Genomic DNA, 57,390 nt, shown 5'->3' on the forward strand with positions numbered 1-57,390 from the left:
GCATGAAAATGGACTGGTGGGCTTGTTATGGGGGGCCGGAACCAGCGCTTTTCTGAGCCTGCACGCTGATGCGCGATGGGTTGTCTGTGAAGTCGACATTGCAGACCTCATCGTGTTGCCCGAAAACGGAATGGTGAAATTCCATCGTGCGCAGGTCGTTCATGTCGGCGACAAGAGCAGCGCCGCTCATTACATCTCGATGCACCGGCTCACCTATGTATCGGCCATGCCATCTGCTCCCATAGAGGTCCATTCGTCCGGCGGGGAACGGGTCGTCAGTCATGAAGTGTTTGATGTGGCACTCGTCGGCACTCCTGACAGCACGGGGCATCTTCTTGCTGTCACCACGCAGACATTGCAGACAGCGACTTACGGCAGCACGCTGACTGGCGAAGACCACAGCCAGCTTGTCGCAGGTTACGGGAGCACCGAAACGGCGGGAAATCACAGTGATCTGACGGCCGGATACGGCAGCACCGGCACCGCAGGCTCAGACAGCTCGCTGACTGCCGGTTATGGCAGCACGCAAACCTCTGGAAGTGATAGCTCGCTCAGGGCCGGCTACGGGAGTACCCAGACCGCTCAGGAGGGCAGCCATCTGACTGCCGGTTATGGCAGCACCGGGACGGCGGGTCCCGACAGCTCGCTCATCGCCGGCTATGGCAGCACGCAGACCGCGGGAGGCGATAGCGCACTTACAGCGGGCTACGGCAGCACGCAAACGGCTCAGGAAGGCAGCAACCTGACCGCTGGCTACGGCAGCACTGGCACGGCTGGCTCCGACAGTTCACTGATCGCCGGTTATGGCAGTACGCAAACCTCGGGCAGCGACAGCTCGCTGACCGCAGGGTATGGCAGTACGCAAACGGCTCAGGAAGGCAGCAACCTGACGTCCGGCTATGGAAGCACCGGCACTGCAGGCTCCGACAGTTCACTGATCGCTGGCTATGGCAGTACGCAAACCTCGGGCAGCGACAGCTCGCTGACCGCAGGGTATGGCAGTACGCAAACGGCTCAGGAAGGCAGCAACCTGACGTCCGGCTATGGAAGCACCGGCACTGCAGGCTCCGACAGTTCACTGATCGCTGGCTATGGCAGTACGCAAACCTCGGGCAGCGACAGCTCGCTGACCGCAGGGTATGGCAGTACGCAAACGGCTCAGGAGGGCAGCAACCTGACGTCCGGCTACGGCAGCACCGGCACTGCTGGCTCCGACAGTTCACTGATCGCGGGTTACGGCAGTACACAAACCTCCGGAGGCGACAGCTCGTTGACCGCAGGCTACGGCAGCACGCAAACGGCTCAGGAAGGCAGCAACCTGACCGCTGGCTACGGCAGCACCGGCACTGCTGGCTCCGACAGTTCACTGATCGCGGGTTACGGCAGTACACAAACCTCCGGAGGCGACAGCTCGTTGACCGCAGGCTACGGCAGCACGCAAACGGCTCAGGAAGGCAGCAACCTGACCGCTGGCTACGGCAGCACTGGCACGGCTGGCTCCGACAGTTCACTGATCGCGGGTTATGGCAGTACACAAACCTCCGGAGGCGACAGCTCGTTGACCGCGGGGTACGGCAGTACGCAAACGGCTCAGGAAGGCAGCAACCTGACGTCCGGTTACGGCAGCACCGGGACTGCGGGTGCCGACAGTTCACTGATCGCTGGTTACGGCAGTACACAGACCTCGGGCAGCGACAGCTCGTTGACGGCAGGTTATGGCAGTACCCAGACAGCCCGGGAAGGCAGCACCCTGACCGCCGGATACGGCAGTACCGGGACTGCGGGGGCCGACAGTTCACTGATCGCCGGTTATGGCAGTACACAGACCTCGGGCAGCGGCAGCTTGCTCACAGCAGGCTATGGCAGCACACAAACTGCCGGGGCTGACAGTAATCTGACAGCTGGTTATGGAAGTACTGGCACCGCTGGCCATGAGAGCTTCGTCATCGCGGGTTACGGAAGTACGCAGACGGCAGGCCACAAAAGTACGCTGACTGCCGGCTATGGGAGTACCCAGACTGCAAGGGACGGCAGTGACCTGATCGCCGGTTATGGCAGCACTGAGACCGCTGGCTCAAGCAGTTCGTTGATCGCCGGGTACGGCAGTACACAGACAGCAAGTTACAAAAGCATGCTGACCGCCGGTTATGGCAGCACGCAGACGGCCAGAGAGCAGAGCGACCTTGTTACGGGCTATGGCAGCACCTCGACGGCAGGGTCCAACAGTTCGTTGATCGCCGGATATGGAAGCACTCAGACCGCAGGCTTTAAAAGTATCCTGACTGCCGGTTATGGCAGTACACAAACCGCTCAGGAACGAAGCGACCTGGTCACCGGCTATGGCAGTACATCGACCGCGGGCTATTCCAGCTCATTGATTGCGGGATATGGAAGCACCCAGACGGCAGGATACGAGAGCACATTGACCGCCGGTTACGGCAGTACGCAGACCGCGCAGGACAGCAGTTCGCTGACCACTGGCTATGGAAGTACCTCCACTGCCGGCTATGCCAGCTCGCTGATCGCCGGTTACGGCAGTACTCAGACGGCGGGCTACGAAAGTACGTTGACCGCTGGTTATGGCAGCACCCAAACGGCTCAGGAGCGCAGCGACCTGGTCACAGGCTATGGCAGTACGTCGACCGCAGGCTATGCCAGCTCGCTCATTGCGGGCTACGGCAGCACTCAGACGGCGGGCTACGAAAGCATCTTGACCGCCGGTTACGGCAGTACCCAGACCGCGCAGGAAAACAGCTCGCTCACCACGGGCTACGGAAGTACATCCACGGCTGGTTATTGCAGTTCATTGATCGCAGGCTATGGCAGCACTCAGACGGCAGGCTACGAAAGTACGTTGACCGCCGGTTATGGCAGTACGCAGACCGCCGAATACGGAAGCTCACTGACAGCCGGTTACGGCAGCACTGCCACTGCCGGGCAAGACAGTTCGTTGATCGCCGGTTACGGCAGTACCTTGACCAGCGGAATAAGGAGTTTTCTGACAGCGGGCTACGGCAGTACGCTGATTGCAGGACTTCGCAGTGTTCTTATTGCTGGCTATGGCAGCAGTCTGACATCGGGCATACGCAGCACCTTGACAGCCGGCTATGGCAGTAATCAGATTGCAAGTTATGGCAGTTCGTTGATTGCGGGGCATGAAAGTATTCAGGTTGCCGGGCACAAAAGCATGCTGATCGCGGGGAAAGGCAGTTCTCAAACAGCAGGTTTTCGCAGCACGCTTATTGCCGGTGCTGGCAGTGTTCAGATGGCAGGTGACCGCAGCAGACTGATTGCCGGTGCTGACAGTAATCAGACAGCCGGCGATCGCAGCAAGTTATTGGCGGGTAACAGCAGTTACCTGACGGCTGGCGACCGAAGCAAACTTACCGGCGGTCATGATTGCACACTCATGGCCGGAGATCAGAGCAAGTTGACCGCTGGAAAGAACAGTGTTCTGACGGCGGGTGCCCGTAGCAAACTTATCGGGAGCGAAGGTTCTATTCTTACGGCCGGAGAGGACTCAACATTGGTCTTCAGGTTCTGGGACGGTAAACGGTATCGACAACTGGTTGCCCGAACAGGAGAGAACGGGGTGGAGGCGGATATTCCTTATTACGTGAATGAAGAAAAGGATATCGTCAACAAGCCCGAAGAGGACTGACCGTCACGGGGCCGGTAATAATAATGCACTCACGGTTGATGCAGAGAGTGGCAGGGAGGCAGTATGTTCAAGGATAAAGCGAGCCCCCGTAGTGATCGATTGAATTGACAGGATGTGTCGGCAGGTTCCCGGACAGGCAAAGCTTACCCCGGATCATTTACATGACGACCCTTGTGCGCAAGATGTTCAGGACGACGCACATTGTCAGCCAGGCAAGGCTGCATCCTGTTTCTTTTCTGAAAGCGACCTGTCATTTTCTTTCTGAATTATGAGTCGAATGCCTACGAATCGATTCGCGGGGGCAGCAGACTGCCCCGCGATAACGGTTGTGGCTTCAAAGGCTACGGCAGCTCATGGCTGGCATAGAACGCACCCAGGACCTTGACCAGGTGTGCCAGGTCGTGGCTGCCGGCCAGTTCCCGGATCGAGTGCATGGCAAACGTCGGCAAACCGATGTCGACCGTACGGATGCCCAGATGGCTGGCGGTGATGGGCCCGATGGTAGAGCCACACGCCATGTCGCTGCGCACCACGAAACTCTGCACCGGCACTTCTTCAGCCATGCACAGGTGGCGGAAGAAACCGGCAGTTTCGCTGTTGGTGGCGTAGCGCTGGTTGCTGTTGACCTTGATCACCGGCCCTGCGTTGAGCTTGGGACCGTGATTGGCGTCGTGCTTTTCTGCATAGTTGGGGTGTATGCCGTGAGCATTGTCGGCAGAAATCATCAGTGACTTCTGAATGGTGCGTACGTAGTCCTCGCTGCTGGGCAGCAGGCGCTGGACGATCTGCTCCAGCATCGCGCCATCCGCGCCGCAGGTCGAGGATGAGCCGACCTCTTCGTGATCGGTACAGACCAGCAGCGTCGTTTCGTCACTGCCGGTAGCGAGCAGTGCCTGCATGCCGGCGAAACATGACAGCAGGTTGTCCAGACGAGCGCCCGCCAGGAAGTCGCCATTGAGGCCAACGACTGCTGCGCTCTGGGTGTCGTAAAAGCTCAGCTCGTAGTCAAGCACCACGTCTGCGTTCAGGCCATGCTCGCGTGCAAGCTGGTCAGTCAGCAGGGCGCGGAAGTCTGCGCGCTCGTCCCCGGCCACTTGCGCCAGAATCGGCGGCAGTTCGGTTTGCGGGTTGATCGCCCAGCCTTCGTTGGCCGTACGGTTCAGGTGGATCGCCAGGTTGGGAATGACGGCGATCGGCAGTTTGAAGTCGATCAGCTGGCTTTCGACCTTGCCGTCGCGGCGGAAGGTCACTCGCCCGGCCAGCGACAGGTCGCGGTCGAACCACGGAGCCAACAGCGCACCGCCGTAGACTTCGACACCCAGTTGCCAGAAACCCTGACGTTGCAGCTCAGGTTGCGGCTTGACCCGCAGGCACGGGCTGTCGGTGTGCGCGCCGACCATGCGAATGCCGCCGGTCAGGGGTGATTGACGGCCCATCCTGAACGCAACAATGGAGGAGTCATTGCGGGTGACGTAGTACTTGCCACCGGTCTCGATGGCCCAGGTGTCACGTTCGTCCAAGCGCTGAAAGCCCGCAGCGTCGAAGTGTTGCACAAGGGTGGCGGTGGCATGGAAGGGGGTAGGCGAGGCCTTGAGGAAGTCAATGAGGCCTTTGTTCAACTCGTCGCGCATAAATAGCTCCAGACAGCAATGGCGCGAGTTTACCGCATTGGCTCATTTGCTGCCTTGGGTTGCGTTCGTCGTTATGCACATGTCTCCGATACGGTGCGGCATCATGTCTTGCCCGTAACCACTGGTGCAGATGTGCTTTAGATTTGCTTTTGATCGCGATGGCACTGACGACACAGATTGCGACGTAAGTGACGGCTGAGTCCTGACGCTGATCCGGGGGGAACTCGGCAGGACGCCGAGTTAGCTGCACCGGGCCATGGATGGCCCGTTGCAGCGACCCCCGGATCAGTGTCAGGACGAAGGAACCCGACGAAGTCGGGCCGGAAACGGAGCCAGGGGCTTTGGTTACTTTGGCCCCATCAAAGTAACTCGCCGAGGGGCGAAAAGGTGACTTGAGTCGTAAACAAACATCACTGACATCGCAAAACCGCTGTGTGACGCGGAGCGTCACGAACAGCACACCCAATGAAGAGCGCTGGCACGAGAATCAGTTGCGCGGGACAGATCATTGTCTGTTCAGAAGGGCGCAGGGCACTCGAAGGTCAGACGCTCGCCAGTGACCGGATGCGTGAAGCTCAACATGCTCGCGTGCAGGCACAGACGTGGGTACGCCGCGAGTGCTTCGGGGTGGGCGTACAGGCCATCGCCCAGCAGCGGGTGCCCGATTGCCAGCATGTGTACGCGCAACTGATGTGAGCGACCGGTAATCGGCGTGAGTTCGACCCGGCAATGACTGGCATGCCGCTCGACAACTTTCCAGAACGTCAGCGCATGCTTGCCGCCATCGTGGTCCACCACATGACGCGGCTTGGTCGGCGGATCGTAGCGCAGCGGCAGGTCGATGCTGCCGCTGTCCAGCGAGGGCTGACCCCAGCACAAGGCGGTGTAGGCTTTTTCGGTTTCGCGATCATGAAACTGGCGCGACAGTTCGCGGTGCGTGTCGGCGTCGCGAGCCAGCAGGATGATGCCGGACGTTTCCCAGTCCAGACGATGGACAATGCGTGCTTCGGGAAAACCGTTTTCCTGCAGGCGGGTGATCAGGCAATCCTTGTTGTCATCGGCGCGGCCGGGGACGGAAAGCAGCAGGGTAGGCTTGTCAATCACCAGAACGGCAGCGTCCTGATGAATGATGCGGATGTTCGACAACGGCATGCAACGGCCTCGAAACGCTAGAAACGGCAACGGCGGTATAAGCGCCGCTTCCGGAGAAGTGCGCCGATACCGCCGTAAGCGACTGCCCGATCAGCGATCAGGCAGGGTGATGTTGAGTTCCAGAATCGAACAGCTGCCCTGGCTTTCCAGAGCGACCTGAACCTGGTCGGACTCGATATTGACGTATTTACGGATCACTTCCACCAGCTCTTTCTGCAGGGCAGGAAGGTAGTCCGGGGTACTCCGCTGGCCACGTTCGTGGGCAACGATGATCTGTAGACGCTCTTTCGCGACCGAGGCCGTGCTTTCTTTTTTGCGGTCACGAAAGAAGTCAAAAATATTCATCATTTACCCCCGAACAGACGTTCAAAGAATCCTTTCTTATTCACATCCAGGAAACGGTGCTCAAGTGTTTTGCCCAGCAAACGATCAACCGCATCGCTGTAGGCCTGACCGGCATCGCTCTGATCATCCAGAATGACCGGCACGCCCTGGTTGGACGCCTTGAGGACAGCCTGGGACTCGGGAATCACGCCCAGCAGGGTCACGGCGAGGATTTCCTTGACGTCTTCCACGCCAAGCATTTCGCCCTTGCTGACGCGCTCAGGGTTGTAGCGAGTCAACAGCAGGTGTTCCTTGATCGGGTCCTGGCCCAGTTCGGCGCGACGCGATTTGCTGGCCAGCAGGCCCAGCATGCGGTCGGAGTCACGTACCGACGAGACTTCAGGGTTGGTCACGACAATGGCTTCGTCGGCGAAATACATCGCCAGATGAGCACCGGTTTCAATGCCCGCCGGTGAGTCGCAGACCACGTATTCGAACGTTTCCTTCAGCTCCATGAGGACTTTTTCAACGCCCTCTTTGGTCAGTGCATCCTTGTCACGGGTCTGGCTGGCGGCGAGGACGAACAGGTTTTCGATCTTCTTGTCCTTGATCAAAGCCTGTTGCAGGTTGGCTTCGCCATTGACCACGTTGACGAAGTCATACACCACGCGACGCTCGCAGCCCATGATCAGGTCGAGGTTACGCAGGCCGACGTCGAAGTCGACGATGACTGTCTTGTGGCCGCGCAGTGCGAGGCCTGTACCGATGGCGGCGCTGGTAGTGGTCTTGCCCACACCACCCTTGCCGGATGTAACAACGAGAATCTTGGCCAAGGTGAATCACCCCTAGATGAAAAGGACTTTTAGTCCCTGAAGAGCATCTCGTGACGCAGCGTGGGTCGAAGAATTCTGGAAATCAACAGGCATGGTCCTGGAAAGCTAGCACCCGGCTACTACTTTCAACTCATATACCGACTGAAAAGCGACGCCTTTCAGGATTTCCTACAGCCTTTGCGACCTTTTCGCGGCGAATCAGAGACACTTTGAAAATTGCGGCAGTATCCGTTAAAGACGAATGATGTTCAACACATCACCGGAAAGGCTTATCTGGACCGGCGAACCCCACAACGGATCCCTGCGCAGGTCTTCGGAGACCTTGTATTGCCCGGCAATCGAAACCAGCTCGGCGCTGAGTTGCTGGCAGAAAATCCGTGCCCGTGTGTCACCCTTGATACCTGCCAGTGCCCTGCCGCGCATCGGGCCGTACACATGGATGTTTCCATCGGCCAGAAGTTCCGCACCCGGACTGACAGGTGCGACCACGACCAGATCGCCACCCTGGGCATAAATCTGCTGACCGCCGCGCACCGGCGACGTGATCACCCGGGTCGGCTTGATGACGGGTTCAGGCGGTTTTTCCGGAATCTTTTTCGGCGCCTCGGCTTCGACCGGGTCGATTACGCGCTCACGTGCGCCGGAGGGCGGCAGCACCGGCAGATCGACGGCGATGGCCGCCGCAATGTCTTCGATTCGGTTGGCACGAATAGCCAGGGTGCGCAGGCCGTGTTGGCGGCAAATGCGTACCAGGCCCGGCAGGTCTACTGCGCCTTCGTGCGGCGCCAGTTTGTCGAGTGCCAGGATCAACGGCGTGTTGCTGAAGAAATTGGGGGCCTGCGCCACTTTCGCCGCCAGTTGCCTGTCCAGCGCTTCGAGGTTGGCTCGAGTCAGCTCCATCACGGTGATGGCGAGCATGCTGCCCTTGAGTTGAAAGACGGGTTCCGGGTTTTGCGATTCAATCTGGCTCATGGTTGATATACACAACAGCTTGTCGCTAAAAGTGCCGAGACTTATAGCGAGAACGCCCGCGAGCCGCAAGCGGGTCGAACCGTTGTAGAATGCGCGGCCTTTGTTCTGACGGAAGCCCAAATGGATCGCCCGCGCTTTAAAGCCAGTTTCCTTCATCCCCGTTTCTGGCCGTTATGGCTGGGGCTGGGGCTTTTATGGCTGGTCGTCCAGTTGCCGTTTCGGGTGTTGCTGGTCCTGGGTCGCGCCTTGGGCGCTGTCATGTACCGCGTGGCCACTGATCGAAAAAATATCGCGTCGCGCAATCTCGAGCTGTGCTTTCCTCATTTGCCCGCTGCCGAGCGCAAGCGCCTGCTGAAGGAAAACTTCGCCTCCACGGGGATCGCCTTCTTTGAAATGGCCATGAGCTGGTGGTGGTCCCGGCAACGACTGGCGAAGCTGGCTCAGGTCGAAGGGCTGGAACACCTGTACACCGCCCATCAGAAGGGCGAGGGTGTGATTCTGATGGCGCTGCATTTCACCACGCTGGAAATCGGCGCGGCGCTGCTGGGCCAGCAGCACACCATCGACGGCATGTACCGCGAACACAAGAGCCCGCTGTTCGATTTCATCCAGCGTCGCGGGCGCGAGCGTCACAACCTCGATTCACTGGCCGTCGAGCGCGATGACGTGCGCGGCATGCTCAAGTTGCTGCGTGCCGGTCGTGCCATCTGGTATGCACCGGATCAGGACTACGGCGCCAAACAGAGCATCTTCGTGCCGCTGTTCGGCATCCAGGCAGCCACTGTGACCGCCACCAGCAAGTTCGCCCGGCTCGGTCGCGCCCAGGTGGTTCCGTTCACCCAGCAGCGCCTGGCTGACGGCAGTGGCTATCGGTTGGTCATTCACCCGCCGCTGGAAGATTTTCCGGGCGAAAGCGACGAAGCCGATTGTCTGCGCATCAATCAATGGGTAGAAAAGGCGATTACCGAGTGCCCGGAACAATATCTTTGGGCTCATCGACGCTTCAAAAGTCGACCGGCGGGTGAACCGAAGCTATATAACAAGCATAAATAAAAAGCGTCGTTGATCACCGAGGCCCGTTGTAGATGTCAGATCCCGCAGTAGTGAGCCGTGCTGTCAGTGATATCGAGCCTGTGACCGGGCTCATCCTCTCCGGTGGCGGTGCGCGTGCCGCCTATCAGGTGGGCGTACTCGCAGGCATTGCCGACCTGTTGCCGCCCGGTTCTCCCAACCCCTTTCCAGTGATCGTCGGCACCTCCGCCGGGGCGATCAACGCCGTGAAGCTGGCCAGTGGCGCGTTGCACTTTCGCATTGCCATTCACCAGTTGACCGAGTTCTGGCAGTCCTTTCGCAGCCATCAGGTACTGCGCAGCGACTGGTCGGGTGTGATTCATCAGGCCAGCCGGTTTTTTGGCCGCAGCCTGATGGGTTTTGGACGAAACATCCCGGTCGCCTTGCTCAACAGTTCTCCGTTACGTGACCTGCTCAACGAGCGACTGGACCTTTCCGGCATCGAAGCTGCCATCGAGGCCCATCATTTGCGTGCGGTGGCGGTGACGGCTTTCGGTTATGAATCCGGTCAGGCGGTCACGTTCTATCAGGGGCGCGGCACCATCGAACCCTGGCTGCGCCACCGGCGCATTGGTCGTCCGACCCAGCTGACAGTGGATCATCTGCTCGCCAGCTCAGCCATTCCGTTGCTGTTCGCCCCGGTGATGCTGGATCAGGAGTACTTCGGTGACGGCGCCGTGCGGCAGTCGGCACCGATCAGCCCGGCGCTGCACCTGGGGGCCAATCGCGTGCTGGTGGTGGGCGTCAGCGGCAACCCGCGCGGGCTTAAAACCGAGAGGCCGGCACCGCGCCCACCCATCGGTACTCAGCCAACGCTGGCGCAGATCAGTGGTCACATGCTCAACAGCACGTTCATCGATAATCTGGAAAGCGATATCGAGTTGCTGGAAAGGCTGAACCTGGCCAGTTCGTTGCTGCCCGACGACCAGATCAGGCAGCCGGGCATGGAACCGGTGGAAGTGCTGGTGATTTCCCCAAGCCGTCCGCTGGATGAAATCGCTGCCCGGCACCGCCGCGAACTGCCGCCAGCCTTGCGCACCTTCATGCGCGGCCCTGGCGCAACCAAGAGCAGCGGCGCCAGCGTCCTGAGTTACCTGTTGTTCGAGTCGGGTTATTGCAGCGAGCTGATAGAACTGGGCCGTCACGATGCCGTTGCACAGGGCGCCGAACTGAAACGGTTTTTGCGACTGGCGTAGCGTGACCGAGAAGCCGGATCGAACAGCGGGCTCTCGGTCATGCCGGAACAGGCCGGGCGTCAAGCCGTCAGACGATCTTCCCGAAAATCACGCAGCGCTTGCTCGATTTCTTCGCGGGTGTTCATCACAAACGGTCCGTATTGCACAATCGGCTCACGCAATGGTTTGCCTGCAATCAGCAGCACCCGCGCACCGCCTGCACTGCCGATCTGCAGCTCACCGTCGTCAGACAGACGCGCTATCTGGCGTGTGTCAATCGACTGGTCGCTGCCTTCAATCTCGATACTGCCTTCATAGACGTACAGCAACGCAAGGTGACCTGCGGGTAACTGCGGGCTGATGCGGCTGCCTGCGGGCATGTGGAAATCGAAGTACAACGGCTCGGTATCGGGACGCTGCACAGCCCCGGCCTGCCGGACCTGGCCATCGTCAAAGTGACCGGCCAGAACCACCACATGCACGCCGTCCCGGGTGGTCAGGCGAGGAACGTTTTCCGGCTGGATGTCCTGATAGCTGGCGTCGTTCAGCTTGTTCTTGCCTGGCAGGTTCAGCCAGAGCTGAAAGCCCCGCATGGTGCCTTCTTCCTGCTCAGGCATTTCGCTGTGAATGATGCCGCGAGCTGCCGTCATCCACTGCACACCGCCGCCCTGCAGCAGGCCGACATTGCCCATGTGGTCTTCATGACGCATGCGACCTTCGAGCATGTAGGTCACCGTTTCGAAGCCCCGGTGCGGGTGGGGCGGGAAACCTGCAATGTAGTCGTCAGGCTTGTCCGAGCCGAACTCGTCCAGCATCAGGAACGGATCGAACTGCTCAACGCCTCGGCCACCGAACACGCGTGTCAATTTGACGCCCGCGCCATCTGAGGCAGGTTGGCCTGCCTGAACGGACAGCACTTTACGAAATTGAGTCATGGAAAAAGAACACTCCTTATCAGGTGACAATGAGTGTCATGGTAGGCCCGCCGGATCGATAAACAGAATCAAATCCCGGAAAGGAATGATCGTATTTATCGATGTTTCGGAGGGCAGTGGGGATCAGTGTTTGCTGCCCTGTGCCGGAATGGACAGCAATTGCTTTTCCTGATGCCAGTCAAACGGCTCGTCGTTCTGCTCTGCTTCGTAACGACGCTCTTCCAGCGCCTGATACAACTCGATCTCGTCATCCGGCATGAAGTGCAGGCAATCGCCGGCGAAGAACCACAGCAGGTCGCGTGGCACCAGATGCGCAATTTGCGGGTAGCGCTGGATCACCTGGCACAGAATGTCCTGCCCCAGGTACTGACTTTCAATCGGGTCCAGCGGCAGTTGTTCAACCAGTTCGTCGAAGCGCTCCATGAACAAGGCATGGCTTTCTTCCGGAACCTGCTCGGCCTCGCCCAGCGCGACCAGGATGCTGCGCAGGTGTGCCAGCAGGCCAAGTTGGTAGTCGAGAGTGGCGTCGGCCATCGGGGGTATCCTCAAATGCAAAAACAGGCGCGAGAGTATAAAGCTCTACGCGCCTGCTGTGTGGTGTGACCTGACAGATCAGCGAATCTTGCCCGCTGCCTGCGTCAGTTCTTCCTTGTCGAAATCATCCACATCGATCACCACACGACGGGCCGCTTCTGCTGCCCGGAGTGTCTGAACCTCGTCCGCCTGCAACACGCCCAAGCGCAATGCAGCATCGATGGCGTGCTCGCCTGCTTCGGGTTTGACCTGGCCACTCTTGAGCGCAACCTGCAGCTTTTTGTGCAGCGGGTAAGCCGTGCTCAGCAAATCCACTGCATGTTGCAAGGCGCCCACCGGGTCTTGCGCCGATTGTGGGCGATAGCAGCCGGCCAGCAGTTCTTCCAGCGTCGGGTCGCCCTTGGCGCGGCCCAGAACCTGTGCGACTTCTGCATCCAGCTTGTCCGACGGGCCTTTGTGACGACGGCCAAACGGGAAGACCACTGCCCGCAGCACGCCGCCCAGCAGTCGGTTGGGGAAGTTGCTGAGGATTTCGTCCATCGCGCGTTCCGAATGCCCGAGGCTTTCTTCCATGGCCCAGCGAAACAGCGGGCTCATGTGATCGGGTGAGCCAAGGTCGTGGTAACGCTTGAGGGCCGCCGAGGCCAGGTACATGTGACTGAGAACGTCACCCAGCCGAGCCGACAGGCGCTCGCGGCGCTTGAGCTCGCCGCCCAGCAGCATCATGCTCAGGTCTGCCAGCATCGCGAACGCTGCCGCCTGGCGATTCAATGCGCGGAAATAGCCTTGGCTGAGGCTGTTGCCCGGCGCGCTTTCGAAGTGGCCAAAACCGAGGTTGAGGATCAACGTGCTCGCCGCATTGCTCACCGCAAACCCGATGTGCTTGAGCAGCAGGGTGTCAAATTCGGCCAGCGCCTGCTGTTTGTCTTCACGCCCGGCGAGTGCCATTTCCTTGAGCACGAACGGATGGCAGCGAATGGCACCCTGGCCGAAGATCATCAGGTTGCGCGAAAGGATGTTGGCCCCCTCGACGGTGATGAAAATCGGCGCACCCTGCCAGTTACGGCCCAGGTAGTTGTTAGGTCCCATGATGATGCCTTTGCCGCCATGCACATCCATCGCGTGGCCGATGCATTCGCGGCCGCGCTCGGTCAGGTGGTACTTGAGGATCGCCGACAGTACTGAAGGCTTCTCGCCCAGATCCACCGCATTGGCGGTCAGCATGCGGGCGCTGTCCATCAGCCAGGCGTTACCGCCGATGCGCGCCAGTGCTTCCTGAATGCCTTCGAACGCCGACAGCGGTACGTTGAATTGCTCGCGTACCTTGGCGTATTGCCCGGTGACCAGGCTGGTGTACTTGGCCGCACCCGTGCCCACTGCCGGCAGCGAGATCGAACGACCCACCGACAGGCAGTTCATCAGCATCATCCAGCCTTTGCCCAGCATGGGCTGGCCACCGATCAGGTAGCTCAGCGGAACAAACACGTCTTTGCCCGAATTCGGGCCGTTCATGAACGCTGCGCCCAAGGGCAGGTGACGACGGCCGATTTCGACGCCCTGTGTGTCAGTCGGGATCAGCGCCAGGCTGATGCCCAGGTCTTCCTCTTCGCCAAGCAGGTGTTCAGGGTCGTAGGCCTTGAATGCCAGGCCGAGCAGGGTGGCCACCGGGCCAAGCGTGATGTAGCGCTTTTCCCAGGTCAGGCGCAGGCCGATCACTTCTTCACCCTGCCATTGACCCTTGCAGATGATTCCGGTGTCGGGCATCGCGCCTGCATCGGAGCCTGCCAGCGGGCCGGTCAGTGCAAAGCAGGGGATGTCTTCACCGCGCGCCAGGCGCGGCAGGTAGTGATTGCGCTGCTCGTCGGTGCCGTAATGCAGCAGCAATTCGGCAGGGCCGAGGGAGTTGGGGACCATCACGGTGGACGCGAGATCGCCGCTGCGGGTTGCCAGTTTCATGGCAACCTGAGAGTGAGCGTAAGCCGAGAAGCCCTTGCCGCCGAACTCTTTCGGAATGATCAGGGCAAAGAAACCGTGCTCTTTCATATGCGCCCAGGCTTCGGGCGGCAGGTCCATCGCCTGACCGATTTCCCAATCGCTGACCATCGCGCAGAGTTCTTCGGTCGGGCCGTCAATAAAGGCCTGTTCTTCTTCAGTCAGCTGGACCTTCGGGTAGGCCAGCAGCTTGTCCCAGTCCGGGCGACCGCTGAACAGCTCGCCGTCCCACCAGACAGTCCCGGCATCGATTGCGTCGCGCTCGGTTTCCGACATGGGCGGCAACACTTTTTGAAACCAGCTGAACATCGGCGCCGTGAAATGTTTACGGCGCAGATCGGGCAGTATCAGCGGTATGAATATAGCCAGCCATAGCAGCCAGAACACCGTCAGCAGCCATCCTGGCGAGCGGCTGAAAATGCCCATGGCCAGTAAATAGACAGCCACCACGCCAAGCGCCGGGAGCGGGTCGGTACGTCGGTGAGCCAGCCAGGCAATGCCGACGACCAGCACTACAATCCACAACAACAGCATAGGTATTCCTCCGTGATGACAGCCGCCTTGGCAGCTACCAAGAACTGGTCGCCGGGCAGTGATGAGGCGACATCGATAGTGACCCCTCGTTGACGAGGAAGTTGCCGCAGGATCGGGGTAGACTGATGGGCGATATTTATCAGCGACTGCGAGGGGAACGCAATGCTTAAAATCTGGGGCCGGAAGAATTCCAGCAATGTGCGCAAGGTGCTCTGGATTGCCGAGGAAGTCGGGGTTCCTTACGAAACCCTGGATGCCGGTGGCGCGTTCGGCCTGGTCAACGAAGCGGCTTACCGCGCGAAAAACCCCAACGGGCTTATCCCCATGATCGAAGATGGCGATTTCGTGCTCTGGGAGTCCAACGCCATCGTGCGCTATCTGGCCGCGCGCCATGCCCCTGATACTGATCTGTACCCCGCCGATGTCCAAGCCCGCGCCAATGCGGACAAATGGATGGACTGGGCCACGTCGACCCTGGCCGCTCCGTTAAGCCCTGTGTTCTGGGGCGTGGTGCGCACGCCGCCCGAGAAGCAGGACTGGCCGGCCATCGAGCAGGGCATAAAGCACCTGCATCGCCTGCTGCAAGTGGCGGATGAGGCGCTGTCCCGTCAGCCTTATCTGTCCGGCGAGGCTTTCGGCATGGGCGACATTCCACTGGGCTGTCATGCCTACAGCTGGTTTGAAATGCCGATTGAACGTCCGCCGCTGCCTCACCTCCAAGCCTGGTATGAACGTCTCAAGGCGCGTCCGGCTTATCGCAAGGCGGTCATGAGCCCGTTGACCTGAGCCTGTAACAGCGGCTCAACGGCCCATACCTGCTGCTTGATATTTACTATTAACAGATGTGTCTGTACTTGAATGGCTTAGCCAAGCACCATTGTCGCCTGGCGGATCCTTCACGACTGACCGCCGTTTCCAGCCTGATTCTTTTCCTTTCTCTTGATGGGTACTTCTTCCGATATGTCTTCCGCTCTGTCCATTCGGCAGCTCACCAAAACCTACGGCAACGGTTTCCAGGCCTTGAGTGGCATCGACCTGGACGTGGCTGAAGGTGATTTTTTCGCCTTGCTCGGCCCCAACGGCGCCGGCAAATCCACCACCATCGGCGTCATCTCGACGCTGGTCAACAAGACCAGCGGCACGGTGAACATCTTCGGTCACGACCTGGACCGCGAGCCTGCCGCGCTCAAGCGCTGCATCGGCGTGGTGCCGCAAGAGTTCAACTTCAACCAGTTCGAGAAAACCTTCGATATCGTCGTGACTCAGGCGGGCTACTACGGCATCCCGGCGAAAATCGCCAAGGAACGCGCCGAGCATTACCTGACGCAACTGGGCCTGTGGGACAAACGTGACGTGCCTTCACGTTCGCTGTCCGGCGGGATGAAAAGGCGTCTGATGATCGCCCGCGCGCTGATCCACGAGCCACGGCTGTTGATCCTTGACGAGCCCACCGCCGGGGTGGACATCGAGCTGCGACGCTCGATGTGGACGTTCCTCACCGAGCTGAACCGAAAAGGCATCACCATCATCCTCACCACGCACTACCTGGAAGAGGCCGAGCAGCTGTGCCGCAACATCGGCATCATCGATCACGGGGTGATTGTGCAGAACACGGGCATGAAGCAATTGCTCGCGACCCTCACCGTCGAGACGTTTGTACTGGACCTGAAAGCGTCCTGGCAGACCGCGCCGCAGCTTCCCGGCTTTCCCTGCCGGTTGCTGGACAGCCATACCCTGGAAGTCCAGGTCGACAAGAATGTCGGCATCACCGCGTTGTTCAGTCAGTTGGCGTTCCAGAACATCGAAGTGTTGAGCCTGCGCAACAAATCCAATCGCCTTGAGGAACTGTTTGTGTCTCTGGTGGAAAAAAACCTGGCGAAGGTGGCGCTATGACCGAGTACAACGGCGAATTGCGCCCCAATCTGGTTGCGCTGAAAACCATCGTTTACCGCGAAGTCCACCGTTTCATGCGGATCTGGCCGCAGACCTTGCTGCCCCCGGCGATCACCATGGTGCTGTACTTCGTGATCTTCGGGAACCTGATCGGTCGTCAGATCGGCGACATGGGTGGCTTCACCTACATGCAGTACATCGTGCCGGGGCTGATCATGATGTCGGTGATCACCAACTCCTACGGCAACGTGGTCTCGAGCTTCTTCGGCGCCAAGTTTCAGCACTCCATCGAAGAGCTGATGGTCTCGCCGGTTTCGCCGCACACCATCCTGATCGGTTACACACTGGGCGGGGTGCTACGCGGACTGATGGTGGGTTTCATCGTCACGATGCTGTCGATGTTCTTCACTGACCTGCAGGTGCATCACCTCGGCGTGACCATCATCGTGGTCGTGCTGACCGCAACGATTTTCTCGCTGCTGGGTTTCATCAACGCAGTGTTCGCCCGCAATTTCGACGACATTTCGATCATCCCGACCTTCGTTCTGACTCCGCTGACTTACCTGGGTGGCGTGTTCTACTCGATCAACCTGCTGCCGCCGTTCTGGCAGACGGTGTCGCTGGCCAACCCGGTGCTGCACATGGTCAACGCCTTCCGCTACGGCATTCTGGGCGTCTCCGACATCAAGATCAGCATCGCTCTGGCGTTCATGATCGTCGCCACCTTCGTGCTGTACTTCGGTTGTGCAAGGTTGCTGGTGAGCGGGCGCGGTATGCGTCAGTAACACATTGGTTTCGGCCCGCCGGGCTGGCGGGTCGGCTGATTATTCAGCGCGGCTGTTCAGATGCTGCAATACACCATTCCCCCTGATTGCCCGGCAGTGCGCTAATCCTTAGCGCTTTACGCTTCAGGGAATCATCATGCGCACAGGGATGATCGCGCTTGCATTAGGGCTTGTAGTCCTGCGTTTTCTGCCCATTCTGCCGCCCGTCTGGCTGCTGCTGTTGATGCCGACACTGGCATTGATGCTGCTGCCGTTCCGCACCTATCCGTTGGCGTTTTTTCTGTTCGGCTTCACGTGGGCCTGTGTGTCTGCGCAATGGGCGCTGAATGACCGCTTGCCGCACAGGCTGGATGGCCAGACGCTGTGGCTGCAGGGCAAGGTGGTTGGTTTGCCGAGCGTTGCCGATGGCGTGGTGCGTTTCGAGCTGGAAGACCTCCGCTCGCGGCGGGCGAAGCTGCCGGCAAGAATTCGTGTGGCCTGGTATGGCGGCCCGCCGGTTCAGAGCGGTGAACGCTGGCGTCTGGCGGTCAAGCTCAAGCGTCCAGGCGGGCTGGTCAACCCGGATGCCTTCGATTATCAGGCCTGGCTGCTGGCCCAGCGCATCGGTGCGACCGGCACGGTGGCAGACGGGCAAAGGCTGGCGACAGCCCGCGGTGCCTGGCGCGATGGCATCCGTCAGCGTCTGCGGGCAGTCGATGCGCAGGGCAGAGAAGGCGGGCTGGCGGCGTTGGTGCTGGGCGATGGCTCGGGGCTGTCGAGTACCGATTGGCAAGTGCTGCAGGACACCGGCACGGTGCATTTGCTGGTGATTTCCGGTCAGCACATCGGGTTGCTCGCCGGGGTGGTTTACCTGTTGGTTGCAGGGCTGGCGCGTTGGGGGCTGTGGCCACGAGCGTTGCCCTGGTTTCCTTCGGCGTGTGCGCTGGCATTCACCGCGGCGCTTGGTTACGGGCTGCTGGCGGGTTTCGAGGTGCCGGTACGTCGTGCTTGCGTGATGGTGGGCATGGTGTTGCTGTGGCGCCTGCGCTTTCGGCACCTGGGCGTGGTCTGGCCACTATTGCTGTCATTCAATGTGGTGTTGATCGTTGAGCCGTTGGTAACCCTGCAGCCCGGTTTCTGGCTGTCGTTCTCGGCGGTGGGCATTCTGACTCTAATCTTCAGCGGCCGCCTCGGCGCCTGGCGCTGGTGGCAAAGCTGGACGCGTGCGCAATGGTTGATCGCCATCGGCTTGCTGCCGATTCTGCTGGCGCTGAACCTGCCAATCAGCCTCAGCGGCCCGTTTGCCAATCTGCTCGCCGTGCCTTGGGTCAGCGTCATCGTTTTGCCGCCAGCGTTGATCGGCACCCTGCTGCTGCCGGTGCCCGGGGTGGGTGAGGGCCTGCTCTGGCTGGCGGGCGGGGCGCTGGAGTGGCTGTTCCTGTTTCTTGGCGGGGTTGCCAGCGTGTTACCCGCCTGGTTGCCGAGTGCCATGCCGATGGCGGCGTGGGTGCTGGGCCTGATCGGCGCCGTTGTCTTGTTGCTGCCAAAAGGCGTGCCGATGCGTCCGCTGGGCTGGCCGTTGTTGTTGCTGTGCGTGTTTCCGCCGCTTGAGCCGGTGCCGTCGGGGCGGGTCGAAGTGCTGCAACTGGACGTGGGGCAGGGGTTGGCGATTCTTCTGCGCACACGCAATCACACCCTTTTGTATGACGCCGGGCCGCGCTTTGGTGAGTTCGATATCGGCCAGCGTGTGGTGGTGCCCGCGCTGCGCAAGACCGGTGTTCGTCATGTGGACCTGATGCTGATCAGCCATGCCGACTCTGACCATGCCGGTGGCGCTGTGGCCGTTCATCAGGCGTTTCCGGTGGCCCGTGTACTGGGGGGGGAAGTGGCCAGGCTTGCTCCGCAACTCAATGCTCAACTGTGTGAAAGCGGTGCGCAGTGGATGTGGGACGGCGTGGTTTTTTCCACGTGGCGCTGGGAACAGGCACCTGACGGTAATGCGGCATCCTGCGTGCTGAGTGTCGACGCCGGTGGCGAGCGTCTGCTGCTGGCGGGGGACATCGATGTTCACGCCGAGCGTGCGGCGCTGGACAGCGGTTTCGATCTTCGCGCCCACTGGCTACAGGCGCCGCATCATGGCAGCCGCAGCTCGTCATCCAAACGGTTTCTGCAGGCTGTTGCGCCCACCGGCGTGCTGATTTCACGGGGTCACAACAATGCGTTCGGTCATCCGCACCCATTGGTCATGGCGCGCTATCGGTGGCTGGGTATCGCCAGCTATGACAGTGCCGAACTGGGGGCCGTCAGTCTGCAACTGGGTGCATTCGGCACGCCGCAGGCCGAGCGTGCGCAACGCCGCTTCTGGCGCGATTGAACGAACGGATATCGATCTCGACGTTCGGCACTTGGCGACCCTATGTTAGAGTGGCGCCAATTTTTCGAGGGAGTGATCACTGTGTGGGAACTGGTCAAATCTGGCGGCTGGATGATGCTGCCGATCATTTTGAGCTCCATCGCCGCTGCCGGCATCATTATCGAGCGGCTGTGGACGCTGCGCGCCAGCCGTATTGCGCCGCCGCACCTGTTGGGGCAGGCCTGGCAGTGGATTCAGGAAAAGAAGCTCGACAGCGAGAAGCTCAAGGTGCTGCGTGCCGATTCACCGCTGGGCGAGATTCTCGCCGCAGGCCTGGCCAATTCCAGGCATGGTCGCGAGATCATGAAGGAATGCATCGAAGAAGCCGCCGCTCGCGTCATCCATGATCTGGAGCGTTACCTGAGCGCGCTGGGATCAATTGCCGCAATGGCACCGCTGCTCGGTTTGCTGGGAACCGTGCTGGGCATGATCGAGATCTTCGGCTCGTTCAACAGTTCGGGCGCAACGGCCAATGCCGGTGTGCTGGCGAGCGGTATTTCCAAGGCGCTGATCTGTACGGCATCGGGCCTGATCGTGGCGATCCCGGCAATCTTCTTTCACCGTTTTCTGCAAAGCCGCGTCGATGAGCTGGTGGTCGGCATGGAGCAGCAGGCGATTCGTCTGGTTGAAGTGGTGCAGGGCGACCGTGATGTCGATCTGATCGACGCCAAAGTCGATCTCAAATCGCTGGCCAGGGCGGGCGGGGGCAAGAAAAAGTGAAATTTCGCCGCCGCAGACCTCGCGAAAACATCGACATCAATCTGGTCTCCCTGATTGACGTGGTGTTCATCCTGCTGCTGTTCTTCATCGTAACCACCACCTTCACCCGTGAAACCCAGTTGCGGGTGGACTTGCCGCAATCGGTGACCGGTACGCCGGAGGTGGACGCAGCGGCGAAGCACCTGGACATCGCCATCAATGCCGACGGCCTGTTTTCGCTGAACAATCAGCTGTTGCCGAAAAACGATCTGGCGACGTTGATCGAGGCGTTGCAGCGTGAATCGGCGGGCGATACCAACTTGCCGCTGTCGATCAGTGCCGATGGCAAGACCCCTCATCAATCGGTGATCACGGCGATGGATGCAGCGGGCAAACTGGGTTTCAGTCATTTGCGCATGACCACTGTCGAGGCCGCACCGGCTAACTGATGGCATTTACCGACCGTTTGCTTGATGCCTGGTACAAGGGCCACCCGGCGCTGATGCTTCTGCGTCCGCTGGAAAGTCTCTACCGGCGTGTCGTAGACCGGAAGCGGGCGCGTTTTCTGGCCGGCGAAGGCGAGGTCTATCGGGCACCCGTGCCGGTGATCGTGGTCGGCAACATCACCGTCGGAGGCACCGGCAAGACGCCGTTGATCCTCTGGATGATCGAACATTGCCGCCGCCGCGGGCTTCGCGTGGGGGTGGTGAGTCGCGGTTATGGCGCCACACCGCCGAGTCTGCCCTGGCGCGTGTTGCCCGCGCAGAGCGCTACCGAAGCGGGGGATGAGCCGTTGCTTATCGTCAGGCGCAGCGGCGTACCGCTGATGATCGACCCGGATCGCAGCCTTGCCGTGCAAGCGTTGCTTGCCGCCGAGCCGCTGGACCTGATTCTCTCCGACGATGGTTTGCAGCATTACCGTCTGGCACGAGACCTTGAACTGGTACTGATCGACGCCGCCCGCGGTCTGGGCAATCGCCGTTGTCTGCCTGCCGGCCCATTGCGTGAGCCGGTCGAGCGGCTGAACAGCGTCGATGCCTTGCTCTACAACGGTGCCACGGCGGATCGTGACGACGGCTATGCCTTCACCCTCAGGCCGTCCGCGCTGATCAACCTGCGCAGCGGCGAGCGCCAGCCCGTGGATTACTTTCCGCCCGGTCAGGCTCTGCACGCGGTCGCCGGAATCGGCAACCCGCAACGTTTCTTCAATACCCTCGAAGGACTACACTGGCGACCGGTGGCTCACGCCTTCGCGGACCATGCGGTCTACAGTGCTCAGGCGCTGACCTTCACGCCCTCGTTACCCTTGGTCATGACCGAGAAAGACGCGGTGAAGTGTCGGGCCTTTGCCGCCGACGACTGGTGGTACCTCGCGGTCGATGCAGTGCCGTCTGACGCCTTCACCGGCTGGTTCGATGAGCAACTGCTACGTCTTTCTTCATGATTGCTTCAGGATCTCCTATGGACACCAAACTACTCGACATCCTTGCCTGCCCAGTCTGCAAGGGGCCATTGAAGCTCAGCGCTGACAAGACCGAACTGATCAGCAAAGGTGCAGGCCTTGCCTACCCGGTTCGGGACGGCATTCCGGTGATGCTGGAAAGTGAAGCACGCACCCTCACGGCCGACGAGCGACTGGAAAAATGACAGCAGCCTTTACTGTCGTCATTCCGGCGCGCTATGGCTCCAGCCGGTTTCCCGGCAAGCCGCTGAAAACCATCGCCGGCAAACCCATGGTTCAGCTCGTCTGGGAACAGGCGCGCAAGAGCAGCGCCGGGCGCGTAGTGGTCGCGACCGACGATGCGCGGATTGTCGAAGCCTGTCGTGCGTTTGGCGCTGAAGTACTCCTGACCCGCGAAGACCATAACTCGGGCACTGATCGCCTGGCCGAAGTGGCCACGCAACTGGGGCTGGCGGCGGATGCGATCGTGGTCAATGTTCAGGGTGACGAACCGATGATCCCGCCTGCGGTGATTAATCAGGTGGCGTCCAATCTGGCAGCTCACCCTGAAGCCGGCATGGCGACCCTGGCCGAGCCCATTGACGATGTGGCTGCGCTGTTCAACCCGAACATCGTCAAGGTCTCGACCGACATCAACGGTCTGGCCCTGACGTTCAGCCGCGCGCCATTGCCTTGGGCGCGGGACGCGCTGGCCCGCAACAAAGACCAGTTGCCTGCCGACGTGCCTTACCGTCGCCACATCGGTATCTATGCCTACCGTGCGGGGTTCCTGCATGACTTCGTCAGTTGGGGGCCGTGCTGGCTGGAAAACACCGAAAGCCTCGAGCAATTGCGTGCGCTGTGGAATGGCGTGCGGATTCACGTGGCCGACGCACTTGAAGCGCCGCCCGGCGGTGTCGATACACCGGAAGACCTTGAGCGTGTAAGACGCCTTCTGGAGGCTTGATGCAGGTGCTCCGGTCGTCTGGAAAGGTGAGGGCATGACCTTGCAGGTTCACTCTTCGGTTTCCCTGAAACCGTTCAATACGTTTGGCGTGAATGTGCAGGCGCACCTTTTTGCCGAAGCGCGCAGCGATGACGACGTTCGCGATGCTCTGGCGTACTCGGTCGAGCATGATGTGCCGCTGCTGGTGATCGGCGGTGGCAGCAACCTGCTGTTGAGCGATGATGTGCAGGCGCTGGTGCTGCGCATGGCCAGTCGCGGCATCCGGATCATTCGTGAAGACTGCCTTGAGGCGATTGTAGAAGCCGAGGCAGGTGAGCCTTGGCATCCGTTTGTGCAATCCTGCCTGGAGCTGGGGTTGGCGGGGCTTGAAAACCTCAGCCTGATCCCCGGTACGGTCGGCGCCGCGCCGATGCAGAACATCGGCGCCTATGGCGTCGAGATCAAGGACGTTTTCCACAGCCTGACGGCGCTGGACCGTGAAACCGGCGAGCTGCGCGAGTTCTCTCTGGAAGACTGTGCGTTTGGCTACCGCGATAGCGTATTCAAGCATCAGGTCGCGCGCTGGTTGATTCTTCGCGTGCGTTTCAAACTGACTCGCGAAGCCCGGTTGCACCTTGAGTACGGGCCGGTTCGCCAGCGCCTGGACGCGCTGGGCATTGATAAACCGACTCCGTTCGACGTCAGCCGAGCCATCTGTGCCATTCGCAGCGAAAAACTGCCTGACCCTGCGGTATTGGGCAATGCGGGCAGCTTTTTCAAGAACCCGGTGATTGCGGCTGAGCTTTACGCGACGATTCAGCGTGAGCATCCAGGCGTGGTCGGCTATCCACAGCCCGATGGCCGAATGAAGCTGGCGGCCGGCTGGTTGATCGAGCAGGCGGGCTGGAAAGGCTACCGTGAAGGTGACGCCGGGGTTCATACGCTTCAGTCGCTGGTGCTGGTCAACTACGGACAGGCCACCGGGCTGCAACTGCTTAACCTGGCCCGTCGCATCCAGGCCGACATCGCCGAGCGCTTTGGTGTCGAGCTGGAGATGGAGCCAAACCTCTACTGAGGCCTGATCGGCAGACTCAAGATCGGACGCAGAGCGTCCAGAACGGCATTCCGACACTGGAGCATGCGGACCGAGCGTCGTCCGTACAGGTCTTGCTCGTTCCCGGCTCCAGCGTCGGAGTGCCTTCTGCACAGCGCCGCTCATTTCAGATAAGCGCAAAGCACTGAATCGCAGATGTAAAAAAGCCCCGCCTGTTTGCACAGGCGGGGCTTTTTCATGGGCCGGAGTTAGACGAGGGGTTTAGGCTCGTTTTCTTTCCCGGCTTCATGGTGCGGCTGCGTGGCGTGATGCGCTTCAGCCTTTTCCTCGGTGGTCAGCGAAGGCTGGACCGATTCTGCTTCGGCGGCCGGAGCGCTGGCAGCAGCGGCTTCCTGCTGACGACGCGCTTCTTCTTCACGCTTGCGGCGACGCACTTCACGTGGATCGTTCGGTGCGCGGCCGGTGCTGCTGACGACCGGCTCAGGCTCAGCCGGAGCGTCGACAATCACAGGCTCCTGTTCTTGCGGTGCAGGCGCCTGCTCCTCGACGGTGGCTTGAGGTGCGAAGTAAGGAGCAGGCTCCTCTTTCACAGCTTCCGGCTCGGCAACCGCAGCAGGCACTGGCGTTGGCAGTTCGGATGATTCAGTGGCTGGCACTTCCTCATGGGCCGCGACTTCGACCGGCGCTTGCGGCGCTGGCTCTGGCGTTGGCTTGAACGGCACGACGCGCTCGGCATGCGGCGCTTCGAATTGCTCGGTCGGTGCAGCAATGGTCGGTGCTTCGACCGCTACCGGCTGGACTTCTACTTCAGGAGCAGGTTGTGCTACCGGAGTATCGACGGCAACCGGGGCTTCGACAGCAGGCGCTTCAACGACGGGTTCTGCTGCTACCGGCGCTTCTGCGGTCGGTGCTTCATTGACAGTCGTTTCGGGCGCTGGCGTTTCAGCGACTGGCGCTTCAACCGCAGGGGCCTCGGCAACAGGCGTCTGTTGCATGGACTCTGCAATCGGAGCGTCCACGGCGCTGTTGGCGCGTTCGGCCTGCTGGTGCGCATCGGCTTCGGCTGGAGCGCTGATCACGCTGCCTGCTGCAGAGGCGGCCGCAGTGAAACCAAGACCCGCCGACAGATCGGCACTGCCTTCTTCGTTGCCGTTTTCGTCGGAGCCTTCGATCACATTGCCGTTGGCATCACGTTGACGCTCGCGGCGGTTGCTGCGACGACGCTGACCACGGGAGCGGCGGCGAGGGCGATCGCCTTCGCTGCCATCATTGCTGTCCTGGTTCTCGTCGTTGGCCTGCTCGTCGTTGAGCAGCACTGGCTCTTCTTCGCTCGCAGGAGCTGCGGCCTGTTCGGCGCGCGGTTGACGTTCTTCACGAGGCGGGCGTGGCTGACGCTCTTCACGTGGAGCGCGTTCAGGGCGCTCTTCGCGAGCCAGGTCGACAGCCGGGGCTGCGTCCAGAGGCTCGCGCAGTTCACGAACCGGGCGGTCTTCACGGGCTTCACGCGGCTTGCGCTCGCGAGAGGTGCGGGCCGGACGCTCTTCGCGTGGTGCGGAGTCTTCGCGGGCTTCACGTGGTTCGCGGGCTGCACGCTCTTCACGAGGTGCGCGTTCCTCACGAGGCGCACGCTCTTCGCGTGGGGCGCGTTCGGCACGTTCTTCGCGAGGCGCGCGTTCTTCACGGGGCTTGCGCTCTTCGTCACGACGATTGTTGCGGCCACGGCTCTGTTGACGACCGTTGCGACGCTCTTCGTTACGGGCCGGGCGCTGTTCGGCAGCAGGCTTTTCGACCACTACCGGTGCAACAGGCTCTTCTTTGGTCGCAAACAGGCTGACCAGAGACTTCACCAGGCCTTTGAACAGGCTTGGCTCGTGAGCGACAGGTGCTGGCGTCGGGGCAGGAGCAGCCGCCTCTACCGGCACGGGTGCATTGGCACGCGCCGGTGCCGTCTTGACGGCGGCTTCCTGGCGAACCAGGGTGCGGGTTGCGGCGGCCAGCGGTGCAATTTCTTCCACTTCGGCAGCAGCAGCGGCTATTTCGTAGCTGGTCTGGCTGTTGTGTGCTTCAGGGCTGTCATCACGCAGACGCTGAACCTCGAAGTGCGGGGTTTCCAGCTGATCGTTCGGCAGGATGATGATGCGCGCACGGGTGCGCAGTTCGATCTTGGTGATCGAGTTGCGTTTTTCGTTGAGCAGGAACGCAGCGACCGGGATCGGCACCTGAGCGCGTACTTCTGCCGTACGGTCTTTCAGGGCTTCTTCTTCGATCAGGCGCAGAATGGCCAGCGACAGCGATTCGACGTCACGGATGATGCCGGTGCCGTTGCAGCGCGGGCAGACGATGCCGCTGCTTTCACCCAGCGATGGACGCAGGCGCTGACGGGACATTTCCAGCAGGCCGAAGCGCGAGATGCGGCCGACCTGAACGCGGGCACGGTCGGCTTCCAGGCTTTCGCGGACTTTTTCTTCCACGGCGCGCTGGTTCTTGGCCGGCGTCATGTCGATGAAGTCGATGACGATCAGGCCGCCGATGTCGCGCAGACGCAATTGACGGGCGATTTCTTCAGCCGCTTCAAGGTTGGTCTGCAGTGCGGTTTCTTCGATGTCGCTGCCTTTGGTGGCGCGCGCCGAGTTGATGTCGATGGACACCAGGGCTTCGGTCGGATCAATGACGATGGAGCCGCCGGAAGGCAGTTCGACCACGCGCTGGAAGGCGGTTTCGATCTGACTTTCGATCTGGAAACGGTTGAACAGCGGAACGCTGTCTTCGTAGAGTTTGATCTTGCTGGCGTACTGCGGCATCACCTGACGGATGAAGGTCAGGGCTTCTTCCTGGGCTTCGACGCTGTCGATCAGCACTTCGCCGATGTCCTGGCGCAGGTAGTCGCGGATGGCGCGGATGATGACGTTGCTTTCCTGGTAGATCAGGAAAGGTGCCGAGCGGTCGAGGGATGCTTCCTTGATGGCGGTCCACAGCTGCAGCAGGTAGTCGAGGTCCCACTGCATTTCTTCGCTGCTGCGGCCAAGGCCGGCGGTGCGAACGATCAGGCCCATGTCGGCTGGAGCGATCAGGCCGTTGAGCGCTTCGCGCAGTTCGTTGCGCTCTTCACCTTCGATACGGCGCGAGATGCCACCGGCACGAGGGTTGTTGGGCATCAGAACCAGATAACGGCCTGCCAGGCTGATGAAGGTGGTCAGGGCTGCGCCCTTGTTGCCACGCTCTTCTTTCTCGACCTGAACAATGACTTCCTGGCCTTCGCTCAGGACGTCCTTGATGTTCACGCGGCCTTCAGGTGCTTTCTTGAAGTACTCGCGGGAGATTTCCTTGAGGGGCAGAAACCCGTGGCGCTCAGAGCCGAAATCGACAAAGGCAGCCTCGAGGCTGGGTTCGATGCGAGTGATCCGGCCCTTATAGATGTTGGCCTTCTTCTGCTCGCGGGCACCTGATTCGATGTCCAGGTCGTAGAGGCGCTGGCCGTCTACCAGTGCAACACGCAACTCTTCGGGTTGAGTTGCGTTAATCAGCATTCTTTTCATGTAGTACCGTCGGTTTCCGGGCTGCCGGAAACGGCGTTCGGCACACACGACTTCTCACGGTCGGTGTCAGGGCACGTCAGGAGTGCTTGAACACTCCAGTGTCTAGCGAGGTCCTCGCCCAGAAGGGGCGGAGGGTCGCGACTACGTTTCCTGCTTGCTGTGGTGGCATAAGACACCCTTTCAGCAAAAGCTTTGTCAGGAGGAGGAATCGACCATCGGTAGCGGACGAGATGAAGCGTCTAGAACAAGCCTTGTGCTACACATTCCGATGGTTGTGCGTCTCCACCCTACACGTATCCCTGATAATTCGGGTGCTGCCGCGCGCAGAATCCGCAGCGGGTTGGCATTTACCGCAGCCTTCGATAGGGAAGGCTGCGCATCATGGCTTGAGGCGTTGTTCCCGAAGCATTCGCTCGTAGCGTCTGAAAGCGACTGCACTTTGTGAACTGGCCATGAACTGTCCGCACCGGCAGCGAGCTGTCTGCTCTGCTGTCAGGCGTGTTTCCGGCCTCATGTCACCTGCGCTCGTAACGTTTTCAGCGTGCTCCGTTGTCACCGAACACTGCGTAGGACGGCCTCCCGTCCTTGTGAATTGCGTTGGTCAGGGCCGGTTGTCAACCGTTGATCCGCTGTCCGGCCGCTTTTGGCGGCGTTCGCGACTATAGCAGCAATCATTAAGTGCTTCAAATCCATAAAAATTGTTATGATTTGCCGCATGACGAATATTGCCCCTCCAACCCCCGGCGTCCAGCTGGTTGAGGTTGCGCCGGAACTTGCCGGTCAACGCATCGATAATTTTCTGATCACTTATCTCAAGGGTGTGCCCAAGACCTTGATTTACCGCATTGTGCGTAAAGGCGAAGTGCGCGTGAACAAGGGCCGGACAAAGCCTGAATATAAGCTGCAGGCAGGCGATATCGTGCGTATTCCCCCTGTGCGCGTGCCTGAGCGCGACGAGCCCGTGCCGGTTGCACAGGCGTTGCTGCAGCGCCTCGAGGCTGCGATTGTCTATGAAGACAAGGCGCTGATCGTGCTCAACAAGCCTGCGGGTATTGCCGTGCATGGCGGCAGTGGCCTGAGCTTTGGTGTGATCGAAGCCTTTCGCCAGTTGCGCCCGGATGCCAAGGAGCTCGAGCTGGTGCATCGCCTTGATCGCGACACCTCCGGTCTGTTGATGATCGCCAAAAAGCGCAGCATGTTGCGCCACCTGCATGAAGCCCTGCGCGGCGACGGCGTCGACAAGCGTTACATGGCGCTGGTTCGCGGCAACTGGGCGACTGCCCAGAAGCAGGTCCGCGCGCCGTTGCTCAAGAGCAATCTGCGTTCCGGTGAGCGCATGGTCGAGGTCAACGAAGAAGGCAAGGAAGCGCTGACGATCTTCAAGGTGCTGCGCCGCTTCGGTGATTTCGCCACCATGGTCGAAGCCAAGCCGGTCACCGGCCGGACTCACCAGATCAGGGTGCATACCTTGCACGCCGGTCACGCCATTGCCGGCGACACCAAGTACGGCGACGAGAACTTCAGTCGCGAAATCCGCGATCTGGGTGGCAAACGGCTGTTTCTGCATGCTTACATGCTGACCGTGCCAATGCCTGATGGCAGCAAACTGAATGTACAAGCGCCCGTCGATGAGATGTGGGCAAAGACAGTGGAGCGTCTGAGTGCGTCGTGATTACGATCTGTTGATTTTTGACTGGGACGGCACGCTTGCCGATTCCGTCGGCCGAATCATTCTGTCCATGCGGTCAGCGGCCATCGAGATGGGGTTCGAGGTTCGCGATGACCCGGCAATCAAGGGCATTATCGGTCTGGGCTTGCCCGAAGCGATTCGCACCCTTTATTCGCAGATCGATGAGGGGCAGATCATCGGGTTCCGGCAGCATTACGCTGACAGCTACATGGCACTGGATAACGTGCCTTCGCCATTGTTTGAAGGTGTCGTGGAGTCAATGCAGGCATTTCGCGAGGACGGCTATCATCTGGCTGTGGCCACCGGAAAGGCGCGTCGCGGGCTTGACCGGGTGCTGAAGGCCAATGGCTGGGCGGATTATTTTGATATCACCCGCGCTGCCGATGAAACGGCCAGCAAGCCTGATCCATTGATGCTGAACGAGATCATGGCGCATTGCGGTGTGACGCCGCAGCGCTCGCTGATGATTGGTGATGCTTCGTTCGATTTGCTGATGGCGCGCAATGCCGGCATGGATTCGGTCGCGGTGGGTTATGGCGCGCAACCGCTTGAATCGCTGCGTCAGTTCGAACCCCGGCTGGCGATTGAACATTTTTCCGAGCTGCGCACCTGGTTGAACCGGCGCAGCGTCTAGTTTTCGGTGAGGTTGAGAGAAGCATGTCTGATGAATGGAAAGCACCCGTTTCGCAACGTGCGGACGAGGGCGTCAATGGCAGGGAAGAGGCTAAAAGCTGGAAGCTTCTTGAAAAAACGTTGCTGGCCAGTGTCCAGGAGCAGCGTCGTGCGCGTCGCTGGGGAATTTTCTTCAAGCTGCTGACGTTCACGTTTCTGTTTGTGGCAGTGGTGCTGCCGATGCTGGATTTTGAGGGCGGTGCTTCGCGTCGCTCCAGCCATACCGCGCTGATCGACGTGCAGGGTGTGATCGCCGACAAGGAGTCGGCCAGTGCCGACAATATTGTCACTGCGTTGCGCGACGCGTTTGAAGATGAGAAGACCAAGGGCGTGATTCTGCGCATCAACAGCCCGGGTGGCAGCCCGGTGCAGTCCGGTTATGTGTACGACGAGATTCGTCGTCTGCGTGCTTCGAAGCCGGACATCAAGGTCTATGCCGTGATCACCGATCTGGGTGCCTCCGGCGCTTACTACATCGCCAGTGCGGCCGATCAGATCTACGCCGACAAGGCGAGTCTCGTGGGCTCCATAGGGGTGACGGCGGCCGGTTTCGGCTATGTCGGCACGATGGAAAAGCTGGGTGTGGATCGTCGTACCTACACCTCGGGCGAGCACAAGGCATTTCTTGATCCGTTCCAGCCACAGAAGGCTGATGAAACGCAATTCTGGCAGGGCGTGCTGGACACCACTCACCGCCAGTTCATTGCCAGCGTCAAGCAGGGTCGTGGCGATCGTCTGAAGGACAAGGATCACCCTGAACTGTTTTCCGGTCTGATCTGGACGGGTGAGCAGGCGGTCGGTCTGGGTCTGGTGGACGGCCTGGGCAGTGCAAGCTATGTGGCGCGCGATGTGATCAAGGAAAAGAATATCGTCGAATACACCGTCGAAGAGTCGCCTTTTGATCGCTTCTCCAAGAAGCTGGGCACCAGTATTGCCGAGCGAATTGCCATGCTGGTGGGCTTCAATGGCCCGACGCTGCGCTGATACACGCTGATACCGCTGTCGGCCTGAAAAGCCCTGACCACATTGCTGGTCAGGGCTTTTTGTTGATGCGCAGGTCCGAAGGGGTCAGGGAATGCTGACGCCTTCCTTTATAAGCATGTCCACCAGGCGAATCAGTGGCAGGCCTATCAGGCTGGTGGCGTCGCTGCCCTCCGTGCTGCGAAACAGGCTGACACCCAGGCCTTCGGCCTTGAAGCTGCCGGCGCAATCGTAGGGCTGCTCGGCGTGCAGATAGCGCGTGATGCGGGTCTGGTCGAGCTCGCGCATGTGGACCGTGAACGGCACACAGTCGACCTGGCATTCGCCGGTCGCGCTGTTGAGCAGGGCCAGGCCGGTCAGGAAGGTCACACGGGTGCCGCTGGCGGCGGTCAGCTGTTCCAGCGCGCGTTCGAATGTATGCGGCTTGCCCAGAATGCGGCCATCGAGTACGGCCACCTGGTCGGAGCCGATGATCAGGTGCTGCGAATATTCGCCTGCCAGCGCTTCGGCCTTTTCTCGGGCCAGGCGCTGTACGAGGTCGTGTGCCGTCTCGCCCGGACGATGGCTTTCATCGATATCCGGAGACCTGCAGGTGAAGGGCAGGCGCAGGCGGGCCAGCAGTTCGCGGCGATAAGAGGAGCTGGAAGCAAGGAGCAGGGAAGGCATGCGGTTCTCCGTGGGCTGAGCGTTGATTCTAAAGAGTGGCCGGAGTGACGAACAGGCCTGAATTTCCTTTGACATGCCAAGGGGGCATCCCTAGAATGCTGCGCCTATGTTGAATGACCCGATTCCATCTCACGTTGACCCGCGCAAATTGTCTGATCGCGGCACTACCCTTCAGGGTGAAGTGCTGCTGGGCGATTTGAAGAGACTCTGCGACCCGCTTGCCGACACTGTCGGTACGGTGCAGGCGAAGTTCATTTTCGAGCGTGACGAACGCCGTTCTGTGGTTATCCACAGTTCGATAGACGTCCCGGTCAAGATGGTTTGCCAGCGTTGTCTTGAGCTGGTGACCCTGCCGATCCACAGCGAATGCAGTTATGCGGTGGTGAAGGAGGGTGCGAATACCCAGTCGTTACCGAAAGGTTATGACGTGCTGGAACTGGGCGAAGATCCATTGGATCTGCTGGCATTGATCGAGGAGGAGCTATTGCTCGCCTTGCCCATTGTGCCTGCTCATCATCCTGAAGAATGCCAGCAACCGGCGGGTCTCGATGAGCCCGAACCGAGCGTGGACGAGGTAACGCGGTCCAACCCGTTCAGTGTATTGGCGCAGTTAAAGCGTGACCCAAACGTTTAGGAGTTAATCAATTATGGCTGTTCAGCAGAACAAAAAATCCCGCTCTGCCCGTGACATGCGTCGTTCGCACGACGCTCTTGAGGCAAGCACTCTGTCGGTAGAAAAGACCACGGGTGAAATTCACCTGCGTCACCACGTATCGCCAGAAGGCGTATACCGTGGTCGTAAAGTGATCGACAAGGGCGCTGACGAGTAATTTCTTGTCCGCTCCGATCATCGCGATCGACGCAATGGGCGGGGACTTCGGTCCCCGCAACATTGTTCAGGCAAGCCTCGCGTGCCTGACAGCTACGCCCTCGCTTCATCTGACCCTTGTTGGTCAAGCCTCCCTTATTGAAGAACTGATTGCCCGCCATGATGGTGTGGATCGCTCGCGCCTGCGTGTTGTCGAGGCTGGCGAAATCATTGCCATGGACGAACGTCCTTCGCAGGCCCTGCGCGGCAAGCCTGACTCTTCCATGCGCGTGGCCCTTGAGCTGGTAGCGAGCGGGCAGGCCCAAGCCTGTGTAAGTGCTGGCAATACCGGTGCGCTGATGGCGCTGTCCCGGTATGTGCTAAAGACGTTACCCGGCATTGACCGGCCCGCGATGATCGCAGCCATTCCCACCCGGACGGGCCATTGCCAATTGCTGGACCTGGGTGCAAATGTCGATTGCAGCGCCGAGGCGCTCTATCAGTTTGCAGTGATGGGTTCGGTTCTGGCCGAGACACTTGGGGTCGTCAGGCCCAGGGTTGCCTTGCTCAACGTGGGTACGGAAGACATCAAGGGCAATCAGCAGGTCAAACGTGCTGACGGTCTGTTGCAGGACGCTGTCGGGCTCAACTACATCGGCTACGTTGAAGGCGATGGCGTGTACCGCGGTGAGGCTGATGTGGTGGTGTGTGACGGGTTTGTCGGCAACGTGATGCTCAAGTCGAGCGAAGGGTTGGCGACAATGATCGCCGAGCGAATCGACACGCTGTTCAATCGGAATCTGCTGACCAAGGCTGTCGGAGCGCTGGCCTTGCCATTGCTGAACCGCCTGCGGACCGATCTGGCGCCTGCCCGTCACAACGGTGCCAGTTTGTTGGGGTTGCAGGGTATTGTGGTAAAAAGCCACGGTTCTGCCAGTGTTTCAGGGTTTCAGAGCGCGATTCAGCGGGCGCTGACCGAGGCTCGCGAAGAGCTGCCACAGCGCCTCAAGGGGCGGCTTGAAGCGGTATTCCAGGACGACCAGACCTGAAAATGTGACGCATCAGACCGGTCAGTCATCCAACCGATCAGTCATGTAAACTTGAATTCCTGCGTTCGGCCTGTCCGGACGCTCATTTTGACGACAATAATTCAGAGGCCTGTCAAATGTCTGCATCCCTCGCATTCGTCTTCCCGGGTCAAGGATCGCAATCGCTCGGCATGCTTGCCGGACTGAGCGAGCAGCATCCGTTGATCCTGGACACTTTCGAGCAGGCTTCCGAAGCCCTTGGCTATGACCTGTGGGCGCTGATCCAGAGCGGCCCTGTCGAGTCGCTCAATCAGACTGACAAGACCCAGCCGGCCATCCTCACCGCTTCCATCGCCTTGTGGCACGTGTGGCTGGCGGAGGGCGGAGCGATCCCTGCTTTTGTTGCCGGTCATAGTCTGGGTGAATACAGTGCGCTGGTCGCTGCGCAAAGCCTCAGCCTGACCGATGCGGTCAAGCTGGTCGAGCGTCGTGGTCAGTTGATGCAGGAAGCCGTGCCGGCCGGTCAGGGTGGCATGGCCGCGATTCTGGGCCTTGATGACGCCGACGTCATGGCTGCCTGCGCTGAAGCCGCGCAGGGCGAGGTTGTCAGTGCGGTGAATTTCAACTCGCCGGGCCAGGTGGTGATCGCCGGTTTCGCCGAGGCGGTCAAGCGTGCCATGGAACTGTGCAAGGCTCGCGGGGCCAAGCGTGCATTGCCTCTGCCGGTCAGCGTGCCTTCGCACTGCGAACTGATGCGTCCGGCTGCCGAGCGCTTCGCCGAGGCTGTCGAGGCCATCGAATGGCAGGCGCCGGAGATCGCACTGGTGCAGAACGTCAGCGCCAGCGCGGCCAGTGATCTGGCAACGCTCAAGCGTGATCTTCTGGAGCAATTGTACAAGCCAGTCCGCTGGGTCGAGTCCATTCAATGCCTGGCAAGTCGCGGTGCGACCCAACTGGTGGAATGCGGGCCGGGCAAAGTCCTGGCCGGCCTGAACAAGCGTTGCGCCGACGGCGTGATGACTTACAACCTTGATACCCCCGAAGCCTTTGCCGCCGCGCGCGCGGCACTGGCCTGATTAGGAGAAGCCTGCATGAGTCTGCAAGGTAAAGTGGCACTGGTGACCGGTGCCAGTCGCGGTATTGGTCAAGCCATTGCTCTTGAGTTGGGACGCAACGGTGCGGTCGTTGTAGGTACCGCGACTTCCGAGTCCGGCGCCGAGCGCATCAGCGCGACGTTCAAGGAAAACGGCATCGAAGGCTTCGGTCTGATGCTGAATGTCTGCGACGCCGAGTCCGTTAATTCGGTCCTGTCGACCATTCAGGAGCGCGTCGGCGCACCGTTGATTCTGGTCAATAATGCCGGGATAACCCGTGATAACCTGATGATGCGCATGAAAGATGACGAATGGTATGACGTCGTAGACACCAACCTGAACAGCCTTTTCCGGCTGTCCAAGGGCGTTTTGCGTGGCATGACCAAAGCCCGTTGGGGGCGTATCATCAGCATCGGTTCGGTTGTGGGTGCCATGGGCAACGCCGGTCAAGTAAACTATGCTTCCGCGAAAGCCGGTCTGGAAGGTTTCAGCCGGGCGCTGGCCCGTGAAGTGGGCTCGCGTGCGGTCACCGTTAACTCGGTGGCGCCGGGCTTCATCGACACCGACATGACGCGCGAGCTGCCAGAGGCGCAACGTCAGTCACTGATTACCCAGATCCCCCTGGCTCGCCTGGGGCAGGCTGAAGAAATCGCACATGTGGTCGCTTTTCTTGCTTCGGAAGGCGCAGGTTACGTTACCGGGGCAACAATTCCCGTTAACGGCGGCATGTACATGAGCTGATGTGACGATCTGTTTCAAAAAAATGTCATACGAGCTGTCTAAAATCCGTTATAAAGCTGCAATCTATGAATGGGCAAAGGTACGGTTGGGGACAAGGGAAGAGCGTTTAGCTTGAAATACGCAAAACCTCTTCTATACACTTACCCACTGGCCAGATGCCTGAACATTTCCACTAGGAGTTAAAACTAGGTATGAGCACCATCGAAGAGCGCGTCAAGAAAATCGTTGCCGAGCAACTTGGCGTCAAAGAAGAAGAGGTTGTCAACACTGCTTCTTTCGTTGAAGACCTGGGCGCTGACTCCCTGGACACCGTCGAGCTGGTTATGGCTCTGGAAGAGGAATTCGAGACCGAAATCCCTGACGAAGAAGCGGAAAAGATCACTACCGTTCAAGCAGCAATCGACTACGTCACTAGCCATCAGGCTTAAGATTTGTAATCGCTGACTGCTGTCACGGGAAAACCGCACTGCTTTAACCGGCGTGCGGTTTTTTCTTTAGAAAACGCTGTGATTGTTCCGTAAACAAGAGAGAAGGAGAGTCCTGTGTCGCGTAGACGCGTCGTGGTCACCGGGATGGGCATGCTTTCGCCACTGGGCAATGACGTGCCCAGCAGTTGGCAAGGCATTCTGGCGGGCCGCAGTGGCATTGGCCTTATCGAGCACACGGACTTGTCAGCCTTCACCACCCGCTTCGGCGGTTCGGTCAAGGGGTTCAACGTCGAGGAGTACCTGGCGCCCAAAGAAGCGCGTCGGCTCGATCTCTTCATTCAGTATGGCCTGGCGGCCAGCTTTCAGGCGGTGCGTAATGCCGGCCTTGAAGTCACGGATGCCAACCGTGAACGCATCGGCGTGGCCATGGGTTCGGGCATCGGTGGTCTGACCAACATCGAAAACAGCAGTCGTCTGCTGCACGAGCAAGGCCCTGGACGGATTTCGCCGTTTTTTGTGCCGGGCTCGATCATCAACATGATTTCCGGTTTCCTGTCTATCCATCTGGGTGCGCAGGGGCCTAACTATGCCATCGCGACGGCGTGTACCACGGCGACTCACTGCATCGGCATGGCGGCACGCAACATTGCCTATGACGAAGCGGACGTGATGATTGCCGGTGGCGCTGAAATGGCAGCCTGCGGTCTCGGTCTTGGCGGTTTCGGCGCGGCGCGTGCGCTGTCGACACGAAACGACGACCCGACCCGTGCCAGCCGTCCCTGGGACAAGGGCCGTGATGGCTTTGTTCTGTCCGACGGTGCCGGTGCGATGGTGCTTGAAGAGCTCGAACACGCCAAGGCGCGCGGCGCGACCATCTATGCCGAGCTGGTCGGGTTTGGCATGAGCGGCGACGCGTACCACATGACTTCGCCACCCGATGATGGCGCCGGTGCTGCACGCTGCATCGTCAATGCGCTGCGTGACGCCAAGGTCAATCCTGATCAGGTGCAATACATCAACGCACACGGTACGTCGACGCCTGCGGGCGATCTCGCCGAAGCGTCGGCCATCAAGTCGGTCTTCGGTGATCACGCCTATAAACTGGCAGTCAGCTCGACCAAGTCGATGACTGGCCATTTGCTGGGTGCCGCCGGGGCCGTCGAGGCTATTTTCAGTGTGCTGGCGATGGTTGATCAGGTCGCGCCGCCGACCATCAACCTGGATGAGCCAAGCGAAGGCTGCGATCTGGACTTCGTGCCCCACGAAGCGCGTCGGATGCCGATTGATGTCGTGCTGTCGAACTCCTTCGGTTTCGGTGGCACCAATGGCTCGCTGGTATTCCGCCGGTTCACAGAGTAATGCCCGAGTGGGTTGATGGTCGGCCTGCAGGCCAGCTGTCTGTCAAGGACAGGGGGCTGGCGTACGGTGATGGAGTGTTCGAAACCATCGCCGTGAAGGCTGGCCGACCATTGCTCTTTGAGCGCCATCTGCAGCGCTTTGAAGCAGGCTGTCAGCGCCTGATGATACCGGTTGATCAGGCGCTGGTACGTGCGGAAATGTCCCTCTTTGCCGCCGAGCTCGGCGACGGCGTCATGAAGCGGATGCTGACCCGCGGCGACAGCCAGCGCGGTTACGCACCCGCCCCTGATTCTCAGCCACGCCGGATTCTTCAAGGCAGCGCTTCGCCGGCTTACCCTGCTGCGCATGCCGAGCAAGGTGTGCGCCTGTTTGCCTGTCAGACCCGTCTGGCCGAACAGCCGCTGTTGGCCGGGCTCAAGCACCTGAATCGTCTGGAGCAGGTCATGGCGCGCTCCGAATGGCGCGACAATGAGCATGCCGAGGGCCTGATGCGCGATACCTCGGGGCGCTTGATCGAAGGTGTCTACAGCAATCTGTTTCTGGTCAGCGAAGGCCGTTTGCTGACCGCCGACCTCAGCCGTTGCGGGGTCGCAGGCGTGATGCGTGCCGAGTTGCTGGATCAGGCACGAAATCTGGGTCTGACTGTCGAAATCCGTGACTTGCACTTGCCTGACCTTGAATCGGCAGACGAAGTGTTTCTATGCAATAGCGTCTACGGCGTCTGGCCTGTGTGCGGTTTTTCAGCGCTGAACTGGGCGGTTGGTCCGCTCACCCGTAAACTGCAAGGTATTGCTCGCACCCTTCTGGATATCTGATCTGTGATCCGAAAATTATTGGTGTTGCTGGAAACTGCCATTGTTCTGGCGGGCCTGCTGCTCGGCTTTGCGTTCTGGCAGCAGAACAAGGCTCTGGAGCAGCCACTCAACGTGGCTCAAGAGCAACTGCTGGACGTGCCGGCCGGTTCGACGCCGACGGGTGTTCTCAACCGTCTGCAGGCCGATGGCGTGATCAAAGACGCGTTCTGGTTGCGGCTCTACTGGCGCTTCAACCTGTCGGGGCAGTCACTGCACAGCGGCGAATACCGCATGGTGCCGGGCATGAACGTCAAAGGCCTGCTCGATGTCTGGAAGCGCAAAGAAGTCGTGCAATACAGCGTTACCCTGGTCGAAGGCTGGAACTTCCGTCAGGTCCGCGCCGCGCTGGCCAAACAGGCCAAGCTCGATCAGACGCTTGCAGGCTTGTCCGACAGCGAGTTGATGGCGAAAATCGGCCATCCCGACGTGTTCCCTGAAGGCCGTTTCTTTCCTGATACCTATCGCTATGTGCGCGGCATGAGCGACGCCGAGCTGCTCAGGCAGGCTTATGCCCGCCTGGAAGAAGTGCTGGATGAGGAATGGAACGCGAGATCGTCAGAGGCGCCTTATTCCACGCCTTATCAGGCGCTGATCATGGCCTCGCTGGTCGAGAAGGAAACCGGCGTGCCTCAGGAGCGCGGTCAGATCGCAGGCGTTTTCGTGCGTCGCTTGAAGCTGGGCATGCAGTTGCAGACCGACCCCACGGTGATCTACGGCATGGGCGAGCGCTATAATGGCAAGCTGACCCGCGCCGACCTCAAGGAAGCCACGCCTTACAACACCTATGTCATCGCCGGTATGCCACCGACACCGATTTCGCTGGTAGGGCGCGAAGCCATTCATGCCGCGCTCAACCCGGTGTCTGGCAGCAGCCTGTATTTCGTGGCCAAGGGCGACGGCAGTCATGTATTTTCGGACGACCTGGACGCTCATAACGCAGCGGTGCGTGAGTACCAGATCAAGCGCCGTGCAGATTATCGCTCCAGCCCTGCGCCCGCTGCTGCACCTGCGGTGACGCCTGAAACCGGCTCGCCTGCTGCGCAGCCCGACACCAAGACCGAGCCAGACGCGCCGCAATCCGGGGCTGATGCGCAATGATGAAAACTAAGGATGACCTGTGACTGGCTTGTTTATCACCCTCGAAGGTCCTGAAGGTGCCGGCAAAAGCACCAATCGCGATTACCTGGCGGCGCAATTGCGGGCGCAGGGTATTCAGGTCCTGCTGACACGCGAACCGGGCGGTACTCCGCTGGCCGAGCGCGTTCGCGAGCTGTTGCTGGCGCCCAGTGACGAAAGCATGAGCGCCGACGCCGAGCTGCTGCTGGTGTTCGCCGCACGTGCGCAACACCTGGCCGAGGTTATTCGTCCTGCTCTGGCGCGGGGTGAAGTGGTGCTTTGTGATCGGTTCACCGATGCAACCTACGCCTACCAGGGCGGCGGACGTGGTGTGTCTCACCAGCGCATCGCGACGCTGGAGCAATTTGTACAGGGCGATCTGCGCCCGGACCTGACGCTGGTGTTCGATCTGCCCGTGGAAGTCGGTCTGGCGCGCGCCGCGGCTCGCGGTCGACTGGATCGCTTCGAGCAGGAAGGCCGGGCGTTCTTTGACGCCGTGCGCAGCACCTATCTGGAGCGCGCGAAGGCCGAGCCTGCGCGCTATCGGCTGGTGGATGCTGCGCAGACACTGGCTGAAGTTCAGGCGTTTCTCGACACGCTGCTGCCTCAGATGCTGGAGCTGCGACGTGGCTGAAGCCTACCCCTGGCAGGAATCGCTTTGGCAGCAGATGGCGGGCCGTGCTCAGCATGCTCATGCCTATCTGCTGCACGGTCCTGCCGGTATCGGCAAGCGCGCATTGGCCGAGCGTCTGATGGCCAGTCTGCTGTGCAAGGCGCCTGACGGGCTTGACGCTTGCGGGCAATGCAAGTCCTGCCTGTTGCTGCTGGCGGGCAGCCATCCGGACAATTATGTGCTGGAGCCGGAAGAGGCAGACAAACCGATAAAGGTCGATCAGGTGCGTGATCTGGTCAGTTTCGTCGTGCAGACCGCTCAGATGGGCGGGCGCAAGGTGGTGCTGGTCGAGCCGGTCGAGGCCATGAATATCAACGCGGCCAACGCCTTGCTGAAAAGCCTTGAAGAACCCTCGGGCAATACTGTCCTGTTGCTGGTCAGCCACCAGCCGAGCCGATTGCTGCCCACGGTCAAGAGCCGTTGCGTGCAGCAGGCATGCCCGTTGCCCGGCGAGCAGATGAGCCTTGACTGGCTGAGCGGCGCGTTGCCCGATTGCACGCCGGAAGAGCGTTTTGAATTGCTGACACTCGCCGCCGGCTCACCCTTGGCGGCCGTCTCGCTCCAGGCCCAAGGCGTTCGCGAACAGCGCGCACTGGTGGTGGACGGTGTGAAGAAGCTGCTCAAGCAACAGCAATCGGCTACCCAGCTCGCCGAGGGCTGGAAAGACATCCCGTTGTTGCTGCTGTTTGACTGGTTCTGTGACTGGTCGCACCTGATCCTGCGCTACCAGATGACCCAGGACGAAGACGGCCTGGGGTTGGGCGACATGCGCAAGGTCGTTCAGTATCTGGCGCAGAAGTCGACGCGCGGCAAGGTGCTGGAGATTCAGGACTGGATACTGGCGCAGCGCCAGAAAGTCATGTCCAAGGCCAACCTCAACCGCGTATTGCTGCTCGAAGCGCTGCTGGTGCAGTGGGCAGGGCTGCCGGGACAGGCGTAGACTGAGCGTTATCCGGAACCTTCGAGGTGTTGTCATGAGTCTGCCGCTTAACACAGGTCCACGTAATGGCATTCTGTCCTTGACCATCAAGGACAAATCCGTGCTGTACGCGGCGTACATGCCGTTCATCAAAAATGGCGGCCTGTTCATTCCTACCAGCAAAAGCTACAAGCTGGGCGATGAAGTGTTCATGCTGCTCAACCTGATGGATGAGCCAGAAAAGGTTCCTGTGGCGGGGAGGGTGACCTGGATCACGCCGAAAGGCGCGCAGGGCAACCGGACCGCTGGCGTCGGTGTGCAATTCAACGATGGCGACAACACCGCCCGCAACCTGATCGAAACCCATCTGGTCGGTGCTCTCAAGTCCGATCGTCCAACCCATACGATGTAGTTGTGCCCTTGCCCATGCTTGTAGATTCTCACTGTCACCTTGATCGCCTTGACCTCACCCAGCACGATGGCTCCCTGGATGCAGCCCTTGAGGCCGCGCGGGGCAGAGGGGTGGGGCATTTTCTGTGCATCGGCGTCAGCGCCGACAATGCGGGCGCTGTCAAGGCGCTTGCCGAACGCTATGACGATGTAGACTGCTCGGTCGGCATTCATCCGCTGGACGTCAAACCGGGTGAAATGCCCCCGCTGGACTGGCTGCTCAAGGAACTGGACCACCCGCGTGTGGTGGCGATTGGTGAAACCGGTCTGGATTACCACTACGAGCCCGAGGCCGCCGAGCTGCAACAGGCGTCCTTCCGGGTGCATCTTGAAGCGGCCAGAATCACTGAAAAGCCGGTGATCATCCATACCCGCGGCGCTCGCGCCGACACCTTGAGCCTTCTGCGTGAAGCGTCCCTGCCTTGGGCGGGCGTGCTGCATTGCTTTACCGAAGACTGGGAAATGGCCAGGGCGGCGCTGGACCTTGGTTATTACATCTCGCTGTCGGGTATCGTCACGTTTCGCAACGCCGACGCCCTGCGTGATGTGGCCAGGCAGGTGCCCGCGGATCGTCTGCTGGTCGAGACCGATTCGCCTTACCTCGCTCCCATTCCCTATCGGGGCAAGCCCAATCTGCCGCAGTACGTACGTGAGGTGGCAGAGTTTCTGGCAATGTTACGCGGCGAGTCTTATGAGCGCTTTGCCGAGCAGACCACCGCCAACTTTGCTCGCCTGTTCCCGCTGGCACATCTTCAAACCTGAGAAGGCGATAAATCGCGGGCAAAAAAAACCCGGATTCTGGGGGGTGAAGCCGGGTCAAGACCATTAGGAGTAAACAAAGGCACGCGGTCCGTTGGTGCCTTTGCAGGCGCCTCATTTGGGGGGAATGAGGCGCCAGCGCTTTAAGTATTGACCAGGATGGACAGCCGTCCAGTGCCCGATGGTCGTTTTTTAAACAGTTTTGGAATACTAAAACGGTTCTTGAGTCCTGGATAAACGCAAGAGGGCGTGCCAATCAACGATCAATCGTACGCCCCTCTGTGCTGCGCGTCCTGATCATCGCTACACATACGTCATTGGGCTGGTCGAGGTTGTCAGTGGAGTTTTCCAACGGTTTTCTGTTGAGTCTGTCGTTGTGTCTGGATATCGGTCTGGCCAATATCGCCATGATCACGTTGTCCATGCAGCGTGGCTTTTCCAAAGGTCTCTGGCTGGGGTTGGGGACATGCGTCGGCGATCTGGTGTATGCCGTTCTGGCCATGCTCGGTATGGCGGTGCTTCTTCAGTATGAGGCTGTGCGCTACGTGCTCTGGCTCGGCGGAACCGCCGTTCTGGCCTGGTTCTGTTTCAGGATGATCATGAGTGCAACCGCTGTCAGCGCGGGCCTCGGTGATCAGGCGGTCGGGACCGAGAAGTCCGGTCTGGCGCTGTTTCTGCGCGGGATCTTCCTGGCCATGTCGTCGCCCAGCGCCATTCTCTGGTTCGCGGCGGTCGGCGGCGCACTCATCGCCCGGCAAGGGTCGGATCTGGCCAGTGCCTCCACGTTCCTGGCCGGTTTTGTCGCAGCAGGCGTGGTCTGGTCGATCACCTTATGCGCACTGGCCCATCAGGGTGGACGATTCATGGGGGAACGAATGCTGCGCTGGTCTTACATCGCGTCAGCGTTGATCTTCGCCTATTTCACGCTGTATGTCGTGATCACCGGGTACATGGAGTTTGTCGCCGCATCCCCCTCGCTGCCCGCTCTTTAACCTGGCAGTCGGTGCGTGTACTCGCGCATGCCGGTTCATTCAGAGTCGGATTCATATAGCTCGAAAACATCGATGATCCGTGCAATTTAGCGCCGATTGGGCATAATACCCGGCTTCGATTTCGATCCTGACAGACCTCCTCATGCAGAAAGAACCTCGTAAGGTCCGTGAATTTCGTCGCCGTGAGCAGGAAATTCTCGACACCGCGCTAAAGCTTTTCCTGGAGCAGGGTGAAGACAGCGTCACCGTCGAGATGATCGCGGACGCCGTCGGCATTGGCAAAGGGACCATCTACAAGCACTTCAAGTCCAAGGCGGAAATCTACCTTCGCCTGATGCTCGACTACGAGCGTGATTTGAACGAACTGCTGCATTCTGCCGACGTCGACAAGGACAAGGAGGCGCTTTCGCGGGCCTACTTCGAATTCCGCATGCGCGATCCACAGCGCTATCGCCTGTTCGATCGCCTGGAAGAAAAAGTGGTCAAGGGCAATCAGGTGCCAGAGCTGGTCGAAGAGCTGCACAAGATCCGCGCCTCCAACTTCGAACACCTGACGCTGCTGATCAAGGGCCGCATCACCGAAGGCAAGCTTGAAGACGTTCCGCCTTACTACCACTACTGTGCTGCCTGGGCGCTGGTGCATGGCGCGGTTGCGCTGTACCACTCGCCGTTCTGGAGCAACGTGCTGGAAGATCAGGAAGGCTTTTTCAACTTCCTCATGGACATTGGCGTGCGCATGGGCAACAAGCGCAAGCGTGACATCGACGTGTCTGCAGAACCCAAGCCTGCCCCCGCTGCGGAATAGTACGCCGGCCAGGTTTGAAGAGGTGCTTCCAGGCTTTGCTGCGGCCCGCCTCAGAGATGGCGCGGAAGCTGCATCCGACGACCATTCGCCGGTTTTCCGTCACCGGCATCTGGGAGGGGATGATGCGTAGCCTGGTTCTGCTGCTCGCGCTTATAGCGTTGAGCGGCTGCATGAAAGTCAGTGACATGGGCGAAGGTGTTCGCGAGCAGTTCAGCGACGCAGGTCTGCTCGACCACAGCAATACCCGCCGCACTGCCAACTGGCGCGTGCAGCCCGACTCCTTTATCTACATCGCTCAAGGCGCTTTCGTGCCGCCAGGCAATGCCTACCCGCGTCCCAATGTCGTGGCCGAGGAGGCGTTCAAGGGCTTTGTCGAATATTTTCCGATGGTCCGCCGTGCGCGTGCCCCGCTGGGGCTGGACGAAGCCATGACCGAGGCGCGCAGTGCCGGCGCGCATTATCTGCTCTATACCCGTTTCGCCAAGGCAGATGACCGCATTGGCAATGGTGATCAGTGGGCCGATCAGGAAGCGGTCGATCGCCTGGGCGTCGACAGTGGTGTCATTCAGCTCATGCTGATCGAGACCAGCACCCGTTACCTCATCGACAGCGCCCGCATTCGCAGCCGTGGCGGATTGCTGACGCTGTACGACACAAGCCCCGAAGATTTGCTCGGTCCGCCCCTTGAAGACTACGCTCGTACACTCTTAGGCGTTGAGCGCTAGAACCGGCTTCAGGAGAATCGAGTGACAGATCCAGACAAGGCAGGCGATCTGTTTGCGCAGATCCCCAAAACCAAGGGGTTGCCGCCTGTTCACCTATGGAATCCGGATTTTTGTGGTGACATCGACATGCGTGTCGCCCGTGACGGGACCTGGTATTACCAAGGGACGCCGATTGGCCGCAAGCCGATGGTCAGGCTGTTCTCGACCATCATGCGGCGCGACGGGGATGATTATTTTCTTGTTACGCCGGTAGAGAAAGTCGGCATCAAGGTCGACGATGCGCCTTTTATCGCAATCAGCCTCGAAGTATCGGGGGAGGGCGAGGCGCAGGTGTTGCGCTTTCGAACCAATGTTGACGACGAGACCGAAGCCGGGCCGGACCATCCGCTCCGTGTCGTGACGGATCCCCACACCGAAGAGCCGGCGCCGTATGTCCATGTGCGGAGCAATCTCGACGCCCTGATTCACCGGAATGTGTTCTACCAACTGGTCGAGCTGGCAGTGTCACGCGAGATTGACGGACAGCAGTGGCTGGGCGTCTGGAGCCACGGAATATTTTTCCCCATTGGCCTTGAGCCTTGAAAAAAACGCTTATTCGCCCGCTCGAATTGCCTGGTGGCGGTGCGGCGGTTAAAGTGCCGCTCCCTGATTTCCCTGAGGTTTTTGCATGAGCCAGTCCTTTGATATCGCTGTCGTCGGCGCAACCGGTACTGTCGGCGAAACCGTTGTTCAGGTTCTGGAAGAGCGTAATTTTCCGGTAGGGACTCTGCACTTGCTGGCAAGCATCGACTCTGCCGGTCATTCGGTGCCGTTTCGAGGCAAGAATGTGCGCGTACGTGAAGTCGATGCGTTTGACTTCAGTACCGTCCGGATGGCGTTCTTTGCGGCCGGCCCGGCGATCAGTCGCAGCCACGCCGAAAAGGCAGTCGCCGCAGGCTGCTCGGTTGTCGATCTTTCAGGCGCCTTCACGTTTGCGCAGGCACTCAATGTCGTGCCGGAAATCAATACTACGCTGTTGGAGAATAATGGCGTCGCGCCATGTCTGGTGGCCAGCCCGAGCGCGGCTGCCACGGCGGTTGCGCTGGCCTTGGCCCCGTTGCGTGCGCTGATGGATATCCGGTCCGTGACGGTCACGGCGTGTCTGGCGGTGTCGGCACTGGGGCGCGAAGGCGTCAGTGAACTGGCGCGCCAGACCACTGAGTTGTTGAATGTCCGCCCTCTGGAAACCCGCTTTTTTGATCGTCAGATGGCGTTCAACGTACTGGCCCAGGTCGGTACACCCGATGAATCGGGGCACCTCCCGCTGGAAAGGCGTCTGGTCAATGAGCTGCGCGAACTGCTCGCGCTGCCGTCGCTGAACGTATCGGCCACTTGCATTCAGGTGCCGGTGTTTTTCGGCGACAGTTTTACTGTTGCGCTGCGAACGGCCGGGCCGGTGGATGTGACGGCGGTCAATGCTGCACTTGAAGCCGCTGCCGGAGTCGAACTGGTTGAGGCCGGTGATTACCCGACGCCGGTGGGCGATGCGGTAGGGCAGGATGTGGTCTATGTAGGCCGGGTCCGCTCCGGAACAGACGATCCTGAACAGCTCAATCTGTGGCTGACGTCGGATAACGTGCGTAAAGGCGCTGCGCTCAATGCTGTGCAGGTTGGCGAATTGTTGATAAAAGACTATGTGTAAAAGATACTTGGCAACACTGTGAATAAATGTTTTAGCGGCGACACGCCTTACACCCAAATGCAGGACTACCTCTCCGGATATCGGGGAATCTTTAAACAAGGGATGGGCTATGGTTCAGGTTCGTAAACTGGTATTAGCAATCGCTGCGGCTTCAGCGCTGTCATCGGGAATGGCGCAGGCGCTGGGGCTCGGGGAATTGTCGGTCAAGTCGACCCTGAATCAGCCATTGGTAGCGGAAATCGAGTTGACTGATGCGCAAGGGCTCAATGCTGCGCAAATTGTCCCCAGCCTGGCAACTACCGCCGACTTTGCTCAGTTGGGGGTCTCCCGTCAGGAGTTGCTCAACGATCTTTCGTTTACCCCGGTCATCACTCCCAATGGCCGAAGTGTCCTGCGCATTACGTCCAGCAAGCCGGTGCGTGTGCCTTATGTGAAGTTTCTGGTTCAGGTGCTCTGGCCAAACGGCCGACTGGTACGTGACTACAGTCTTTTACTGGACCCGCCCAAGTATTCCCCTGAAGCAGCGGCCGCCGCAGCTGCTCCTGCCCCGGCACCCGCAGCGGCCCCGGCAGCTCCCGCGCAGTTGGCGACCGTGGAGCCATCGGCAGAAGCGTCGGCGCCCGAGGCACCAGCCCCTGCACCTGCCGCCCCCGCAGCGGCGTTGCCACCGCCTGCCGCCGACAAGCCATCGCAATACGTGACAGCCAATAACGACACGTTGTGGGAAATTGCCGCAAAGGTGCGTACAGGCGGAACCGTCCAGCAGACCATGCTGGCGATTCAGGCGCTTAACCCGGATGCGTTCATCGGTGGCAACATCAACCGCTTGAAAAAGGGCCAGGTGCTGCGTTTGCCGACACCTCAGCAAACGGCTGCGCTGCCACAGCCCCAAGCGATTGCCGAAGTCTCCCGACAGTACAGTGCCTGGCGCGAAGGCCGTCGTCTGCCTGCTGGCCCGCGTCAGGTTGACGCCACCCGGCGTGATCGCGCGGGCGCGGCACCCTCCAAGGTCGATACCGCTGACAACCTCAGCCTGGTGTCGGCGGGCAGCAAGCCTGCAGCCAAAGGCGCAGCAGGTGACAGCGATCTCGGCAACAAGCTGGCGGTGGCTCAGGAAGCACTCGACACCACACGCCGTGACAACGCCGAGCTGAAAAGCCGGATGAATGATCTGCAAAGCCAGCTGGACAAACTTCAGCGTCTGATCGAACTGAAAAACGGTCAACTGGCCAAGATGCAGGCAGCTGGAGCCGCTGTGCCGCCTGCTGCTGCAACCCCTGATGCAGCCACGCCGGCCAATGCGGCGGTGCCTGCTTCGCTGGTGGATGCCAATGGTGCTCCGGTCAAACCGGCTGGCGAGGTTGCGCCTGAAGATGCGTTGCCTGCAGGCGCGGCTCAGGTGGCGACTCCGGCGGCGGATCAGCCGCTGGCCGTTGAGCCGGTGGTCGTTCCCGAAGAAGAGGACACGCTGCAGAAAATTCTCGACAACCCGGTGCTGTTGGGTCTGATCGGGGGCGCGGCGCTGCTGATACTGGCCTTGCTGCTGCTGTTTCTGGCCCGTCGTCGTGCAGCGAAGGCTGAGGCCGAGAAACACAAACGCATGGCGCGGGCACTGGCTGAAGAGTCCGAGTTCGTTTCAGACATGGACATGGATGCACCGCAAGCCAGCTTCGACGGGCTTGATGTGCCGCCGCCGAACGTCCGCATGGGGGCCGGTTCTGCTGCGGCCGCAGCGGCAGCGCGCGAGCGTCCTGCCGATGCGCTGGTTCAGGCCGAGATTCATATCGCGTATGGCCGCATGAATCAGGCCATCGAGTTGCTCGAGGAAGCCGTCAAGGAAGATCCGCAGCGTGATGATATCCGCCTCAAACTGATGGAAATCTACGCCGAGCAGGGTAACAACAAGGCCTACGCCGCTCACGAGCGCAAACTGGTGGCTGCGGGAAAGCCTGAAGCTGAGGTCGAGCAGCTGCAAGAACGTCACTCGACCCTGAAGCCCGAGGCGCCAGTTGTTGCGCCGCTGGTTTCTGAAGCTGCTCCGGCGTCGGCAGCACCTGCTGTCGCCGCGGCGGCTGCCGCAGCCAGTGCTGCTGCACTGGCTGCGGAGCTTGATGCCAAATACGTTGAAGAGCTGCTTGCCGATAACTCGGAGGACGAGGTTGCTGAGCCAGAGCCCGTTGCGGTGGCCGAGCCGGAAGCTTCGCCGCTGGCTGCAGAGCCTGTCGAAGATCCGGACCCGTTCGACCATGATTTCGATTTGAGCCTGGACGAGTTCGAGGAAACGCCTGCGGCTGACGTGTCCACCGTGAATGACGTCGATGAGCTGATGCTGGACGAGCCGAGCATATCGGCGGTGCCTGACGATGATGAACTGAGCTTCGAGTCGATCATGCGCGAGCAGGAGGAAGCGCGCGCCGCGTCGACGCCTGACGAGCTTGCCGATTTCGATCTGGACCTGTCCGAAGAAGATCCGGCGCTCAAGAACGAAGATGATTTCCTGCTGGGTCTTGGCACTGACCCGGTCGAACCTGTCGAGACCCCGGCTGTTCCACCGATCAGTGACGACCTGGAGTTGCCTGAGGACTTTGATCTGTCACTGGCCGATGAGATTGAAACCGATCAGGCAAGTCAGGCGTTTGCGACCGAAATCGATGACGTCAACGCCGAACTGGATCGTCTTTCGCAGAACCTGGAGCATCCGCCCCTCGACGAGCCAAGGTTTACCGCCGAAGACGCGGCTGCGCTGGATGACGAGCCGGATTTCGATTTCATGGCCGGCACTGACGAGGCGGCGACCAAACTGGATCTGGCGCGTGCCTACATCGACATGGGCGATGCAGACGGGGCGCGTGACATTCTCGATGAGGTGGTCACCGAAGGGGATGACGGGCAGAAAAGTGAAGCGCGGGAGATGCTTTCGCGACTGGTCTGATCGACATTTATCCACACCCGGACGGCCGCTTATGCGGCCGTTTGCCGTTCAGCCGTCGGTGTGAGTAGCGTGTTTTTTCTGCGGCCCTATAATGGCCGACTTTTCGCGAACCGACAGGCTGTAACACTTTGGCGAACATAGATAACCCGGCGGCCGAAATGGCAGCCGAGGGCTTTTCCCGAATCGCACTGGGCGTCGAGTACAAGGGCTCGCGTTATTGCGGCTGGCAGCGTCAGGCTTCCGGGGTGCTCACCGTGCAGGAAACGCTCGAGGATGCGCTGTCCAAAGTGGCCGCATCACCTGTTTCGTTGATGTGTGCCGGGCGTACCGATGCTGGTGTACACGCCTGCGGGCAGGTGGTGCATTTCGATACCCGAGCCGAGCGTTCGCTGAAGGCCTGGGTCATGGGGGCAAACATCAACCTGCCTCACGACGTCAGCGTCACTTGGGCCAGGGTCATGCCTGCCCACTTTCATGCGCGCTTCAAAGCCATCGCTCGCCGCTATCGCTACGTGATCTACAACGATCAGATCCGTCCTGCGCATTTGAATCAGGAGATCACCTGGAATCATCGCCCGCTGGATGTGGAGCGCATGGCCCAGGCAGCCGGCTTTCTGGTCGGCACTCATGACTTCAGTGCCTTTCGTGCCGGGCAGTGCCAGGCCAAATCGCCGGTCAAGCAGTTGCATCATTTGCGCGTGACCCGCCACGGCAAGATGATCGTGATCGATGTGCGCGCCAACGCATTTCTGCACCACATGGTGCGCAACATCGCTGGCGTACTGATGACGATAGGCACCGGCGAGCGTCCGGTCGAGTGGGCGCGCGATGTGCTCGAGAGCCGGGTTCGACGCACCGGTGGCGTGACGGCTCATCCTTACGGGCTTTATCTGGTGCAAGTCGAGTATCGCGACGAGTTCCCGTTGCCCGAGCGTTACATCGGTCCGCACTTTCTTACCGGTTTTACGGAATTGGACGGCTGACGATCCGGATAGCATTTGCTAACATCCGGGACTTTCCGAAAGGTCTGAGGTTTTCACCATATGCCAGCCGTTCGCAGCAAGATCTGCGGGATTACCCGCATAGAAGATGCGCTGGCCGCTGTCGAGGCCGGGGCCGACGCGATTGGCCTGGTGTTTTACCCCAAAAGTCCGCGTGCCGTGACGGTACTGCAGGCGCGGGCAATCATTGCCGCCTTGCCGCCATTCGTGACCACCGTCGGGCTGTTCGTCAATGCCAGTCGCTGCGAGCTCAACGAAACGCTGGATGCCGTTGCTCTGGATATGCTGCAGTTTCACGGCGATGAAACGCCGGAAGCGTGCGACGGCTACCATCGTCCTTACATCAAGGCCCTGCGGGTCAAGGCGGGCGATGACATAGCGCAGGCTTGTCGCGCTTATCGCAACGCACGCGGCGTGTTGCTCGACACCTATGTAGAAGGCGTGCCGGGCGGCACCGGAGAAACCTTCGACTGGGCGTTGATTCCGGATGACCTGGACAAACCGGTCATTCTGGCGGGCGGGCTGACCTCGGCCAACGTGGCGCAGGCCATCGCTCAGGTCCGGCCTTATGCGGTGGATGTCAGTGGCGGCGTCGAAAAGAGCAAAGGCATCAAGGATCGCGAAAAGATCCTGGCGTTCATGAGTGCGGTCCAGGGCGTCTGATGTGACGGTTGCGCTTCGGCCGCCGTCCATAAGCCTGTTCCGCCACAAGACATGCGGGTCGAATCAAGTAAGCGAGGGTGCCTGTGTGCGCCGTCGTCGTTGTGAAGAAGCGGAGTGAGGGAATGTGCAGGTCTGGCCTGGGGTCGATCGCCGTTCCTTGATCATCGTCCATACGAATTTAGCTGAGGGCGTACGACTGGCGTGTATCGTCGGCCGTTCAAGCCACACCGGTACTGGAGATAGAAAGCATGAGCAACTGGTTGGTAGACAAACTGATCCCATCGATCATGCGTTCCGAGGTCAAGAAGAGCTCGGTCCCTGAAGGCCTCTGGCACAAATGCCCTTCCTGTGAAGCGGTGCTTTATCGCCCCGAGCTGGAAAAGACCCTCGATGTCTGCCCCAAGTGCAACCATCACATGCGTATCGGTGCGCGTGCGCGCCTGAACATCTTCCTGGATGTCGAAGGCCGTGCCGAACTGGGTGTCGACCTGGAGCCGGTAGACCGTCTGAAGTTCCGTGACGGCAAGAAGTACAAGGACCGCCTGACGGCTGCACAGAAGCAGACCGGCGAAAAGGATGCGCTGATTTCCATGAGCGGCACCTTGCTGGGGATGCCTGTGGTGGCGTCGGCCTTCGAGTTTTCCTTCATGGGTGGTTCGATGGGCGCCATCGTCGGCGAGCGTTTCGTTCGTGCCGCCGACTACGCGCTGGAAAATCGCTGCCCGATGATCTGCTTTGCCGCTTCCGGCGGTGCGCGCATGCAGGAAGCGCTCATCTCCCTGATGCAGATGGCCAAGACCTCGGCTGTTCTGGCGCGTCTTCGTGAAGAAGGGCTGCCGTTCATCTCCGTATTGACCGACCCTGTTTACGGCGGTGTTTCCGCGAGTCTGGCCATGCTGGGTGACGTCATTGTTGCCGAGCCCAAGGCGCTGATCGGTTTTGCCGGTCCTCGCGTCATTGAACAAACCGTTCGCGAGAAGCTGCCGGAAGGTTTTCAGCGCAGCGAGTTCCTGCTGGATCACGGTGCTATCGACATGATCATTGCGCGCAGTGAGCTTCGACCACGTCTGGGCAATCTGTTGGCGCAGATGATGAACCTGCCGACTCCTCGTTTTGTTGCTCCGGTCATCGAGCCTATCGTCGTTCCGCCGGCACCCGCCTCGATATGACCCCGGGGTCCCTGGGCGACTGGCTTGCTTATCTGGAGCAACTGCATCCTTCCGCCATCGACATGGGGCTGGATCGCTCCCGACAGGTAGCGCAGCAGTTGGGACTGCTGCGTCCCGCGCGTCAGGTGATCACGGTGACCGGCACCAATGGCAAAGGGTCGACCTGCGCTTTTTTGGCAGCCTTGCTGCAGTCCCGGGGTCTGAAAGTCGGTGTTTACAGTTCGCCGCACCTGATTCGCTACAACGAGCGGGTGAAGGTGCAGGGCCTCGAGGCGACCGATTCTGAACTGTGCGATGCCTTCGCCGCGGTTGAAGCGGCCCGTGGCGATGTCACCCTGACGTATTTCGAAATGGGCACACTGGCAGCGTTCTGGCTGTTCGAGCGCGCACAGCTCGATGTGGCTGTTCTGGAAGTCGGCCTGGGCGGGCGTCTGGATGCCGTGAACCTGGTTGATTCGGACATCGCGCTGGTCACCAGCATCGGTGTCGATCATGCCGAGTACCTGGGTGATACCCGTGAGTCTGTCGCGTTCGAAAAGGCCGGTATCTTCCGCTCCGGCTGTCCTGCGTTGTGCGGTGACCCCGCGCCACCGGAGCCTCTGTTGGCGAAAGCGCGTGAGCTGGGTTGCCCGTTGCTGTTGCGGGGTCAGGATTTCGATCTTTCGATAGGGCATGACAGCTGGAGCTGGCGTGGCCTTGTGGAGGGTGAGCAGGTCGAGCTGCACGATCTTCCGCTGCTGGACCTGCCAATGCAGAACGCCGCACTGGCGCTTCAGGCGTTTGCCTCGCTGGGTTATCCGGTGTCATCGAAAGCAGTGGGGCAGGTTCTGGCTAACACCCGGCTGGCTGGCCGTCTCGACCGTCGGACCGTCTTCTGGCAAGGCAAGCCGCTCAGTCTGCTGCTGGATGTAGGCCATAACCCTCATGCTGCGGATTTTCTGGCGCAACGCCTGGCTCGCCGCGCGGTGGCCGGCAAGCGTCTCGCCGTGTTCGGCCTGCTCAGCGACAAGGACCTTGATGGTGTGGTCATGCCGCTGTCGCCGGTCATTGATGAATGGGCGGTTGCGCCGCTGCCCACGTCGCGCAGCCGCTCCGCTGAAGAGTTACATTCGGCGCTGGAGAACCTTGGGGCTCGCGTGACGTCCTATCAGAGTGTTGCGCTGGCATTGGAGGCTCAGTGCGCGCACGCCACGCCCGATGACGAGATTCTGCTGTTCGGTTCATTTTACTGTGTTGCCGAGGCCCTGGAATGGTTGGCCCGGCACACCGATGAGGACGCTGCAAATGGCTTTGCTGGATAACGTATTCAAGCAGCGAATGGTTGGAGCGCTGGTGCTGATCGCGGTAGCGGTCATTTTCCTGCCCATGCTTTTCACGCGTGAAGATGAGACGCGCCAGGTGCAGGTCGAGGCGCCTTCTGCGCCTCAGGCCCCGGCAGCTTCGCAAGTACGGGTCGATCCGGTGCCGGTTCCCGAACCTCAGGTTCTGCCTCAGGAGCCTGTGCCGGGCGAGGGTGACGCAGGTGGTAGCAGCAATCAGCCGCCGTCGATGCCTATCGCGCCAGCTCCTGCTACCCAGGCCGCACCCTCGGCTGCTGCGACTCCTGCACCCAAGCCGGCCGCCAAGCCTGCCCCCGCACCTGCGGCCACCCCGGCCCCGGCTGCACCTGCGGCCCCCGCCAAACCTGCTGCGCCGGCTGGCGTCGATGCCAACGGCCTGTCGATCAGCTGGTCGGTTCAATTGGCGAGCATGTCCAACCGGGCCAATGCCGATAACCTGCAAAAGACCCTGCGTACCCAAGGCTATAACGCCTATATTCGCACCGCCGATGGCGTGAATCGGGTGTTTGTCGGTCCGTTGATCGAGCGCGCCGAAGCCGATCGCCTGCGCGATCAGCTCGACAAGCAGCAGAAGCTCAAAGGAATTGTGGTGCGCTTTCAGCCAGAACGCGGCTGACCGTCCGGCGCCTCGAGGCTTGGCTGCGAAGGAAAATGCTGCCTGCCGGTAATCGCTGCTTACCGGCAGGCAGGCGCTCTGCTAAAATGCGCCGCCTTATCTGTCTGCAGGCTGCAACGTGCCATTTACTCCGGTTGACTGGGCAATTCTGGGAATTGTCGCCATCTCCGCCCTGATCAGTCTGAAACGCGGCTTCGTAAAAGAAGCACTGTCGTTGACGACGTGGATCATTGCAGGTGTTGTGGCCTGGATGTTTGGGGCAGGGCTGTCGCTGTATCTGGTCAATTACATAGACACACCGTCGGCCCGCGTCATTGCGAGCTGCACCATTCTTTTCGTCGCCACCCTGCTGGTGGGCGCCATGGTCAACTTTCTGATAGGCGAACTGATTCGCGTCACCGGGCTTTCCGGGACCGATCGTTTTTTGGGTATGGTCTTCGGCGCAGCGCGCGGAGGCCTGCTTGTCGTTGTAGCGGTGGGGCTGTTGAGCCTCGGGCCGGTACAACAGGATCAATGGTGGCAGCAGTCCAGGCTGGTGCCGCAATTTCTCATGGTCGCTGACTGGTCGAAAAACCTGATTCTCGGGATGTCCAGCAAGTGGCTTGCCAGCGGCATCAGCGTACCCGCTGATCTGCCGTTCAAGGAACAGATCCTGCCGTCTACACCACAGCAGGATGTGCTCGGTAAATCCAGTTCCACTAAGTAGGGGTTGTGTCGCATGTGTGGCATCGTCGGTATCGTCGGCAAGTCGAACGTCAATCAGGCGCTGTATGACGCGCTTACCGTCCTCCAGCACCGCGGCCAGGACGCTGCCGGTATCGTAACCAGCCACGATGGCCGGTTATTCCTGCGCAAGGACAACGGATTGGTGCGTGATGTGTTTCATCAGCGCCATATGCAGCGCCTGGTCGGGCATATGGGCATCGGTCATGTGCGTTATCCAACGGCGGGCAGTTCGACGTCGGCCGAAGCTCAGCCGTTCTACGTCAACTCGCCTTACGGCATCACGTTGGCGCACAACGGTAACCTCACCAACGTCGAGCAACTGGCCAAGGAGATTTACGAATCCGATCTGCGCCATGTGAACACCAATTCCGATTCGGAAGTGCTGCTCAACGTCTTCGCCCATGAGCTGGCCGTGCGTGGCAAGTTGCAGCCTACCGAAGAGGACATCTTCGCGGCGGTAACAGACGTGCATAATCGCTGCCGTGGCGGGTATGCGGTCGTGGCGATGATCACCGGTTACGGCATCGTCGGTTTCCGCGACCCGGACGCCATTCGCCCTATCGTGTTCGGCCAGCGTCACACCGACGAAGGTGTCGAGTACATGATCGCGTCGGAAAGCGTTTCGCTGGACGTACTGGGTTTTACCCTGATTCGCGACCTGGCACCGGGCGAAGCGGTCTACATCACCGAAGACGGCAAGCTGCATACCCGTCAGTGTGCGGCCAACCCCAAGTACGCCCCGTGCATCTTCGAACACGTCTATCTGGCGCGTCCGGATTCGATCATCGACGGTATCTCGGTCTACAAGGCGCGTCTGCGCATGGGCGAGAAACTGGCCGACAAGATCCTGCGCGAGCGTCCGGATCACGACATCGACGTGGTCATCCCGATTCCGGACACCAGCCGTACCGCTGCGCTGGAGCTTGCCAACCACCTGGGCGTCAAGTTCCGCGAAGGTTTCGTCAAGAACCGTTACATCGGCCGGACCTTCATCATGCCGGGGCAGGCTGCGCGCAAGAAATCCGTGCGCCAGAAGCTCAACGCCATCGAGCTGGAGTTCCGCGGCAAGAACGTGATGCTGGTGGACGACTCCATCGTGCGTGGCACGACCTGCAAGCAGATCATTCAGATGGCCCGCGAAGCCGGTGCCAAGAATGTCTACTTCTGCTCGGCGGCCCCGGCCGTGCGCTACCCTAACGTCTACGGCATCGACATGCCGAGTGCTCACGAGCTGATTGCCCACAACCGCTCCACCCAGGATGTTGCCGACCTCATCGGCGCCGACTGGCTGGTCTATCAGGACCTGAATGACCTGATCGAAGCGGTCAGTGGCAGCAAGAAGATCAAGATCGACAACTTCGATTGCTCGGTCTTCGACGGCAAGTACGTGACCGGTGACATCGACGAGCATTACCTGAACCGGATCGAGAGCGCACGTAACGACGCCTCCAAGATCAAGACTCAGGCGGTGAGCGCGATCATCGATCTGTACAACAACTAATCGGACAAGGAGTAGGCGGCATGACTCAGGAATGGGATGCAGGTCGGCTGGACAGCGACCTTGAAGGCGTGGGTTTCGATACCCTCGCCGTACGTGCCGGGCAACACCGCACACCGGAAGGCGAGCATGGCGACCCCATGTTCTTCACCTCGAGCTATGTATTCCGCACGGCTGCCGATGCCGCCGCGCGCTTTGCCGGTGAGGTGCCGGGCAACGTCTACTCGCGTTACACCAACCCGACCGTGCGTTCTTTCGAAGAGCGCATCGCCGCGCTGGAAGGTGCAGAGCAGGCGGTCGCCACGGCCACCGGCATGGCGGCGACACTGGCGGTGGTCATGAGCCTGTGCAGTGCGGGAGACCACGTTCTGGTGTCGCGCAGTGTGTTTGGCTCGACCATCAGCCTGTTCGACAAGTATTTCAAGCGGTTCGGCATCGAGGTGGATTACGTTCCGCTCGCGGACCTGAGCGGTTGGGAAGCGGCGATCAAGGCCAACACCAAAATGTTGTTCGTGGAGTCGCCCTCCAATCCACTGGCCGAGCTGGTGGACATCGCCGGCCTGGCCGAGATCGCCCACGCCAAAGGCACAATGCTGATCGTCGACAACTGCTTCTGTACGCCGGCCTTGCAGCAACCGCTGCTGCTGGGGGCGGATATCGTCGTGCATTCGGCCACCAAGTTCATCGACGGCCAGGGCCGTTGCATGGGGGGTGTGGTCGCCGGTCGCAGCGAGCAGATGAAGGAAGTGGTCGGTTTTCTGCGCACCGCCGGGCCGACACTCAGCCCGTTCAATGCATGGATCTTTCTCAAGGGCCTCGAAACCCTGAACCTGCGGATGCGCGCGCACTGCGCCAACGCACAGGCGCTGGCCGAGTGGCTGGAACAGCAGGATGGAATCGAGAAGGTTCATTACGCCGGGCTGAAGAGCCATCCGCAGCATGAACTGGCCAAGCGTCAGCAAAAGGGCTTCGGGGCGGTGGTGAGCTTTGAGGTCAAAGGCGGCAAGGATGGCGCATGGCGCTTTATCGATGCCACCCGCCTGATCTCGATCACTGCCAACCTGGGCGACAGCAAAACCACGATTACTCACCCGAGTACCACGTCCCACGGTCGTCTGGCGCCGCAAGAGCGTGAAGCCGCCGGGATTCGTGACAGCCTGATCCGTGTGGCGGTGGGCCTTGAGGACGTCGCCGACCTTCAGGCCGACCTTGCGCGCGGTCTGGCGGCGTTGTGAGTGACCCGGTGAGTGCTGAAACAGGTCAGCCGTGGGCGCTGACATTTGCCGGCACCCACAACGGTCGTGTGGCGCTGGTGACCGGTGCCGCTCGCGGTATCGGGCTCGGTATCGCGGCATGGCTGATTGCTGAGGGCTGGCAGGTGGTGCTGACCGATCTGGATCGCGCCCGCGGCTCGAAAGTGGCCGGTGTGCTGGGCGATAACGCC

The 57,390-nt window shown here is 60.3% G+C and carries 54 protein-coding genes (2 of these 54 running past the window's edge); 44 read left to right on the plus strand and 10 right to left on the minus strand.

Translation table 11 applies throughout. From position 1 onward, the window contains the following. A protein-coding gene (locus BW686_RS21225; protein WP_084919449.1) for a beta strand repeat-containing protein crosses the window boundary here: on the plus strand, positions 1-3,661 show its 3' portion. It extends 119 nt beyond the left edge of the window; only the last 3,661 of its 3,780 coding nucleotides appear in the window; the start codon falls outside the window, past its left edge; it ends in the stop codon at positions 3,659-3,661. Positions 3,662-4,002: 341 nt separating this feature from the next. On the opposite strand, the gene BW686_RS21230 is transcribed toward BW686_RS21225, so the two are convergent. From BW686_RS21230 to minC, 5 genes are all read right to left on the minus strand, one after another. After that, the gene (locus tag BW686_RS21230) at positions 4,003-5,292 is read right to left on the minus strand and encodes a M18 family aminopeptidase (RefSeq protein ID WP_084919450.1); all 1,290 of its coding nucleotides are present in this window, start codon (positions 5,290-5,292) and stop codon (positions 4,003-4,005) included. A gap of 516 nt (positions 5,293-5,808) precedes the next feature. Beyond that, positions 5,809-6,444 (minus strand): RluA family pseudouridine synthase, encoded by a 636-nt coding sequence (locus tag BW686_RS21240; RefSeq protein ID WP_084919451.1) that lies wholly within the window; start codon positions 6,442-6,444, stop codon positions 5,809-5,811. Positions 6,445-6,534: 90 nt separating this feature from the next. Next, the gene (gene minE / locus BW686_RS21245) at positions 6,535-6,789 is read right to left on the minus strand and encodes a cell division topological specificity factor MinE (protein ID WP_002552653.1); all 255 of its coding nucleotides are present in this window, start codon (positions 6,787-6,789) and stop codon (positions 6,535-6,537) included. Then, positions 6,789-7,601 (minus strand): septum site-determining protein MinD, encoded by an 813-nt coding sequence (minD, locus tag BW686_RS21250; protein WP_007253434.1) that lies wholly within the window; start codon positions 7,599-7,601, stop codon positions 6,789-6,791. Before minD ends, minE begins: the two co-directional genes overlap by 1 nt. Positions 7,602-7,832: 231 nt before the next feature. Next, the gene (minC, locus tag BW686_RS21255; RefSeq protein WP_084919500.1) at positions 7,833-8,573 is read right to left on the minus strand and encodes a septum site-determining protein MinC; all 741 of its coding nucleotides are present in this window, start codon (positions 8,571-8,573) and stop codon (positions 7,833-7,835) included. 120 nt (positions 8,574-8,693) lie between these two features. Here minC and BW686_RS21260 point away from each other — a divergent pair, with 120 nt between their 5' ends. Together BW686_RS21260 and BW686_RS21265 are read left to right on the plus strand one after the other, a co-directional pair. Beyond that, complete coding sequence (locus BW686_RS21260; RefSeq protein ID WP_084919452.1) at positions 8,694-9,626, plus strand: lipid A biosynthesis lauroyl acyltransferase; 933 nt, start codon at positions 8,694-8,696, stop codon at positions 9,624-9,626. Positions 9,627-9,658: 32 nt separating this feature from the next. Further along, positions 9,659-10,840 carry a patatin-like phospholipase family protein gene (locus tag BW686_RS21265; RefSeq protein ID WP_084919453.1) on the plus strand — a complete coding sequence of 394 codons (1,182 nt, stop codon included), beginning with the start codon at positions 9,659-9,661 and terminating at the stop codon, positions 10,838-10,840. A 59-nt stretch (positions 10,841-10,899) separates the two neighbouring features. Here the strand turns inward: BW686_RS21265 and BW686_RS21270 are convergent, their stop codons facing one another. The 3 genes from BW686_RS21270 to BW686_RS21280 form a co-directional block, all read right to left on the minus strand. Next, positions 10,900-11,754, minus strand: a complete 855-nt coding sequence (locus BW686_RS21270) for a pirin family protein (RefSeq protein WP_084919454.1) — start codon at positions 11,752-11,754, stop codon at positions 10,900-10,902. Positions 11,755-11,877: 123 nt separating this feature from the next. Beyond that, the gene (locus BW686_RS21275) at positions 11,878-12,288 is read right to left on the minus strand and encodes a PA2817 family protein (RefSeq protein ID WP_084919455.1); all 411 of its coding nucleotides are present in this window, start codon (positions 12,286-12,288) and stop codon (positions 11,878-11,880) included. Between the two features lie 78 nt (positions 12,289-12,366). After that, positions 12,367-14,814, minus strand: a complete 2,448-nt coding sequence (locus BW686_RS21280) for an acyl-CoA dehydrogenase (protein WP_084919456.1) — start codon at positions 14,812-14,814, stop codon at positions 12,367-12,369. Between the two features lie 162 nt (positions 14,815-14,976). Here BW686_RS21280 and BW686_RS21285 point away from each other — a divergent pair, with 162 nt between their 5' ends. From BW686_RS21285 to murB, 10 genes are all read left to right on the plus strand, one after another. Then, positions 14,977-15,600, plus strand: coding sequence for a glutathione S-transferase (locus tag BW686_RS21285; RefSeq protein WP_084919457.1), 624 nt, complete (start codon positions 14,977-14,979; stop codon positions 15,598-15,600). Between the two features lie 174 nt (positions 15,601-15,774). Beyond that, complete coding sequence (locus tag BW686_RS21290) at positions 15,775-16,707, plus strand: ABC transporter ATP-binding protein (protein WP_084919458.1); 933 nt, start codon at positions 15,775-15,777, stop codon at positions 16,705-16,707. Then, positions 16,704-17,492, plus strand: coding sequence for an ABC transporter permease (locus BW686_RS21295; RefSeq protein WP_084919459.1), 789 nt, complete (start codon positions 16,704-16,706; stop codon positions 17,490-17,492). Before BW686_RS21290 ends, BW686_RS21295 begins: the two co-directional genes overlap by 4 nt. A gap of 136 nt (positions 17,493-17,628) precedes the next feature. Further along, on the plus strand, positions 17,629-19,845 hold the full coding sequence (locus BW686_RS21300; RefSeq protein WP_084919460.1) for a DNA internalization-related competence protein ComEC/Rec2: 2,217 nt from the start codon (positions 17,629-17,631) through the stop codon (positions 19,843-19,845). A 42-nt stretch (positions 19,846-19,887) separates the two neighbouring features. Continuing rightward, entirely contained in the window at positions 19,888-20,604 is a 717-nt protein-coding gene (locus BW686_RS21305; RefSeq protein ID WP_084919461.1) for a MotA/TolQ/ExbB proton channel family protein, read from the plus strand. Beyond that, on the plus strand, positions 20,601-21,032 hold the full coding sequence (locus BW686_RS21310) for an ExbD/TolR family protein (protein ID WP_084919462.1): 432 nt from the start codon (positions 20,601-20,603) through the stop codon (positions 21,030-21,032). The genes BW686_RS21305 and BW686_RS21310 overlap by 4 nt, the downstream gene beginning before the upstream one ends. Next, positions 21,032-22,027: a tetraacyldisaccharide 4'-kinase gene (gene lpxK / locus BW686_RS21315; RefSeq protein WP_084919463.1), complete on the plus strand. Its 996-nt coding sequence runs from the start codon at positions 21,032-21,034 to the stop codon at positions 22,025-22,027. Before BW686_RS21310 ends, lpxK begins: the two co-directional genes overlap by 1 nt. Before the next feature lie 17 nt (positions 22,028-22,044). After that, positions 22,045-22,230 carry a Trm112 family protein gene (locus BW686_RS21320; RefSeq protein WP_084919464.1) on the plus strand — a complete coding sequence of 62 codons (186 nt, stop codon included), beginning with the start codon at positions 22,045-22,047 and terminating at the stop codon, positions 22,228-22,230. Continuing rightward, positions 22,227-22,991, plus strand: coding sequence for a 3-deoxy-manno-octulosonate cytidylyltransferase (gene kdsB / locus BW686_RS21325; protein WP_084919465.1), 765 nt, complete (start codon positions 22,227-22,229; stop codon positions 22,989-22,991). The genes BW686_RS21320 and kdsB overlap by 4 nt, the downstream gene beginning before the upstream one ends. 34 nt (positions 22,992-23,025) lie before the next feature. Then, a complete protein-coding gene (gene murB, locus BW686_RS21330; protein ID WP_084919466.1) occupies positions 23,026-24,045 on the plus strand; it encodes a UDP-N-acetylmuramate dehydrogenase in 1,020 nt (339 codons plus the stop codon). Between the two features lie 227 nt (positions 24,046-24,272). Here murB and rne read toward each other — a convergent pair whose 3' ends face one another. After that, complete coding sequence (gene rne / locus BW686_RS21335) at positions 24,273-27,551, minus strand: ribonuclease E (RefSeq protein ID WP_218775756.1); 3,279 nt, start codon at positions 27,549-27,551, stop codon at positions 24,273-24,275. Positions 27,552-28,275: 724 nt separating this feature from the next. Here rne and rluC point away from each other — a divergent pair. The 3 genes from rluC to sppA are packed head-to-tail and all read left to right on the plus strand — an operon-like array spanning position 28,276 to position 30,906. After that, positions 28,276-29,232: a 23S rRNA pseudouridine(955/2504/2580) synthase RluC gene (rluC, locus tag BW686_RS21340; RefSeq protein ID WP_084919469.1), complete on the plus strand. Its 957-nt coding sequence runs from the start codon at positions 28,276-28,278 to the stop codon at positions 29,230-29,232. Then, entirely contained in the window at positions 29,222-29,884 is a 663-nt protein-coding gene (locus BW686_RS21345; protein ID WP_084919470.1) for an HAD-IA family hydrolase, read from the plus strand. Before rluC ends, BW686_RS21345 begins: the two co-directional genes overlap by 11 nt. A gap of 23 nt (positions 29,885-29,907) precedes the next feature. Beyond that, positions 29,908-30,906, plus strand: a complete 999-nt coding sequence (gene sppA, locus BW686_RS21350) for a signal peptide peptidase SppA (RefSeq protein WP_084919471.1) — start codon at positions 29,908-29,910, stop codon at positions 30,904-30,906. Positions 30,907-30,990: 84 nt separating this feature from the next. Here sppA and BW686_RS21355 read toward each other — a convergent pair whose 3' ends face one another. Beyond that, the gene (locus BW686_RS21355) at positions 30,991-31,569 is read right to left on the minus strand and encodes a Maf family protein (protein WP_084919472.1); all 579 of its coding nucleotides are present in this window, start codon (positions 31,567-31,569) and stop codon (positions 30,991-30,993) included. A 106-nt stretch (positions 31,570-31,675) separates the two neighbouring features. Between BW686_RS21355 and BW686_RS21360 the strand changes: the two genes are divergently transcribed. From BW686_RS21360 to BW686_RS21495, 28 genes are all read left to right on the plus strand, one after another. After that, positions 31,676-32,203 (plus strand): YceD family protein, encoded by a 528-nt coding sequence (locus BW686_RS21360; protein ID WP_084919473.1) that lies wholly within the window; start codon positions 31,676-31,678, stop codon positions 32,201-32,203. A 13-nt stretch (positions 32,204-32,216) separates the two neighbouring features. Next, positions 32,217-32,399 carry a 50S ribosomal protein L32 gene (gene rpmF / locus BW686_RS21365; protein WP_002552688.1) on the plus strand — a complete coding sequence of 61 codons (183 nt, stop codon included), beginning with the start codon at positions 32,217-32,219 and terminating at the stop codon, positions 32,397-32,399. Positions 32,400-32,403: 4 nt separating this feature from the next. Then, positions 32,404-33,426: a phosphate acyltransferase PlsX gene (gene plsX / locus BW686_RS21370; protein ID WP_084919474.1), complete on the plus strand. Its 1,023-nt coding sequence runs from the start codon at positions 32,404-32,406 to the stop codon at positions 33,424-33,426. Positions 33,427-33,542: 116 nt separating this feature from the next. Further along, on the plus strand, positions 33,543-34,481 hold the full coding sequence (gene fabD, locus BW686_RS21375; protein ID WP_084919475.1) for an ACP S-malonyltransferase: 939 nt from the start codon (positions 33,543-33,545) through the stop codon (positions 34,479-34,481). Positions 34,482-34,496: 15 nt separating this feature from the next. Next, positions 34,497-35,240, plus strand: coding sequence for a 3-oxoacyl-ACP reductase FabG (fabG, locus tag BW686_RS21380; protein WP_084919476.1), 744 nt, complete (start codon positions 34,497-34,499; stop codon positions 35,238-35,240). 191 nt (positions 35,241-35,431) lie between these two features. Then, positions 35,432-35,668 (plus strand): acyl carrier protein, encoded by a 237-nt coding sequence (gene acpP, locus BW686_RS21385; protein WP_003175607.1) that lies wholly within the window; start codon positions 35,432-35,434, stop codon positions 35,666-35,668. 114 nt (positions 35,669-35,782) lie between these two features. Further along, positions 35,783-37,027, plus strand: coding sequence for a beta-ketoacyl-ACP synthase II (gene fabF / locus BW686_RS21390; protein WP_084919477.1), 1,245 nt, complete (start codon positions 35,783-35,785; stop codon positions 37,025-37,027). After that, positions 37,027-37,842, plus strand: a complete 816-nt coding sequence (gene pabC, locus BW686_RS21395; protein WP_084919478.1) for an aminodeoxychorismate lyase — start codon at positions 37,027-37,029, stop codon at positions 37,840-37,842. The genes fabF and pabC overlap by 1 nt, the downstream gene beginning before the upstream one ends. 3 nt (positions 37,843-37,845) lie before the next feature. Continuing rightward, a complete protein-coding gene (gene mltG, locus BW686_RS21400) occupies positions 37,846-38,979 on the plus strand; it encodes an endolytic transglycosylase MltG (RefSeq protein WP_084919479.1) in 1,134 nt (377 codons plus the stop codon). Between the two features lie 19 nt (positions 38,980-38,998). Beyond that, entirely contained in the window at positions 38,999-39,631 is a 633-nt protein-coding gene (gene tmk, locus BW686_RS21405) for a dTMP kinase (protein WP_084919480.1), read from the plus strand. Beyond that, complete coding sequence (locus BW686_RS21410) at positions 39,624-40,610, plus strand: DNA polymerase III subunit delta' (RefSeq protein WP_084919481.1); 987 nt, start codon at positions 39,624-39,626, stop codon at positions 40,608-40,610. Before tmk ends, BW686_RS21410 begins: the two co-directional genes overlap by 8 nt. A gap of 34 nt (positions 40,611-40,644) precedes the next feature. After that, complete coding sequence (locus BW686_RS21415) at positions 40,645-41,001, plus strand: PilZ domain-containing protein (RefSeq protein WP_005892245.1); 357 nt, start codon at positions 40,645-40,647, stop codon at positions 40,999-41,001. Positions 41,002-41,015: 14 nt separating this feature from the next. Beyond that, the gene (locus tag BW686_RS21420; protein WP_084919482.1) at positions 41,016-41,801 is read left to right on the plus strand and encodes a TatD family hydrolase; all 786 of its coding nucleotides are present in this window, start codon (positions 41,016-41,018) and stop codon (positions 41,799-41,801) included. Between the two features lie 335 nt (positions 41,802-42,136). After that, complete coding sequence (locus BW686_RS21425) at positions 42,137-42,790, plus strand: LysE family translocator (RefSeq protein ID WP_084919483.1); 654 nt, start codon at positions 42,137-42,139, stop codon at positions 42,788-42,790. Positions 42,791-42,932: 142 nt separating this feature from the next. Next, the gene (locus tag BW686_RS21430; RefSeq protein WP_084919484.1) at positions 42,933-43,595 is read left to right on the plus strand and encodes a TetR/AcrR family transcriptional regulator; all 663 of its coding nucleotides are present in this window, start codon (positions 42,933-42,935) and stop codon (positions 43,593-43,595) included. Between the two features lie 122 nt (positions 43,596-43,717). Further along, a complete protein-coding gene (locus tag BW686_RS21435; RefSeq protein WP_084919501.1) occupies positions 43,718-44,320 on the plus strand; it encodes a DUF4823 domain-containing protein in 603 nt (200 codons plus the stop codon). Positions 44,321-44,341: 21 nt separating this feature from the next. Next, entirely contained in the window at positions 44,342-44,902 is a 561-nt protein-coding gene (locus tag BW686_RS21440) for a DUF1285 domain-containing protein (RefSeq protein ID WP_084919485.1), read from the plus strand. 85 nt (positions 44,903-44,987) lie between these two features. Next, positions 44,988-46,001, plus strand: coding sequence for an aspartate-semialdehyde dehydrogenase (locus BW686_RS21445; RefSeq protein WP_084919486.1), 1,014 nt, complete (start codon positions 44,988-44,990; stop codon positions 45,999-46,001). A gap of 109 nt (positions 46,002-46,110) precedes the next feature. Next, entirely contained in the window at positions 46,111-48,933 is a 2,823-nt protein-coding gene (locus tag BW686_RS21450; RefSeq protein WP_084919487.1) for a FimV/HubP family polar landmark protein, read from the plus strand. A gap of 158 nt (positions 48,934-49,091) precedes the next feature. Continuing rightward, positions 49,092-49,916, plus strand: a complete 825-nt coding sequence (truA, locus tag BW686_RS21455; RefSeq protein WP_084919488.1) for a tRNA pseudouridine(38-40) synthase TruA — start codon at positions 49,092-49,094, stop codon at positions 49,914-49,916. 60 nt (positions 49,917-49,976) lie between these two features. After that, complete coding sequence (locus BW686_RS21460; protein ID WP_084919489.1) at positions 49,977-50,597, plus strand: phosphoribosylanthranilate isomerase; 621 nt, start codon at positions 49,977-49,979, stop codon at positions 50,595-50,597. Positions 50,598-50,845: 248 nt separating this feature from the next. Further along, positions 50,846-51,766, plus strand: coding sequence for an acetyl-CoA carboxylase, carboxyltransferase subunit beta (gene accD, locus BW686_RS21465; protein WP_084919490.1), 921 nt, complete (start codon positions 50,846-50,848; stop codon positions 51,764-51,766). Beyond that, the gene (gene folC / locus BW686_RS21470) at positions 51,763-53,067 is read left to right on the plus strand and encodes a bifunctional tetrahydrofolate synthase/dihydrofolate synthase (RefSeq protein ID WP_084919491.1); all 1,305 of its coding nucleotides are present in this window, start codon (positions 51,763-51,765) and stop codon (positions 53,065-53,067) included. Before accD ends, folC begins: the two co-directional genes overlap by 4 nt. Then, positions 53,051-53,722, plus strand: coding sequence for an SPOR domain-containing protein (locus BW686_RS21475; protein ID WP_084919492.1), 672 nt, complete (start codon positions 53,051-53,053; stop codon positions 53,720-53,722). The genes folC and BW686_RS21475 overlap by 17 nt, the downstream gene beginning before the upstream one ends. A 118-nt stretch (positions 53,723-53,840) precedes the next feature. Beyond that, a complete protein-coding gene (locus tag BW686_RS21480) occupies positions 53,841-54,428 on the plus strand; it encodes a CvpA family protein (RefSeq protein WP_084919493.1) in 588 nt (195 codons plus the stop codon). A gap of 12 nt (positions 54,429-54,440) precedes the next feature. Beyond that, positions 54,441-55,949 (plus strand): amidophosphoribosyltransferase, encoded by a 1,509-nt coding sequence (gene purF / locus BW686_RS21485; protein ID WP_004657889.1) that lies wholly within the window; start codon positions 54,441-54,443, stop codon positions 55,947-55,949. A 20-nt stretch (positions 55,950-55,969) separates the two neighbouring features. Then, on the plus strand, positions 55,970-57,181 hold the full coding sequence (locus tag BW686_RS21490) for an O-succinylhomoserine sulfhydrylase (RefSeq protein WP_084919494.1): 1,212 nt from the start codon (positions 55,970-55,972) through the stop codon (positions 57,179-57,181). Positions 57,182-57,189: 8 nt separating this feature from the next. Further along, positions 57,190-57,390 carry the 5' end (the start) of an SDR family oxidoreductase gene (locus tag BW686_RS21495; protein ID WP_256899088.1) on the plus strand. It continues 594 nt past the right edge of the window, so only the first 201 of its 795 coding nucleotides appear in the window; the start codon lies at positions 57,190-57,192; the stop codon falls past the right edge of the window.

This window comes from Pseudomonas syringae, from assembly GCF_002157375.1.
Lineage (GTDB): Bacteria > Pseudomonadota > Gammaproteobacteria > Pseudomonadales > Pseudomonadaceae > Aquipseudomonas > Aquipseudomonas syringae_T.

What these genes read in the sequence shown, in the direction of transcription:
- BW686_RS21230 (WP_084919450.1), bottom strand. Translation starts at nt 5,292, where the DNA reads ATGCGCGACGAGTTGAACAAAGGCCTCATTGACTTCCTCAAGGCCTCG.
- BW686_RS21240 (WP_084919451.1), bottom strand. Translation starts at nt 6,444, where the DNA reads ATGCCGTTGTCGAACATCCGCATCATTCATCAGGACGCTGCCGTTCTG.
- minE (WP_002552653.1), bottom strand. Translation starts at nt 6,789, where the DNA reads ATGAATATTTTTGACTTCTTTCGTGACCGCAAAAAAGAAAGCACGGCC.
- minC (WP_084919500.1), bottom strand. Translation starts at nt 8,573, where the DNA reads ATGAGCCAGATTGAATCGCAAAACCCGGAACCCGTCTTTCAACTCAAG.
- BW686_RS21260 (WP_084919452.1), top strand. Translation starts at nt 8,694, where the DNA reads ATGGATCGCCCGCGCTTTAAAGCCAGTTTCCTTCATCCCCGTTTCTGG.
- BW686_RS21265 (WP_084919453.1), top strand. Translation starts at nt 9,659, where the DNA reads ATGTCAGATCCCGCAGTAGTGAGCCGTGCTGTCAGTGATATCGAGCCT.
- BW686_RS21270 (WP_084919454.1), bottom strand. Translation starts at nt 11,754, where the DNA reads ATGACTCAATTTCGTAAAGTGCTGTCCGTTCAGGCAGGCCAACCTGCC.
- BW686_RS21275 (WP_084919455.1), bottom strand. Translation starts at nt 12,288, where the DNA reads ATGGCCGACGCCACTCTCGACTACCAACTTGGCCTGCTGGCACACCTG.
- BW686_RS21280 (WP_084919456.1), bottom strand. Translation starts at nt 14,814, where the DNA reads ATGCTGTTGTTGTGGATTGTAGTGCTGGTCGTCGGCATTGCCTGGCTG.
- BW686_RS21285 (WP_084919457.1), top strand. Translation starts at nt 14,977, where the DNA reads ATGCTTAAAATCTGGGGCCGGAAGAATTCCAGCAATGTGCGCAAGGTG.
- BW686_RS21290 (WP_084919458.1), top strand. Translation starts at nt 15,775, where the DNA reads ATGTCTTCCGCTCTGTCCATTCGGCAGCTCACCAAAACCTACGGCAAC.
- BW686_RS21295 (WP_084919459.1), top strand. Translation starts at nt 16,704, where the DNA reads ATGACCGAGTACAACGGCGAATTGCGCCCCAATCTGGTTGCGCTGAAA.
- BW686_RS21300 (WP_084919460.1), top strand. Translation starts at nt 17,629, where the DNA reads ATGCGCACAGGGATGATCGCGCTTGCATTAGGGCTTGTAGTCCTGCGT.
- BW686_RS21305 (WP_084919461.1), top strand. Translation starts at nt 19,888, where the DNA reads ATGTTAGAGTGGCGCCAATTTTTCGAGGGAGTGATCACTGTGTGGGAA.
- lpxK (WP_084919463.1), top strand. Translation starts at nt 21,032, where the DNA reads ATGGCATTTACCGACCGTTTGCTTGATGCCTGGTACAAGGGCCACCCG.
- BW686_RS21320 (WP_084919464.1), top strand. Translation starts at nt 22,045, where the DNA reads ATGGACACCAAACTACTCGACATCCTTGCCTGCCCAGTCTGCAAGGGG.
- kdsB (WP_084919465.1), top strand. Translation starts at nt 22,227, where the DNA reads ATGACAGCAGCCTTTACTGTCGTCATTCCGGCGCGCTATGGCTCCAGC.
- murB (WP_084919466.1), top strand. Translation starts at nt 23,026, where the DNA reads ATGACCTTGCAGGTTCACTCTTCGGTTTCCCTGAAACCGTTCAATACG.
- rne (WP_218775756.1), bottom strand. Translation starts at nt 27,551, where the DNA reads ATGCTGATTAACGCAACTCAACCCGAAGAGTTGCGTGTTGCACTGGTA.
- rluC (WP_084919469.1), top strand. Translation starts at nt 28,276, where the DNA reads ATGACGAATATTGCCCCTCCAACCCCCGGCGTCCAGCTGGTTGAGGTT.
- sppA (WP_084919471.1), top strand. Translation starts at nt 29,908, where the DNA reads ATGTCTGATGAATGGAAAGCACCCGTTTCGCAACGTGCGGACGAGGGC.
- BW686_RS21355 (WP_084919472.1), bottom strand. Translation starts at nt 31,569, where the DNA reads ATGCCTTCCCTGCTCCTTGCTTCCAGCTCCTCTTATCGCCGCGAACTG.
- BW686_RS21360 (WP_084919473.1), top strand. Translation starts at nt 31,676, where the DNA reads ATGTTGAATGACCCGATTCCATCTCACGTTGACCCGCGCAAATTGTCT.
- rpmF (WP_002552688.1), top strand. Translation starts at nt 32,217, where the DNA reads ATGGCTGTTCAGCAGAACAAAAAATCCCGCTCTGCCCGTGACATGCGT.
- fabD (WP_084919475.1), top strand. Translation starts at nt 33,543, where the DNA reads ATGTCTGCATCCCTCGCATTCGTCTTCCCGGGTCAAGGATCGCAATCG.
- fabG (WP_084919476.1), top strand. Translation starts at nt 34,497, where the DNA reads ATGAGTCTGCAAGGTAAAGTGGCACTGGTGACCGGTGCCAGTCGCGGT.
- acpP (WP_003175607.1), top strand. Translation starts at nt 35,432, where the DNA reads ATGAGCACCATCGAAGAGCGCGTCAAGAAAATCGTTGCCGAGCAACTT.
- pabC (WP_084919478.1), top strand. Translation starts at nt 37,027, where the DNA reads ATGCCCGAGTGGGTTGATGGTCGGCCTGCAGGCCAGCTGTCTGTCAAG.
- BW686_RS21415 (WP_005892245.1), top strand. Translation starts at nt 40,645, where the DNA reads ATGAGTCTGCCGCTTAACACAGGTCCACGTAATGGCATTCTGTCCTTG.
- BW686_RS21420 (WP_084919482.1), top strand. Translation starts at nt 41,016, where the DNA reads ATGCTTGTAGATTCTCACTGTCACCTTGATCGCCTTGACCTCACCCAG.
- BW686_RS21430 (WP_084919484.1), top strand. Translation starts at nt 42,933, where the DNA reads ATGCAGAAAGAACCTCGTAAGGTCCGTGAATTTCGTCGCCGTGAGCAG.
- BW686_RS21435 (WP_084919501.1), top strand. Translation starts at nt 43,718, where the DNA reads ATGCGTAGCCTGGTTCTGCTGCTCGCGCTTATAGCGTTGAGCGGCTGC.
- BW686_RS21445 (WP_084919486.1), top strand. Translation starts at nt 44,988, where the DNA reads ATGAGCCAGTCCTTTGATATCGCTGTCGTCGGCGCAACCGGTACTGTC.
- BW686_RS21450 (WP_084919487.1), top strand. Translation starts at nt 46,111, where the DNA reads ATGGTTCAGGTTCGTAAACTGGTATTAGCAATCGCTGCGGCTTCAGCG.
- truA (WP_084919488.1), top strand. Translation starts at nt 49,092, where the DNA reads ATGGCAGCCGAGGGCTTTTCCCGAATCGCACTGGGCGTCGAGTACAAG.
- BW686_RS21460 (WP_084919489.1), top strand. Translation starts at nt 49,977, where the DNA reads ATGCCAGCCGTTCGCAGCAAGATCTGCGGGATTACCCGCATAGAAGAT.
- accD (WP_084919490.1), top strand. Translation starts at nt 50,846, where the DNA reads ATGAGCAACTGGTTGGTAGACAAACTGATCCCATCGATCATGCGTTCC.
- folC (WP_084919491.1), top strand. Translation starts at nt 51,763, where the DNA reads ATGACCCCGGGGTCCCTGGGCGACTGGCTTGCTTATCTGGAGCAACTG.
- BW686_RS21475 (WP_084919492.1), top strand. Translation starts at nt 53,051, where the DNA reads ATGGCTTTGCTGGATAACGTATTCAAGCAGCGAATGGTTGGAGCGCTG.
- purF (WP_004657889.1), top strand. Translation starts at nt 54,441, where the DNA reads ATGTGTGGCATCGTCGGTATCGTCGGCAAGTCGAACGTCAATCAGGCG.
- BW686_RS21490 (WP_084919494.1), top strand. Translation starts at nt 55,970, where the DNA reads ATGACTCAGGAATGGGATGCAGGTCGGCTGGACAGCGACCTTGAAGGC.